Annotated in this window: 66 protein-coding genes, 2 pseudogenes and 1 riboswitch (2 of these 69 cut by a window edge); of the genes and pseudogenes, 30 read left to right on the top strand and 38 right to left on the bottom strand. The window is 63.3% G+C overall.

Annotation, left to right across the window (positions count from 1 at the left end):
* The 3 genes and pseudogenes from ATO4_RS28345 to ATO4_RS11225 all read right to left on the bottom strand — a co-directional run.
* Window positions 1-62 (bottom strand): annotated as a pseudogene (locus tag ATO4_RS28345) (cupin domain-containing protein) (its annotated part extends 69 nt beyond the left edge of the window); the annotation flags it as partial.
* Between the two features lie 231 nt (window positions 63-293).
* On the bottom strand, window positions 294-902 hold the full coding sequence (locus ATO4_RS27065; RefSeq protein WP_139802393.1) for a VirC2 family conjugal transfer protein: 609 nt from the start codon (window positions 900-902) through the stop codon (window positions 294-296).
* A gap of 5 nt (window positions 903-907) precedes the next feature.
* Entirely contained in the window at window positions 908-1606 is a 699-nt protein-coding gene (locus ATO4_RS11225; protein ID WP_083591604.1) for an AAA family ATPase, read from the bottom strand.
* A gap of 376 nt (window positions 1607-1982) precedes the next feature.
* Here ATO4_RS11225 and ATO4_RS11220 point away from each other — a divergent pair, with 376 nt between their 5' ends.
* The 5 genes from ATO4_RS11220 to ATO4_RS11200 all read left to right on the top strand — a co-directional run bounded on the left by ATO4_RS11220 (window position 1983) and on the right by ATO4_RS11200 (window position 7155).
* On the top strand, window positions 1983-2459 hold the full coding sequence (locus tag ATO4_RS11220; protein ID WP_210191058.1) for a DNA mobilization endonuclease VirD1/MobC family subunit: 477 nt from the start codon (window positions 1983-1985) through the stop codon (window positions 2457-2459).
* Window positions 2456-4186, top strand: a complete 1731-nt coding sequence (locus ATO4_RS11215) for a relaxase/mobilization nuclease domain-containing protein (protein ID WP_083591602.1) — start codon at window positions 2456-2458, stop codon at window positions 4184-4186. The genes ATO4_RS11220 and ATO4_RS11215 overlap by 4 nt, the downstream gene beginning before the upstream one ends.
* A gap of 11 nt (window positions 4187-4197) precedes the next feature.
* Window positions 4198-6381, top strand: a complete 2184-nt coding sequence (gene virD4, locus ATO4_RS11210) for a type IV secretion system ATPase VirD4 (RefSeq protein WP_083591601.1) — start codon at window positions 4198-4200, stop codon at window positions 6379-6381.
* A gap of 61 nt (window positions 6382-6442) precedes the next feature.
* Complete coding sequence (locus ATO4_RS11205) at window positions 6443-6724, top strand: hypothetical protein (protein WP_083591600.1); 282 nt, start codon at window positions 6443-6445, stop codon at window positions 6722-6724.
* On the top strand, window positions 6724-7155 hold the full coding sequence (locus tag ATO4_RS11200) for a type II toxin-antitoxin system VapC family toxin (protein ID WP_083591599.1): 432 nt from the start codon (window positions 6724-6726) through the stop codon (window positions 7153-7155). The genes ATO4_RS11205 and ATO4_RS11200 overlap by 1 nt, the downstream gene beginning before the upstream one ends.
* A gap of 76 nt (window positions 7156-7231) precedes the next feature.
* On the opposite strand, the gene virB11 is transcribed toward ATO4_RS11200, so the two are convergent.
* The 15 genes from virB11 to ATO4_RS11120 form a co-directional block, all read right to left on the bottom strand.
* The gene (virB11, locus tag ATO4_RS11195; protein ID WP_083591598.1) at window positions 7232-8284 is read right to left on the bottom strand and encodes a P-type DNA transfer ATPase VirB11; all 1053 of its coding nucleotides are present in this window, start codon (window positions 8282-8284) and stop codon (window positions 7232-7234) included.
* Window positions 8284-9606: a TrbI/VirB10 family protein gene (locus tag ATO4_RS11190; RefSeq protein ID WP_083591597.1), complete on the bottom strand. Its 1323-nt coding sequence runs from the start codon at window positions 9604-9606 to the stop codon at window positions 8284-8286. Before ATO4_RS11190 ends, virB11 begins: the two co-directional genes overlap by 1 nt.
* Window positions 9606-10373 carry a TrbG/VirB9 family P-type conjugative transfer protein gene (locus ATO4_RS11185; RefSeq protein WP_083591596.1) on the bottom strand — a complete coding sequence of 256 codons (768 nt, stop codon included), beginning with the start codon at window positions 10371-10373 and terminating at the stop codon, window positions 9606-9608. The genes ATO4_RS11190 and ATO4_RS11185 overlap by 1 nt, the downstream gene beginning before the upstream one ends.
* A gap of 2 nt (window positions 10374-10375) precedes the next feature.
* The gene (locus ATO4_RS11180; RefSeq protein WP_083591595.1) at window positions 10376-11056 is read right to left on the bottom strand and encodes a type IV secretion system protein; all 681 of its coding nucleotides are present in this window, start codon (window positions 11054-11056) and stop codon (window positions 10376-10378) included.
* A gap of 96 nt (window positions 11057-11152) precedes the next feature.
* Window positions 11153-12343 (bottom strand): type IV secretion system protein, encoded by a 1191-nt coding sequence (locus ATO4_RS11175; RefSeq protein WP_083591594.1) that lies wholly within the window; start codon window positions 12341-12343, stop codon window positions 11153-11155.
* A 31-nt stretch (window positions 12344-12374) separates the two neighbouring features.
* On the bottom strand, window positions 12375-12806 hold the full coding sequence (locus tag ATO4_RS11170) for a hypothetical protein (RefSeq protein ID WP_083591593.1): 432 nt from the start codon (window positions 12804-12806) through the stop codon (window positions 12375-12377).
* A 4-nt stretch (window positions 12807-12810) separates the two neighbouring features.
* Window positions 12811-16035, bottom strand: a complete 3225-nt coding sequence (locus ATO4_RS11160; protein ID WP_139802392.1) for a type IV secretion system protein — start codon at window positions 16033-16035, stop codon at window positions 12811-12813.
* Window positions 16028-16303 carry a VirB3 family type IV secretion system protein gene (locus ATO4_RS11155; protein WP_083591591.1) on the bottom strand — a complete coding sequence of 92 codons (276 nt, stop codon included), beginning with the start codon at window positions 16301-16303 and terminating at the stop codon, window positions 16028-16030. Before ATO4_RS11155 ends, ATO4_RS11160 begins: the two co-directional genes overlap by 8 nt.
* Entirely contained in the window at window positions 16300-16590 is a 291-nt protein-coding gene (locus ATO4_RS11150; RefSeq protein ID WP_083591590.1) for a TrbC/VirB2 family protein, read from the bottom strand. Before ATO4_RS11150 ends, ATO4_RS11155 begins: the two co-directional genes overlap by 4 nt.
* Complete coding sequence (locus ATO4_RS28685) at window positions 16575-17261, bottom strand: lytic transglycosylase domain-containing protein (RefSeq protein ID WP_083591589.1); 687 nt, start codon at window positions 17259-17261, stop codon at window positions 16575-16577. The genes ATO4_RS11150 and ATO4_RS28685 overlap by 16 nt, the downstream gene beginning before the upstream one ends.
* A 366-nt stretch (window positions 17262-17627) precedes the next feature.
* Window positions 17628-17954, bottom strand: coding sequence for a hypothetical protein (locus tag ATO4_RS27060; RefSeq protein WP_139802391.1), 327 nt, complete (start codon window positions 17952-17954; stop codon window positions 17628-17630).
* Window positions 17955-18340: 386 nt separating this feature from the next.
* Window positions 18341-18676 (bottom strand): type II toxin-antitoxin system HicB family antitoxin, encoded by a 336-nt coding sequence (locus ATO4_RS11135; RefSeq protein ID WP_083591587.1) that lies wholly within the window; start codon window positions 18674-18676, stop codon window positions 18341-18343.
* Window positions 18673-18927, bottom strand: a complete 255-nt coding sequence (locus tag ATO4_RS11130) for a type II toxin-antitoxin system HicA family toxin (RefSeq protein WP_083591586.1) — start codon at window positions 18925-18927, stop codon at window positions 18673-18675. Before ATO4_RS11130 ends, ATO4_RS11135 begins: the two co-directional genes overlap by 4 nt.
* Window positions 18928-19077: 150 nt before the next feature.
* Window positions 19078-19521 (bottom strand): hypothetical protein, encoded by a 444-nt coding sequence (locus ATO4_RS11125; RefSeq protein ID WP_083591585.1) that lies wholly within the window; start codon window positions 19519-19521, stop codon window positions 19078-19080.
* Window positions 19505-20164 carry a recombinase family protein gene (locus tag ATO4_RS11120; protein ID WP_083591584.1) on the bottom strand — a complete coding sequence of 220 codons (660 nt, stop codon included), beginning with the start codon at window positions 20162-20164 and terminating at the stop codon, window positions 19505-19507. Before ATO4_RS11120 ends, ATO4_RS11125 begins: the two co-directional genes overlap by 17 nt.
* A gap of 241 nt (window positions 20165-20405) precedes the next feature.
* Between ATO4_RS11120 and ATO4_RS11115 the strand changes: the two genes are divergently transcribed.
* The 6 genes and pseudogenes from ATO4_RS11115 to ATO4_RS11090 all read left to right on the top strand — a co-directional run bounded on the left by ATO4_RS11115 (window position 20406) and on the right by ATO4_RS11090 (window position 23498).
* Window positions 20406-20708: an AbrB/MazE/SpoVT family DNA-binding domain-containing protein gene (locus ATO4_RS11115; RefSeq protein WP_083591647.1), complete on the top strand. Its 303-nt coding sequence runs from the start codon at window positions 20406-20408 to the stop codon at window positions 20706-20708.
* Entirely contained in the window at window positions 20705-21100 is a 396-nt protein-coding gene (locus ATO4_RS11110) for a type II toxin-antitoxin system VapC family toxin (RefSeq protein WP_083591583.1), read from the top strand. The genes ATO4_RS11115 and ATO4_RS11110 overlap by 4 nt, the downstream gene beginning before the upstream one ends.
* 87 nt (window positions 21101-21187) lie before the next feature.
* A riboswitch (Fluoride riboswitch) is annotated at window positions 21188-21250 on the top strand.
* Between the two features lie 56 nt (window positions 21251-21306).
* Window positions 21307-21693, top strand: coding sequence for a fluoride efflux transporter CrcB (gene crcB / locus ATO4_RS11105; RefSeq protein WP_083591582.1), 387 nt, complete (start codon window positions 21307-21309; stop codon window positions 21691-21693).
* A 14-nt stretch (window positions 21694-21707) separates the two neighbouring features.
* The gene (locus ATO4_RS11100; RefSeq protein WP_083591581.1) at window positions 21708-22463 is read left to right on the top strand and encodes a phosphatase PAP2 family protein; all 756 of its coding nucleotides are present in this window, start codon (window positions 21708-21710) and stop codon (window positions 22461-22463) included.
* Window positions 22460-22897, top strand: coding sequence for an EamA family transporter (locus tag ATO4_RS11095; protein WP_083591580.1), 438 nt, complete (start codon window positions 22460-22462; stop codon window positions 22895-22897). The genes ATO4_RS11100 and ATO4_RS11095 overlap by 4 nt, the downstream gene beginning before the upstream one ends.
* A 3-nt stretch (window positions 22898-22900) precedes the next feature.
* Window positions 22901-23498 (top strand): annotated as a pseudogene (locus tag ATO4_RS11090) (cation transporter).
* Window positions 23499-23604: 106 nt separating this feature from the next.
* Here ATO4_RS11090 and ATO4_RS11085 read toward each other — a convergent pair.
* The 3 genes from ATO4_RS11085 to ATO4_RS11075 are packed head-to-tail and all read right to left on the bottom strand — an operon-like array spanning window position 23605 to window position 26894.
* The gene (locus ATO4_RS11085) at window positions 23605-24033 is read right to left on the bottom strand and encodes a methyltransferase (protein WP_139802390.1); all 429 of its coding nucleotides are present in this window, start codon (window positions 24031-24033) and stop codon (window positions 23605-23607) included.
* A gap of 48 nt (window positions 24034-24081) precedes the next feature.
* The gene (locus ATO4_RS11080; protein ID WP_083591578.1) at window positions 24082-24723 is read right to left on the bottom strand and encodes a cation transporter; all 642 of its coding nucleotides are present in this window, start codon (window positions 24721-24723) and stop codon (window positions 24082-24084) included.
* Window positions 24723-26894: a heavy metal translocating P-type ATPase gene (locus tag ATO4_RS11075; RefSeq protein ID WP_083591577.1), complete on the bottom strand. Its 2172-nt coding sequence runs from the start codon at window positions 26892-26894 to the stop codon at window positions 24723-24725. The genes ATO4_RS11080 and ATO4_RS11075 overlap by 1 nt, the downstream gene beginning before the upstream one ends.
* A gap of 67 nt (window positions 26895-26961) precedes the next feature.
* Between ATO4_RS11075 and ATO4_RS11070 the strand changes: the two genes are divergently transcribed.
* The gene (locus tag ATO4_RS11070) at window positions 26962-27402 is read left to right on the top strand and encodes a helix-turn-helix domain-containing protein (protein WP_083591576.1); all 441 of its coding nucleotides are present in this window, start codon (window positions 26962-26964) and stop codon (window positions 27400-27402) included.
* Between the two features lie 29 nt (window positions 27403-27431).
* On the opposite strand, the gene ATO4_RS11065 is transcribed toward ATO4_RS11070, so the two are convergent.
* From ATO4_RS11065 to ATO4_RS11045, 5 genes are all read right to left on the bottom strand, one after another.
* Window positions 27432-28712 (bottom strand): cytochrome P450, encoded by a 1281-nt coding sequence (locus ATO4_RS11065; RefSeq protein ID WP_083591575.1) that lies wholly within the window; start codon window positions 28710-28712, stop codon window positions 27432-27434.
* Window positions 28705-29178: a signal peptidase II gene (gene lspA / locus ATO4_RS11060; protein WP_083591574.1), complete on the bottom strand. Its 474-nt coding sequence runs from the start codon at window positions 29176-29178 to the stop codon at window positions 28705-28707. The genes ATO4_RS11065 and lspA overlap by 8 nt, the downstream gene beginning before the upstream one ends.
* 29 nt (window positions 29179-29207) lie before the next feature.
* Complete coding sequence (locus tag ATO4_RS11055) at window positions 29208-29951, bottom strand: cytochrome c biogenesis protein CcdA (RefSeq protein ID WP_083591573.1); 744 nt, start codon at window positions 29949-29951, stop codon at window positions 29208-29210.
* Window positions 29951-30952: a sodium:calcium exchanger gene (locus ATO4_RS11050; protein WP_083591572.1), complete on the bottom strand. Its 1002-nt coding sequence runs from the start codon at window positions 30950-30952 to the stop codon at window positions 29951-29953. Before ATO4_RS11050 ends, ATO4_RS11055 begins: the two co-directional genes overlap by 1 nt.
* A gap of 78 nt (window positions 30953-31030) precedes the next feature.
* Window positions 31031-31924 carry a cation transporter gene (locus ATO4_RS11045; RefSeq protein ID WP_176222948.1) on the bottom strand — a complete coding sequence of 298 codons (894 nt, stop codon included), beginning with the start codon at window positions 31922-31924 and terminating at the stop codon, window positions 31031-31033.
* A gap of 47 nt (window positions 31925-31971) precedes the next feature.
* On the opposite strand from ATO4_RS11045, the gene ATO4_RS11040 reads away from it, so the two are divergent.
* Window positions 31972-32325, top strand: a complete 354-nt coding sequence (locus ATO4_RS11040; RefSeq protein WP_083591570.1) for a metalloregulator ArsR/SmtB family transcription factor — start codon at window positions 31972-31974, stop codon at window positions 32323-32325.
* A gap of 307 nt (window positions 32326-32632) precedes the next feature.
* On the opposite strand, the gene ATO4_RS11035 is transcribed toward ATO4_RS11040, so the two are convergent.
* The 12 genes from ATO4_RS11035 to merB all read right to left on the bottom strand — a co-directional run bounded on the left by ATO4_RS11035 (window position 32633) and on the right by merB (window position 42995).
* Entirely contained in the window at window positions 32633-33199 is a 567-nt protein-coding gene (locus ATO4_RS11035; protein WP_210191057.1) for a hypothetical protein, read from the bottom strand.
* 56 nt (window positions 33200-33255) lie between these two features.
* A complete protein-coding gene (locus ATO4_RS11030; RefSeq protein ID WP_083591646.1) occupies window positions 33256-33861 on the bottom strand; it encodes a class I SAM-dependent methyltransferase in 606 nt (201 codons plus the stop codon).
* 69 nt (window positions 33862-33930) lie between these two features.
* Complete coding sequence (lgt, locus tag ATO4_RS11025) at window positions 33931-34800, bottom strand: prolipoprotein diacylglyceryl transferase (RefSeq protein ID WP_245308697.1); 870 nt, start codon at window positions 34798-34800, stop codon at window positions 33931-33933.
* 238 nt (window positions 34801-35038) lie between these two features.
* Window positions 35039-35452 (bottom strand): Cu(I)-responsive transcriptional regulator, encoded by a 414-nt coding sequence (cueR, locus tag ATO4_RS11020; RefSeq protein WP_083591645.1) that lies wholly within the window; start codon window positions 35450-35452, stop codon window positions 35039-35041.
* Window positions 35453-35470: 18 nt separating this feature from the next.
* Window positions 35471-38026, bottom strand: coding sequence for a heavy metal translocating P-type ATPase (locus ATO4_RS11015; RefSeq protein ID WP_083591568.1), 2556 nt, complete (start codon window positions 38024-38026; stop codon window positions 35471-35473).
* Window positions 38027-38276: 250 nt separating this feature from the next.
* Window positions 38277-38537 (bottom strand): hypothetical protein, encoded by a 261-nt coding sequence (locus ATO4_RS11010; RefSeq protein WP_083591567.1) that lies wholly within the window; start codon window positions 38535-38537, stop codon window positions 38277-38279.
* A 212-nt stretch (window positions 38538-38749) separates the two neighbouring features.
* Window positions 38750-39475, bottom strand: a complete 726-nt coding sequence (locus ATO4_RS11005; RefSeq protein ID WP_083591566.1) for a L,D-transpeptidase — start codon at window positions 39473-39475, stop codon at window positions 38750-38752.
* 222 nt (window positions 39476-39697) lie between these two features.
* Window positions 39698-41044 carry an NAD(P)/FAD-dependent oxidoreductase gene (locus ATO4_RS11000; protein ID WP_083591565.1) on the bottom strand — a complete coding sequence of 449 codons (1347 nt, stop codon included), beginning with the start codon at window positions 41042-41044 and terminating at the stop codon, window positions 39698-39700.
* Between the two features lie 13 nt (window positions 41045-41057).
* The gene (locus ATO4_RS28335) at window positions 41058-41282 is read right to left on the bottom strand and encodes a GDCCVxC domain-containing (seleno)protein (RefSeq protein ID WP_083591564.1); all 225 of its coding nucleotides are present in this window, start codon (window positions 41280-41282) and stop codon (window positions 41058-41060) included.
* Between the two features lie 193 nt (window positions 41283-41475).
* Window positions 41476-41766, bottom strand: a complete 291-nt coding sequence (locus ATO4_RS10990; protein WP_083591563.1) for a cation transporter — start codon at window positions 41764-41766, stop codon at window positions 41476-41478.
* Between the two features lie 12 nt (window positions 41767-41778).
* On the bottom strand, window positions 41779-42180 hold the full coding sequence (locus tag ATO4_RS10985) for a mercuric transporter MerT family protein (protein ID WP_176222947.1): 402 nt from the start codon (window positions 42178-42180) through the stop codon (window positions 41779-41781).
* 59 nt (window positions 42181-42239) lie between these two features.
* Window positions 42240-42995, bottom strand: coding sequence for an organomercurial lyase (gene merB, locus ATO4_RS10980; protein ID WP_176222946.1), 756 nt, complete (start codon window positions 42993-42995; stop codon window positions 42240-42242).
* Between the two features lie 73 nt (window positions 42996-43068).
* Between merB and ATO4_RS10975 the strand changes: the two genes are divergently transcribed.
* From ATO4_RS10975 to ATO4_RS10895, 17 genes are all read left to right on the top strand, one after another.
* On the top strand, window positions 43069-43479 hold the full coding sequence (locus ATO4_RS10975) for a helix-turn-helix domain-containing protein (protein ID WP_083591561.1): 411 nt from the start codon (window positions 43069-43071) through the stop codon (window positions 43477-43479).
* An 85-nt stretch (window positions 43480-43564) separates the two neighbouring features.
* Window positions 43565-44086: a hypothetical protein gene (locus ATO4_RS10970; protein WP_139802389.1), complete on the top strand. Its 522-nt coding sequence runs from the start codon at window positions 43565-43567 to the stop codon at window positions 44084-44086.
* 139 nt (window positions 44087-44225) lie between these two features.
* Window positions 44226-44873 (top strand): DsbE family thiol:disulfide interchange protein, encoded by a 648-nt coding sequence (locus ATO4_RS10965; protein ID WP_083591559.1) that lies wholly within the window; start codon window positions 44226-44228, stop codon window positions 44871-44873.
* Window positions 44870-45499 (top strand): TlpA disulfide reductase family protein, encoded by a 630-nt coding sequence (locus ATO4_RS10960; protein WP_245308690.1) that lies wholly within the window; start codon window positions 44870-44872, stop codon window positions 45497-45499. Before ATO4_RS10965 ends, ATO4_RS10960 begins: the two co-directional genes overlap by 4 nt.
* A 30-nt stretch (window positions 45500-45529) precedes the next feature.
* Complete coding sequence (locus ATO4_RS10955; RefSeq protein ID WP_139802388.1) at window positions 45530-46480, top strand: hypothetical protein; 951 nt, start codon at window positions 45530-45532, stop codon at window positions 46478-46480.
* Window positions 46467-47036 (top strand): DUF1573 domain-containing protein, encoded by a 570-nt coding sequence (locus ATO4_RS10950; RefSeq protein WP_176222945.1) that lies wholly within the window; start codon window positions 46467-46469, stop codon window positions 47034-47036. Before ATO4_RS10955 ends, ATO4_RS10950 begins: the two co-directional genes overlap by 14 nt.
* Window positions 47037-47083: 47 nt before the next feature.
* Window positions 47084-47467: a hypothetical protein gene (locus tag ATO4_RS10945; RefSeq protein WP_139802387.1), complete on the top strand. Its 384-nt coding sequence runs from the start codon at window positions 47084-47086 to the stop codon at window positions 47465-47467.
* Window positions 47468-47507: 40 nt separating this feature from the next.
* Window positions 47508-47804, top strand: coding sequence for a hypothetical protein (locus ATO4_RS10940; RefSeq protein ID WP_083591555.1), 297 nt, complete (start codon window positions 47508-47510; stop codon window positions 47802-47804).
* A gap of 65 nt (window positions 47805-47869) precedes the next feature.
* A complete protein-coding gene (locus ATO4_RS10935) occupies window positions 47870-48562 on the top strand; it encodes an SCO family protein (protein WP_083591554.1) in 693 nt (230 codons plus the stop codon).
* A 22-nt stretch (window positions 48563-48584) separates the two neighbouring features.
* Window positions 48585-49472, top strand: a complete 888-nt coding sequence (locus ATO4_RS10930; RefSeq protein ID WP_083591553.1) for a YCF48-related protein — start codon at window positions 48585-48587, stop codon at window positions 49470-49472.
* A 91-nt stretch (window positions 49473-49563) separates the two neighbouring features.
* A complete protein-coding gene (locus ATO4_RS10925) occupies window positions 49564-49917 on the top strand; it encodes a cytochrome c (RefSeq protein ID WP_210191056.1) in 354 nt (117 codons plus the stop codon).
* Window positions 49918-49953: 36 nt separating this feature from the next.
* Window positions 49954-50391 carry a DUF411 domain-containing protein gene (locus tag ATO4_RS10920; RefSeq protein ID WP_083591551.1) on the top strand — a complete coding sequence of 146 codons (438 nt, stop codon included), beginning with the start codon at window positions 49954-49956 and terminating at the stop codon, window positions 50389-50391.
* Between the two features lie 140 nt (window positions 50392-50531).
* Complete coding sequence (locus ATO4_RS10915) at window positions 50532-51191, top strand: cytochrome c oxidase assembly protein (RefSeq protein ID WP_083591550.1); 660 nt, start codon at window positions 50532-50534, stop codon at window positions 51189-51191.
* A complete protein-coding gene (locus tag ATO4_RS10910; protein WP_210191055.1) occupies window positions 51169-51723 on the top strand; it encodes a hypothetical protein in 555 nt (184 codons plus the stop codon). Before ATO4_RS10915 ends, ATO4_RS10910 begins: the two co-directional genes overlap by 23 nt.
* Window positions 51716-52417 carry a DsbA family protein gene (locus ATO4_RS10905; protein ID WP_245308689.1) on the top strand — a complete coding sequence of 234 codons (702 nt, stop codon included), beginning with the start codon at window positions 51716-51718 and terminating at the stop codon, window positions 52415-52417. The genes ATO4_RS10910 and ATO4_RS10905 overlap by 8 nt, the downstream gene beginning before the upstream one ends.
* A gap of 4 nt (window positions 52418-52421) precedes the next feature.
* A complete protein-coding gene (locus ATO4_RS10900; RefSeq protein WP_176222944.1) occupies window positions 52422-53162 on the top strand; it encodes a cytochrome c biogenesis CcdA family protein in 741 nt (246 codons plus the stop codon).
* 71 nt (window positions 53163-53233) lie between these two features.
* Window positions 53234-53973, top strand: partial view of a TVP38/TMEM64 family protein gene (locus ATO4_RS10895; protein ID WP_083591548.1) — the 5' portion only. Its footprint extends 31 nt past the window's final position; 740 of the gene's 771 nt are visible here — the first part of the coding sequence; the start codon lies at window positions 53234-53236; its stop codon lies beyond the right edge, outside the window.

The raw sequence follows: 53973 nt of genomic DNA, 5'->3' as shown, positions 1-53973 counted from the left end.
GATGGCGATGTGCGACATTCCCGTATCGGCCGTGCGCCATGCCAGTGCTTCACGCCGGGAGGGGCCAGACGACGTCGCCGGGCTTGATGTCGTGGTTTTGCGCCACCTTCCTCTTGCACCCACCCGGTGCCCGCGCAAAGCGCGCCAGGGGCGGATCAGCCGGCACCATGGTTGCGGTTTTCCAGTCCGCGTTGAAGCGACCTTGGGAGCGCAGACGGGGACCGAAGCGGCCGCGAGCGAGACGTCAAGGATCGAGCGAGGCGTGCTGTGGGAAACCGTATCGCCTTGGCGCTTCACTTGCCGCGCGCGCCCATCTTGTAGCTGAGCGCCTGACGGAATATCTCACTGGCGAGGCTGCCCGGCGACATGAGGCCCATGGGATCGAGGATCGCCTTGATCTGTTCGACCATCGACACCTCGAGGGTTCGCGCGACTTTCAAGCCACCCTTTGCACGTGGATAGTCCGCAAGTGTCGTTCCGATCGTGCCCGACTGAACCGCCGCAACATAGGCTTTTACCGCCGGCGGTAGCAGGAGCTGAAGCGCCCGCCTTTCGCCGTAGGCCGCTACGGCTTGATCGTAATGTGCGTCGTGGCCCGTTGCCGGATAGGCGGCCGTTCCCTTGAGCTGGATGGTGTTGCCCGGTGAAATCTGTGAGCGGGACGCCTTGGGGGCGGGCTTTTGCTGGCCAGGCTCTTTCGCCGGCGCCGGCTTTGCCGCCGCAGAAGGGGCGATGGGGGCAGCTGGCGGCGAATTGTCCGCTGGCGTTTGTGCACGCTGGGGCTTTTTCGGTGGGGCGCTTTCAGTCTCGACAGGATTGTTCGCGAATTTGCCCAGGGGCGAAATCCGGCTGCGAACTTCGGCGTAATCCGGCATGTCGGGAGATGGTCGTTTGAAACCCATGGCCGTTACTCCGCCTGAAATCCGGCGAGGATTTCGTCCGTCAACGATCGCGACTCGGCCAACGCCACCTCGGAATGACTGGCCGCGATCCGCTTCGATGGCGTGTTCTGCAGGCGAGCGTGGTAGAGGTGAAGAAGGCCGAGACCCTTGATGTCGGAATAAATCCGACGAGACGGCATCTTCATATCGAGGACGGGCACGACTTGCAGGGCCTCGAGATTTGCCTCTTCTCCCTTGGAGAGACGTCCCGTCGGGATGCGGTTGATCGACATGGCGACCGGCACGCTGCGGTTCGCGGTCTTCATGAATTCGACGACATAGCGCAGCGTTTGCAGTGCCTCGTCAATCTCTATGACGCTGAGACCGGTGGGGATGATGACCAGTGAAGCGTTCATCAGAACCGCCTGGTTGAGGTTCGAGCCGCCGCCACGCGTGTCCATCAAGCCGATGTCGCAGCCATCGGACTCGGCCTCGCCGTAACTGTCCTCAAATTCGTCGAGGTCGCGCGCGCCGTAGACGATGCAGTTGTCGTCCCAGGTTTGGAGTTCCCGGCCGTAATCTCGCCAGGCAGCAAGGGGTTCATTATCGTCCGCCTCGAAGCAGGCCACCTTGTGGCCCCGTTCCACGAGGACGGAGGCGACGGACATAAGTGTCGTGGACTTGCCGCTGCCGCCTTTGAAGGACGTGAACGCGATCAGCTTCATGTCTCGCCTTTCGATTCTCAGTGCTCAGCAAGGCGGCATCCAACGCCTGTCAGCCGACATATCGGCGCAATGGTAAGGAAACAATACGATTCAGTGATGCACCGAGATGGCGAAAAGCCGGTCCGCCGACAGGACGATAAGCCGATGAGATAACACGCCGATATCCCGGTGCAGTGATGCAGCGATCTGGAGAGATGCCGATACGCCGACACGCCGATGTTTTTTCAAAATGACCAACGGGCCTTGCCTGGCCGTGTTGACCGGCTGCGGCAGTGGAGGCTCGAAGCGAAGGGGTTGAGGTAGGGCGAGGCAGGATATATGGAAAAGTGTAACTTTGCCATATTATAAGCCAACCCAGATCTCTTCGAGCCAGACGATGTCCGAGGACGCCAAGCCCCAGCCGGCATGGACAAAGCGCCGAATGTCAGGCGGCGATTGGACCGACGAGGCTTCGAGCAGAACTCCCGAACCCGCCGACCGAACGGTTCCGGTGAAGATGACGGCAAGCGAGTTGGCGGAATTTGATGCCACCATCGCCCCGCTCGGGCTCAAACGGAACCGCGCCTTGCGGATCGCGGCGCGCCGGATCGGGGGCTTTCTGGAAGCCGACCCAGAGACGCTTGCGGCCATCCGAGACATTCAGGCGCAGATCACCGGCATCGCGAGGAACGTGAACCAGATCGCGAAAGCGGCGAACCGGACCCACGACCCGGACTATCGCGCCTTCATGGAGGAGCGCCGCGAACTCGGTAAGGCGCTCGCGCGCCTTGAGCGGCATCTTCTCAAGATCACGATTACCGCCGCACGGCGGGACGATGGAAAGGTGCGCTTGTGCCGGGCGGCTTCCAAATGAGTGCTCGCGTCGTCGATCTTCTGGCGAACGGACGCGCGGCGCCGGCCTACGTGTCGGCGGTCGATGCCGTCATGGGCGAGGATTGGGGCGAGGTCGACTTCAAGGGCAAGGCGCGCGCGCAGATGCGCCAGTCCATCGCGGCGGCGCACGAGGTGGACATTGCGCCCGGCGGCGCGCCGATGTCGCCGACCGTTCCCGGCAGCAACGCCCAGGCCGTGGTGAAGATGGTTCGATCCGGCGGCGCCCGGAACACGGCCGGATTGAAGGCGCAGATGGCCTATCTCGCGCGTCAGGGCGACGTCGAACTGCAACGCTCCGAGCGGTACATGGGGATCGAGCTCGATGCCGAGGAGGCAGAGACCATGGTCGATGCCTGGAACATGCCGGCGAACGGAGAGGGAAAGGCCGACCGCACGTCGCACTTCATCGTCAGCTTTCCGCAGGACACCAACCATGGCGCGGCCGACCGCGCGGGGCGCGCATGGGCCGAGGAGATGTTCGGCTCCGGCCAGTATGGCGGCGACAGCTTCGACTACTACACGGCGTTCCACACCGACCGCGACCATCCGCATACGCACGTCGTCGTGCATCGGCGCGGTCTGGAGAACGGAACGTGGCTCAAGGTCTCCAAGCGCAGCGAGTTCAATTATCACGCGATGCGCGATCTTGCCGTGAAGGTCGGGCAGGCCGAGGGGATCGATCTCGAGGCGACGCCACGCTTGGCGCGCGGCGTCCATGACCGTACCGTTCCCGATGCCGAGTATCGTCGCGCCGCCAAGGAGCGGCGCGCACCGGTCGCGCCCGATCATACGGAGGTTTCCGCCATTCGCGCAGCGGCGGCGATCATTCACTACGCCCGACGCTTCGCGGCGGAGGCGCAGATGCTGGAACGAGAGGCGCCGGAGATGGCGCAGGCGCTGCGACATGCCGCAGCCATCATCGAGCATGGCAACGCCCTGTCCGAACGGCAGGGCGAACGGACGAAAATCGCGCGAAAGGAGATCGCCACCATGAGCCAGCAACTGGACCGGGCCCGTGCGGAGACACAATCGCGTTTCGATGAGATCGACAAAGGGATCGCCGATCTCCCTGATGCGGCCGAGCGCGTGCGTTTGATGCGGCAAGCGGCGGCCCTGAAAGCAGAGGCCGCGCCTTATATGCGTGACGCCAATTTGCGTGACTTCCAGCGTTCGGCAGAGCCCAACCGCTATCAGAGCTTCGAGGGCACCGACGCAAAGAGTTCGGCGATCAAGGCGGCGGCCGACAAGGAGGTGCGCAAGATTGCCGAGGCATACGGCCTCAACGGCGAGGCTGCTGTCGAGCGGTACTCCGGCAGCCCGCCGTCGAAGGCGTTGGCCGACCAGTACGGCGCGGCCGAGGCGAAGGAGCGCGAGCTTCATCGCAGTCAGCGGGGCGATCGCGAAGAAACCGTCGAGCAGCGGGATCAGGCGTTGCACCGGATGCACACTGAGATCGCCGCAGTCTATCGTGACGCCCGTGATGAGGCCCGGGCTGGTGAAACACTCGAGGCCGAGGATCAGCCCGTCCCCGGCGAGCGCCAGGCCGTGGCGCGGAACGTCGTGGCCGAAGGCGACAAAGACCCGATCGCTGCGGGGGCCGAGAAAGGTGGACAGAACACCGATCGTCAGGATGAGGAGCACGCCGACCAGCTGCGCAAGAACGCCGATCGCAAGGCGCGTGAGCGAGACGGTGGACGCGGGCTATAAGAGGGGAGAGCATGGGCAAAGCCGCTCGCGAGATCGTCACGCTGGCGCTGATCGGTTTGACCGTCGGGCTCATGCTGGGGGTGCTGGCCGGCGGCGGCTATACGACCTGGCGCGCCGGGGGCGACATTGCCAATGTCGGCTTCGGAGCGTTTTTCGAGCACGCACCGTGGACCGTGGGCCGGTTCGGCGAGCCGTTCAGGACTGGCCTCGTCATCCTTGCAGCCGTCGCCGTTGCCTCTGCCGTGGCGGTTCCAGCTATCGGCTACAAGCCCAGGCGCACGAGCCATGGTTCGGCCGAGTGGGCAAAGATCGACGAGCTTCGCAGGGCAGGGTTCACCGCCAGGATCGAGGACTTGCGCGGGCCGATCTACGGCAAGCTGGGCGCGCCTCGCTCGTCCGCCGCGTTCATCACCTCACACGACATCCCGCATAGCCTGATCGCCGCGCCGACCGGATCCGGTAAGGGTGTCGGGGTCGTGATCCCGACCTTGCTCACCTATCAGGGATCGGTGTTTTGCCTGGACGTGAAGGGTGAGAATTTCGAGCTGACCGCCCGTCGGCGCGTCGCGATGGGCGACCGGGTGTTCAAGTTCTCGCCCTATGATCCGCACGGACGAACGCATCGCTACAATCCGCTCGCCACCATCGCCGCGGTTCATCCGCGACGGCGGTTCACCGAGGCCCGCCGGTTGGCCGCGTCCTTGGTTGTGGCTCATGGCAACGGACAAGGTTTTCTGGAAGGGGCGCGGGAGGTCTTCGCGGCGACGGCCTTGCTCGCCATCGAGCGTGGCAAACCCCGGATCAGCGCGATCTACGACGCGCTGGCCGAGCCGGGCGAGGCGTTCGAGCTCTTCCAGCGCCTTGCCCGCGAGGTACAGGCCGAGGAGGCGAAGAAGATCTTCAATCGCATGGCGGGTATGGAGTCGCGCATCCTCTCCTCCTATCTGTCGGTGCTCGCAGACGGCGGCCTCGGTCTATGGGCCGACCCGGCTGTCAGGGATGCCACCGACGAGTCGGATTTCGGGATCGAGGATTTGCGGCGTGATCCCACGTCGATCTTCGTTATCGTCTCCCCGAACGACCTTGTGCCGCTGGCGCCGCTCATTCGGCTGATGTTCCAACAGACCATTGCCATCTTGCAGCGGGCCGAGCCCGGCAAGGACGAGCCCTATCCGGTGCTGTTCCTCCTGGATGAGTTTGCCTCGCTTGGGCGCATGGAGGTTCTGCAGCAAGCGGTCACGACACTTCGCGGCTATGGCGGGCGCATCATGATCGTGGTGCAGACACTCGCCAGCATCCGCGACCAGCGGCTTTATGGTCGCGAGGGTGCGGCGGTGTTTCTCGCGAACTGCCGCTTGCAGCTCTTCATGTCGCCAGCAGACAACGACACACCGGAATATGTGTCGAGCGCCATCGGCGATTTTACCCGCGTCGCGAAGTCGAAGTCATGGCGGTCGAACGAGTTCACATCGTCCTATTCGGAGCGAGAGGAGGGGGTGCGGCTGATCAGGGCCGCCGAGCTGCGCCAGCTTGGCACCGACAAGGTGGTGGCACTGGTGCAGAACATGAAACCGGTTCTGGCGCAGCGCGTGACTTACTACGAGGACAAGCAGCTCCGGCCTTTATTCGAGGGGCAGACCGGCCGCTTGCCCGAGCCACCGTCGCTCTATCCCGAGGACACCAACCCGTTTCTTGCAAAGCGCCTGGCGGATGAGATTCGCAAGGCTCAGGCCGAGGCGGTCGAGCTCGATGTGGATACCGCCGATGGTGTGGAGGACGAAGGGGTTGAAGCCGCCGCCGAGAGCGATGCTGATGAGATAAAGGACCAGGTACCCGAGCCCGAGCCCGAGCCTGAGCCCGGGGCCGACGACGAGACCGAGACCGAAGAGGCAAAGGGCGAGGCGGGCAAGCCCGGCGCCGAAGCGCCTGAGGCGATCGAGGACAACGAACCGGAGAAACTAGAAGCACTGAGCGACATGCAGCGGAAGCTGGACCAGCTTCTCACCGCAATCGACACCACGCGAGGCCGCTTGCGGCGTCACGGTGACCTTGATGATACAGCGCGGGAGGCCAAGAAGACTGAGGCCGAAACTCCTGCGGAGACACAAAGCCCCGCCGCCAACTGGACGATGAAATCGGTTGAGACGAGCGCTATTGACGACTTGCTGGTTCAGTTCCGCGATCGCGCCAGCTAGACCGCTTGACATCAGCAAAATAGTAGATACATTTTTCATTTGTACCTATTTTGGAATCTCTATGTCCATCATCAATCCGACGATCTCCTCTCGTGACTTCAATCGAGACGTCGGCCCGGCGAAGCGGGCTGCGATAAACGCGCCGGTGATCATCACCGAACACAAGCGTCCGGCATTCGTGTTGATGTCTTATGAGATTTACACGGAGATGGTGGGGCAACGCGCCGCTGCTCCTCGACTGAGTGCGGTCGATGCCCTGTCCTTTCCGCCGGCTGCGGCCATCGAGTTCGAGCCCGATAGCGACCGTCGCGCCATTAAGCCGCGTGCGCTCGATCTCGACTGATGGCTTACCTGCTCGATACCAACGTCGTTTCCGAGATCCGAAAAGGTCTCGGCTCTGACGCCACCGTTCTCGCCTACATGAGAGGCATCGATCACGATGAGACCCGCATCTCGGTGATCACCATTATGGAGATTGCACGCGGGATCGAGCTGATCGAAAGGCGCGGCGACATCCAACAGGCGGCGGTTCTCAGCGAGTGGTTCCAGCAACGCGTGCTTGGAAATTATGACAATGGCCAGATCCTACAGGTCACCACGCCGATCGCGGTGATTGCAGGCAAGTTTCAGGCGGCGAACGGTGTGAAAGACTACGACAGCTTGATCGCCGCCACTGCGAAGCACTACGGACTCATTCTGCTCACCCGGAATGTGAAGGACTTTGTGGAGTTCGACATCGAGCTGGAATGCCCGTGGCAGCCCATAAACCCCTGATGCTCCGAAGGGTCCGGTCGATAACGGACCTTGCCCTTCGTAAATGTCATGACCAGCTTTGAAAGCACGACGCGAACTATCGCGCGCTCAGCAAGCTCGTCGCTGCTTGGGTATGACTCGGTTTTGTAATCTTGATTGGATCGAGTGCCTGCGCTGCGGGCCGGTATACTTCAAGCACGCCGCGCTTGCCGCCTCGGCGGCCGACCTGAATGATGAGATCGACGGTGTGACGCGCATAGTCCAAGATATCCTGGCGCGTTTGATTCATTCCCGCCCGCATCACCATCATCGCCAGCCGTTCGAGCGCCAGGGCGGGACTGTCGGCGTGAATGGTGCTGATCGATCCCGGATGGCCAGTGTTGATCGCTTCAAGGAAGTTGAACGCCTCCTCGCCGCGGATTTCGCCCAGGATCAAACGATCCGGACGCATCCGCAGAGAGCTTTCGAGAAGGCGGGCGGGCGAGCGTTCCGAGCCGGGACGCCGATCGGCGATCAGCGGCACCGCGTTCGGGTGCGGCAAGTGTAGCTCCGGCGCGTCCTCGATCGTCACCATCCGTTCGGCCTGGTCGCTTAAGGCGAGCATGGCGCGGGCAAGCGTCGTCTTTCCCGACGACGTGCCGCCCGATACGAGAATGTTGAGACGGTCGTCTATCGCCTTTTGCAGCAGCTCTTGCAGCCTGCCCCTCTCGGCAAGCTGCGCCAGTGCGGTCAGCTTGGCCTGCCGCTCACCTTCCACATCGACCTGATGGCCGACGAGGAAGTCGACTTCCGTCACGGCCAGAACCCGGGAGATGTATTTGCGGATGGAGACCGACACGCCGTCTTCGATGGCTGGCGGCACGATCACCTGCACACGCATCGACTGGCCGAACACCTGCACGCGGCCCGACACGATCGGGTGGTTCGGGCCGAGCTGGTTTCTCGACTCGCCGGCGAGATGCGAGCCGAGCGTCTTGAGCCGTGCGGCGGGAATTTCCCCGTCCCAAAGCCGCATGTGCGGCTCAGAGGCGTACTCCACCCAAATGCGCCTGTCAGGGTTCACCACCACCTCGTTGACCTCTTCTGAGATCAACAGGGAGCGAAGGGGGAGGAGCCCTTGTTCGGCGTGGCTGCTCGGAGCACCGCCCATCAGAAGACGAGATCGCGGTTGACCATGACCGAAATCGCCGTGCCCTGGTCGATGTAGATCACCGGACCGAGCGACAGATAGTCCGCCATGACGCTCTGCGTGGTTTTTTCCAGATCGCCGGTGAGATCGTCGGCCGCATCGCTCACCGTCCCGCTGGATCCTTCGCTGGACCCGTCTTTGACGATGAATTGCGGGCCGAGGGTGATGAGGGAGATCAACGCGGCCGCGCCGAAGCGTTCACGAAAGCGCGTATCGACGTGGCCGGACTGACCCGACATGCCCAGCCGGTCGGCGCCATAGCCGCCAAGCTCGACACTGACACCCTTCGGCGTCACTGCCCGATTCCATGCGATTTGCGCCCGGTTCTGCGCAATCGACACGTCGGAATTGTAGGTGCCGATCAGACGGGAGCCGCGTGGCAAAAGGACGTTGTCGCCGTCATAGGAATAGACGTCGTGCGAGACGACGGCGCGGATGATGCCGGGCAACTCCGTCGAAACCGCCGTTTCTAGGACGGCAGCAAGCGACGTGCCCTGCACGATCGTCCGCGCCGGATTGGCGATTGTCGTGGCGCGCACCGTGTCGTAGCTCTGCGTCGAGGCGGATCGCATGAACTCTTCATTGCTCGAAAGCTCGCGATCGCCTCCTTTCACCGAGGAAGAGCCAGCGGTCTTCGCGCCGCCGTCCAGCACGAGCGCATCCGACTGGACCTGCTCATGCGCGATCGCTTCGCGCCGCGCGCGTTCTTCCTCGAGCCGCGCCCGAGCGGCCGCCTGCTCCTCGCTCAGCTTGTCGGCGGCCGCCGCTTCGCGCGCGGCCCGCAAGCGGCGCTCATACTCGGCTTCTTGCGCTTTTCGCTCCCGTTCGAACTGGTCACGGAGAGCTCGTGCCTGTTCATCCAGCAGGGAGCGGATCTTGTCGACCTGATTGCCGCTTTGCGAGCGCATCTCTTCGAGCTGCCGTTCCAGGGCGGCAATCTTCGACCGATACTCGCTGTCATCGGCTGCCGGACGCGCCGGCTCCGGGCGCATCGGTGGATCGACATCAACCGGCGTATCCACGTCATCGGGCACCGTGATCTCCGTCGAGATACCGCTGTCCGTGCGCGACGTTTCCTGCATCGTCTCGCTGGTCGAGGTGCGTCCGCCCAAGAGCGAGCGCACCTGATCCGGAGCCAGGACGAGGGCGGCGATGGCGAGGAAGGCGACGCCCATGATCGCGCCGATGACGATCCGCGAGCCTTTCCCCTTCGGCTTGGTTTCAAACGCCCGGCGGCGCTCAGCGGCGAGGCGTTCGCGATCGACGGTGTTGTCATCGGCCATCAGCGGTCTTTCCCGCGCAAGAAGCCGGACCGCGACGCGCCGCCACTGTGGCGGGCAACAGAGCCGTGGGCGATGGGAATAATCTTGTCGCCGAGGCGCAGCGTCCAACGCTTCGAGGTGCGCGAGACGACGAACCCGTCACGGGTTTGAGTGACGTTGACGATGGCTTCCTGGCCGCCGGCATTGGCCGCAAACACCGCCGGACGCGGGCTGTCCGGCGCGAAGCGGAAATAGGTGCTGCGGCCGTCGTCGTAGACCTGCACCGGCACGATGCTGCGGGCCGTGCCCGAGTAATAGTAGTCGAAGTCCTTTGGCCGCGCCGCGCGCTCTTGTTGCGACCGCCGCCGCGCGGCCTCCTCGTCGGGATAGGTGAAGTCGATCCGATAGCTGAGGCTCGGATCTCCGACCCGGCCGCGCTTGGCGCGCAGCTCGAACGTGTAGACACGCCGATCCGTGTAGACCGTCATGTTGGTATAGGCGTTCTCAATGAGCGGCTTCACCGACAAGACGTCGCCGCGCGAGAGCCGCACGATCTGCCAGGACGCGCTATCGCCGACCTGCACCGATTCCACGTTCTCGCCGGCGCCAAATTGCAGCGAGGTGATGAATTTCATGTACACGTCGAGCCGGTACACCTGATGTTCGTTGTAGGTGTAATGGCGAATGCGCGGATCGGCCGCGTAGGGCCGGGGTTTGACTTCCGCTTGCGCCGCCGCCACCGAAGCGCCGAGCGCCAGCGCACCGAGAGTCATCTGACGAAGTTTCATGGTCAGTTCTCCCGAGCGCGAAGGGTTTCGGCATCGACCCGGTAGTTCGTCACCGTGAAGCCGAGCGGATTGCGCCAGACCTGTTCGAGATTGCGTTCGACGCGCGGGCGAAATTCGAAGCCGACCGTGGCGACGAAATTGCGCTCAATCGGGTTGTCGCCAGGGCGTTCCAGACGGCGCGTGAAGCGCACCTGTGCGGTCTTGTCGCCCAGCATCGAGATCGAGCTGACCTTGACGGTAATCAGCGTGTCCGTGCCGTAGATATCGGGCGGGTAGTTGTCGGCCGAGGAGTTCCAGAGCGCGCGGATCGACGCGCTGGCTTGCCCGACCGACGTGTTGGCGACCATGGGAATGCGCTCGGCGTTGTCCGCCACATCGTAGGTCTCGCGATCGGTCACATAGCGGACGATTTCGGCTTCTTGGACGGCCTCTTGATCCGACAGCGAGCCCGGCCGCGTCGAGACGATCTGTTCGCTTTCGCCGGTGGACCTGTCCACCATCACCACATAGGGCCGGATTTCCTTCATCGGCAGGGCGAGGCAGAGGGCCACCACCGAGGTCATTGCTACAGTGATGCTACCCGCTGCGACGAAGCCGAGGACGTTCCGCTGACGGCGAAGGCCGAAAAACACTTCGTCCGCAAACCCAGCCGCGATTTCGTTGCTGGTTCTATTTTTTGCCATCAGACAAATTCCTTCTCCTGCGCCGAGCGGGGCGCAATCAAACTCCTGCTGTTCAGGGGATTGGTTCTCTACCCGGACGGCAGGAGACGGCGGCGATTAGCCGGTGCCTCCCGTCTTGTGCTCCTGCGCCGAGCGCATGGCATTGTGGATCGCCGCTCTTTGATTGCCGTTGGCGCCAGCGCGAGTTGTCCGGTTCTCGCGGGCCTGCTGGAGCATCGCTGCACGCCCCGCTTCGGCGCGCTCCCCCATCGAGGTGCGCTGGCCTCGTTCCATATTCCGCACGCCGATGCGTTCGCGGTTCTCGCGCATCGACGCGGAGGTTTGCTTTGCGTCCTGCAGCGCGGCGCTGACGCGCGATCCTGCCCCGCCTCCGCTGCTGCGGGCCGCACCGATGGCCGAGGCCGCCTGCATGACGCGCGGTGTTGCCATCTGCGTGGCGCTTTTCACGCCGCCGCCGGCGACCCCCGTCCCTTGGCGGGCAATCCCCACGCCGTTCGCCGTCGCCACGAACGTGCCGGCGAGGCCGTTCACCAGCGTCGGCACCTGGATCATCAGGAAAATTGCTGCGGCGCCGACGATCAGGAATCCAGCTGCCTCTGACAGTTCCACCGCGTCGGCGGCCTCGGCGATCATCCCTTGCCCGATCCCGACGATGGCACCCATGACCCCTGCCATGACGAGCGGGATCAACGCGAAGCCGAGAGTGAAGCGAACCCAGCTCTCGAAGAGATTGCCGCTTGCCTTGAACATCAGAGTCGGGATGAAGATTGGCGCCAACGAGACGGCCATCGCAAGGCCGACCTTGGCGATGCTGCTCACGATGATCGCAACGCATGCCATCAGCGCGCCGACGACCCATACCAAAACAGCGGTCAGGCTGATCGAGAAGTAGCCGCTTTCGTCGTTTGCCCTTTCTGAAAAATCGAACAAGCCAGTAATCATCTCATCGAGAGCCGTATTCAGATCCGATGGCCCGGACGCGTCCAATAGCGCCGCTCCAAGATCGCCTGGCGTGTTGGTGATGATGTCGTAGATCGGCTGAAACTGCGCCCAGCTAGTCGCTATCATTGTTATGACGATGTACCGAACCATCCATCGGCTGTAATCCGTCACACGGACCGGCACCCATTGGACGAGCGTATTCAGCGCAATGAATGCAAGGCCGACGACACCCATCATCTGAAGAAGGGTCGAAACTGAACTGCTGAAATTTCCAAAGACAGTTTCGGCATAACCGGCAATAGCAGCGTCAACCTCATTCAAGGTATCAGAGATGAATGTTGCCATCGGCCCTATACTCTATTGCGTAGTGGCCGTGTTAACGTGACCAGCTTTTCTCGACCGCGCCAACGTCCCGACAATAATCGATCGCCGCCTTGTACCCGTCATCCTCCTCTTTGAGTTTATTAAGGAATGGCTTTGCTTCTGCCCTCGACATGTCCCACATCTTGTCCGGGACCATCGCAGCAATGGCGTCCCAATCACGACGACCGCGACGGCAACCGATCTCGTAGGCCTTGCCTTCGGCGAACGCCTTGCATTGGGCGCGTGCGTCCGCCGCATCCCACCGAAGCCTGTATTCTTCGAGGATTCCTCGCAGGGTGTAGTTGGGCGCGCGGGCATTCAATTCGCTTTTATCGACGCTGGACTCATAGCGGCATCCAAAGCCGCGCTTTTCATCCGCCGAGGCGGAACCGGCGAGGACAGTCGTCGATGCAGCCACGGTGAGAATGAGGGCTAGGATCTTCAATGGCTTACTCCTCACTGCTTCCAGCTCCTGTCATGAATTTGCGCTGCGCGGCGCGGTCACGAGCTGACGAAATCGCGTCGGTGCCGACCGTGTTTGCTATCGCGGCCTGAACGCGCAGGTTTTCGTTGAGGAGAACCGCGACTTCGGCCAGCATCCGCGTGTTGTAGTCGACCGAGGCTTTGAGATCGGCGTTGCTGTCGATGTCCTCGATCATGCCGTTCACCCGATCCATCGACGCATTGGCGCGCTGGTAGGTATCTTCGGCCGTTGCCACGGCCGCCATGCCGGACCCGGCCTGCGTCGCCAACGCCCGGTCCTGCGTGCGTTCGGAGCCGAGAAATTGCGTCAGATCGGCGAGGCCGAACGTGTCTTTCAGTTCCGAGATCCGGTCGCTGATGACAGAGGTGTTGCCGGAGAGGCCGCCGCCCGAAATGGCACTGTCGATGATCGAGCTTAGGCTATCGGCCGCCTCTCGTGCGCTCTGATCGGTCGCCGAGTTGAGGATGCCGCCGATCCCCTTGTCGCCAGTCATGCTTTCGAGCTGATCCTGCAGGTTCGTCAGTTGCTCGAGCTGGTTCTCGTAATCCTTCTGCATCTGTTCGAGCTGCTTGATGAACTGCGCGATGGCCGCACCGTCGATAACGGGCACGCCCTCGGCATGGGCCGGGATGCTTCCCAGCGAGACGACGACGATCGAGGCCGCCAGGGTTCGGATCATCCGTTTCATTGGACTACGACACTCCCTTGGTTGATCGGAGCCCATTCGCAGGTCTTCGCCTGGCAGGGCCACTTTTCGGCGGTGTAGCTTGCGCACCCGGCCGTCGAGGCGGCCAGCAAAAGGACGGGGAGGATCTTGATGTTCATGGTCAAAGCTCCTTCCAGAAGCCGGGATTTTCTCGCCAGTCGGGGGCGAGTTTTCGCCGCCGGGACCGGACACTAGAGCTGTCAGAAGCGGGCCGAGCGCTCCAAGGTCCATGTCGACGAAGACACTTCTGTCGCCGGAGCGGATCGAGGCGTAGCGGTTGCCTGACCCCGACGACATGAGAAACTCCGTCTCGCCATCGCTCAGGCCGAGCGGCGCAAGCTCGGTCTGCGTGTTGCGCGAGTTCGGAAACAGGATCGTCGTGGCGATGCTTTCGAGGATCGAGTTGCCGGCACGACTGTCCGCGATGTGCGAGACGCGCTGCGTCAGCATGACGACCGCGACGTTCTTCTTTCGCATCGTCAGCATCCAGTCTTTCAACCGGCTCTGGAAATACGGGTCATCGAGGAGCTTCCACGCCTCGTCGAGCACCACCAGCGTCGGCCGTCCGTCCTCGATCGTACGTTCGATCCGGCGGAACACGTAGCTCAGCCAGGCCATGCGCACGGCCGGGACGTCGAGCAATTCCGTCAGATCGAAGCCGGTCACGTCATTGGCGAAGTGCAACGGATCTTCGGCGGTCCCGCCGAACAGCCAATCGTATCGACCGCCCTCATCCCATTGCGCCAGGCGCGTATAGAGGTCGCCGTCATCATCGACGCCGCGAAGCTGCGATCGGAAGTGGCTGATCGTCTGCAACACAGGATCGGCATCGGCGTTGCTCGCCGTCATTTGCGCCAAGGCTTCCCCCTGCATCGGGGAAAGCTTGTCGCCGTCCTGCGAAAGCAGCGCGCCAAGCCAGTCCGTCAGCCATGCCGTTCCGCGGGCGTCACCTTCCGCCCGGAACGGGTTGAAGCCGGTTTGCTCGCCCATGCGCACCGCCGAGTAGCTGCCGCCGAGCGCGCGAAGCGCCATTTCAAGGCCGCGGTCCTTGTCGAAGGCGATGATGCGGGGGCGCGGTTCGATGCGTTGCGCTTGCGCCATCAGGAATGCGATCGCCGCGGTCTTGCCCGAGCCCGTGCGGCCGACGATCAGCGAATGGCCGACGGTGCGCTCACCTGGCTTGCCCGCCAGATGGAAGCTGAACCGATAAGGCTCATGGCCGAGCGTGCGGAACGTCGTGATCGGCGCGCCCCAGGGCACAAGGCCCGGCTCGAGCCCTTCGCCGTTCGCGTGGAGCGCAGCGAAGTCCGCGAAGTTGGCCGAGGAGATCATTGCCGCGCGGGCGCGGTAGCTGTGATTGCCCGGATGCTGCGCGAAGTACGCGCTACGCGCGCCGATGTCCTCACGCACCATGACGCCGCCGGTGCGTTGTCCGGCGCTGCGAACGCGCGACGCGACCTCATCAAGCTCAGCCTCCGAACGGGCGAAGACAGTGATGGAGGCTTGGTGCAGGCCGAAGCTGATCCGGCCAGAGGCCAGATCATCGGCCGCATCGACAAGCTGGATTTCCAGCGAGCGTGCCGCGTCGTCGGCGGCCCGCATCTGCCGTGCCGTCCGCTGGACGCGCGCCAGCGCCTCGAATTGCTCGATCGGAGTGAAGGAGTGCGTGACGACCGTATCGTGCGGCAGGTCGAGACCGTCGAAGACGCCCGCCTGCGTTTCGGTCGGATATTTCTTGTAGGTGAAGATCGCGCCGAAGCGCGTCTCCTCCGCGTCGTTGCCGAAGACGATGAATGTGTCGTCTCTAAAATCAACTCGCGATGAGGCCATCAGATCGGCCAGCGGCCGAAATTCCGCCCCCGGCGAAAGCGGCCGATAAATACCCGACACGCATGCCTGCAGCATCCCGAGCCATTCACCGTTCGAGACAGAAAGGCGGTAAGGCGAGGCCGCAGAGAGCGCGCCCATCATATGCCCGACCACCTCGTTGAGCCGGGCGATGCGCCGCTCGCGCATTGCCATGAGATCGCGCTTGCCGCCGCCGGTGATCCGGGCCCACAGACTGGTCAGCGTCATGGGGCGCACGATCACCGTGACCATGATCCGGCGCGTGCGCAGACCCATCACGCGAATGTCGGCTTGCCACGCCCGATCCACCGCCGCGGCGAAGCCTTGGCCTTCGACCGGCGGCATGGCGACGCTTGCCGGGTTGGAGACCCGATGTACGTAGAAGGCGACATCGGATCCGGACTGGGCGACGCCGCCGCCCATCGCGTCGGCCAGGTCGCCGACCGCCGCCTGTTCGGCGGTGAGCGCCTCGATGCCTTCGACCATGAAAGAGGCCATCACGTCACCGTCGCGCAGCATCAGCACGTCGTCGCCGACCGGGACGAGGTAGGGGAGATGCTTCGCGAGCATGTGTTCGCCCGCAAAGCCCCGCGGCTCGACGGCCTTGCGCCCATGACCTCTTTCGACGTCAAGCACGGTAGATGATCCCCTTTCCCCTGAACCAGCTCTGGGGAAGCGGTGTGCGGATCATCGTGATGAACACCACGTCCGCGATCCGCGGATCGTAGTTCGCCAGGAGGCGGAGGCCGACGTAGCTCATGACGCCGGCCACTGCGAAGTAGATGAACGAGAGCGTGGCGATGAAGCCGCCGAACGTGATGCCGAAGAGGATGACGACGTAGCTCATTGGCAGGCCCGCGATGCTCACGGGCCTGGTCAATGCCTGGAAGCAGGGCCGGCTCACGAGTACCCGGAGAGCAGCGTGGCCGCGCCGAAAAGGATCGAGAGGCCGATAAGCACCGATCCGGCGAACATCCAGTTCATCCGGCCGGTCGCGAAGGCGAGGCCGACGCCAGCCAAGGCGACGAGGCCAATGGCGCGTCCGAGCGTCCCCGTCAGGGCATCACCGATCGTCGTGAAGAAGTTCGTGACCGGCGAGAGGTCCTGCGCCATCGCAGCCCCGGTGCTCACCACGGTCAGCGTCGCCGCCGTGGCCGCAATGCGGCCAACTGTGTTCAGTTGAAGTCCCATACGCCGTTCCTTTGCATTTCGGGATTGGTGGAGACCCCACGCGCCGCGCTCGCCGCTTCGGGGGCAGGGCGTGTGAGTGCTGCACCCGCCGGCGCTCGGTCGACGGCGGCAGTGATGGTGGCGACGTAGGCGAGCGTTTCGCGGAACGGTGGCACGCCACCATATTCTTCCACGCGATGCGGGCCGGCGTTGTAGGCAGCCAGAGCCAGCCGCACGTCGCCGAAGCGGGCGAGCTGCGCGGTGAAGTACCGCGCGGCCCCATCCAGATTCTCAGAAGGGTTGAAGGGGTCGGAAACCCCGAGCAGGCGAGCTGTGTCCGGCATCAGTTGCCCGAGCCCTTGAGCGCCCTTCGACGAAACGGCGCGGGGGTCGAACCGGCTTTCCTGATCGATCAGCGCTACGAAAAGATCGGCGAACTCAGTCGCAGCGAGACCGGCGGCGCGTGGCCCAGGTCCGCCTGCATGTCGCAGACCGACCGCGTACGCCGTGTCGCGGTACTGCTTGGAAGCCGTGCTGGCTGACAGGCGGTGAGCGGGGGCAGACCGTGCTGCCTCCCGCGTGGAGTCCTCGGAGACTGAAACGGAGCCGTCGTGTTCGAATTCTACAACCAAAGCAACACTAGGTTGTAGTCTCGCGCAAAGAAGGAGAGGCAAGAGCAGCAGAGGTCGCATGGTCAGCTATGAAATGGATTTTGCAGACACACCGGACGACGAGCACCAGTGTGACGACGGGGCGTATGGCCACGCAAAAATATCGAATCAGGCGGCGGCAAAGGCTGCAGCGATGACTGTGAAGGCGAAGATTGGACCAGCCGCCGAGCTATACCCATCGCGACTGTACCCAGACAGCCCAATGCGAATGAATGGCAACGGTGCACGCCCCTGCGAAGGCTATCAGGGGCGGCGGCGGCAGGTGAATTTGTGGAGGTGATGACTCCAGACGCGGCTTTGGCGGTCGTAACGACGGAGCGGCGTCTTATTGGAGCCCTGTAGGCTTTGATCGAAATCACGTTGTTTGAGCCCGGTTGCTCCCCGGACTCACGAGGTGTCTTCGACGTCCTCCTCATCGTCTTCAGAGCTCTCTTCGTCCCCACGAAGCCAGGGAACGAAGACGCCCTCATCTTGCGGAAACATGCTCCGGTGATACGAGAGGATGGCATTTGCAGATCGGAAGCGTTTGGGCTCGCCGTTGCGGGCGATGTAGACCTGTGATTCGCTTCCGTCAGATCGAACGCCGAAAACAAACCAGTTGGTTTTACCATTCCGATCTTTATAGGGGCGGTACTTGAGCTTGCCCCCAGCATCCAAGAACGCTCGAACAACATTGCCGAGTAGCACCCTTCCCCCAGGCTCCAGCTTCGCCACACAAACCTCCCACTTCGTTCACAGGAGGTCAGCATAAAGATTTGCGCAGCGTCATGCCATCCCGGCATGGCGAATTCTGTTCTAATTTGTCTACATTAACAGTATGAAATATTACGTCGTAATGAGTCAATAATGCAATTTGAACGGAATTGGCATTTTGTCGAAAGCGAGCACGAAAAACGACGCGATTTCGGTAAGTTGCGCAATTTTAAAAAATGAACGATAGGCCGGATGTCAATCGCGGGGAAATTTTGCACGCCGAAACATAGCCCTCGGCTCGGCCGAAGCGGATGGCGGCGGAGAGTTCGCGCCAGGTGATCGAGTAGAAATGGGGGTGTTCAGTGTTCAGACCAGATCGACATCAGCCTCCTCCACTGTCCGGGCTCTCAGGAGTGGATGGCCTTGCTTAAGGCTTCCTCGGCCCACTGATTGAGGCTCTTGCCTGCCAGTTCCGCCGCGATCGCGGCCTTGCGATGGATCTCTGGGCTGACCCGGAACATCATCTTGCCCGAATAAGGCTTCTGCGGCTCCTTACCGATCGTGGCACAGGTCGCGAGATAGTCGTCCACGGCCTCGTGGAAGGCTGTCCGCAGTTCCTCAACGCTCTCGGCATGAAAACCGACGCCATCGCGAATGCCGGCGATCTGGCCGAACAGGATGCCGTCTTCGTCGTCGTATTCGACGCGGGCCGCATAGCCCTTATAGGTGATTATGTTGGTCATGGCTCGATCCCAAGTCGGATCAGGAACGCCCGGGCGGCGCGAACCTGATAGCGCTCTGCTTCCTTGGCTGGATGCGGACGATGAAAGCTCTCCAGCTCCCCGTCCTTCTCGAACCGGACGCGAGAGCCGCTGCCCTCGATGATCCGGCATCCGGCGGCAACAAGCAGACCCTCGATGGCCGCCCATTCGAGAGTACCTGGCACAGGCTCCCTGAAGACAGCTGCCAAGGTCTTCTTCTGCTTGCTGTTCATGCAAGCAAGTTAGGGGGTGATATCATATACTGCAAGCGTGAAATTCGCTGCCACATGCGCTCAGCAATGGAGCACTGTTCCTCGCTGAGGACGTTGGCGTTCCGAGCCTTTAAGAAGCAGGGCGCCTACGGATCTGATCTCGCCGTTTCCCTACCGCCGATATGGCCCTGTGAAGAGGTCGCCCAGCGCGCGGCGGAGTAGCACGGTCAGACGGCGTTTTTCGATGTTCCAAGGGCGGTCGTGATCGAGGTGGCAGCGCTGGCAGAAGGCGGCGAGATTGTTGTCGGCGTTGTTGGCCGTGTTCTGGTCGAGATGGGCGCAGGCGAGGCGGACGAATGTCTGCGCAATTCCACCTTCGTCGCCTGACACCCTTGGATCGGGTGGTGTCTTTGTTCGAACCAGTCGTCCGCGGTTGTCGCGCCAGCGACCGGCAGTGTTGTCGAACCAGCGCCCGTCGCTCAGGTGATAGACAAGCTGGCCATGGGGTCGGCCGCATCGCTCGCAGCGTCCCTTGGCTCGATTGAACCTGATCGCGGCCGAAAGTTCACGCCAGTCGATCGGATAGAAGTGCCGGTCTTCACGCCGGATCGGCATCGCTCCCCTCCCCGGCGGTCGCGTCCTCATTCTCTGGCGGTTTCATTATATCGAGCGCGCCCTGCTCTTTGTATTTGTCGCGCGCCCGGCTAATGGTCAGCCGGCTGACGCCATAGTCGCGGGCAAGCCGTGCGACTGACGCACCATCTTGAAGCTTAGTGATAACGGCCCGCTTCTGATCCTCGGTCAGACGTGGCGGACGGCCGAGCCGCTTGCCCTCGGATTTGGCTCGGATCAAGCCAGCCTGGGTGCGTTCGATCAGGAGGTCGCGCTCAAACTCGGCGACGGCATTGATGACACCCATGGTCATGCGGCCTGCCGGGCTGGTCAGGTCGACGCCGCCGAGCGCCAGGCAGTGAACCTTGATGCCGAGCTCGTCGAGTTGGTCGACGGTCTTGCGAACATCCATGGCGTTGCGGCCGAGACGGTCGAGTTTGGTGACGACAAGAATGTCGCCGTCTTCCAGTCGATCAACAAGCCTGCCAAAGCCCGGTCGTTCCGACGCCGCGGTCGCTCCAGAGATGGTCTCGGTGATGACCCGGCGCGGCTGAACCTGAAATCCTGCCGCGCGGATCTCGCCGAGCTGGTTCTCGGTGTGCTGCTCGATGGTCGAGACCCGGGCATAGGCGAAAATGCGCGACATGGATGGCGTCGAACCCGGAAAATAGCATCAAAAACGTGGATGAAGTTATTGCGCATGCGCATAACCCGAGCAAGCTATTTTTCGGTCATATCGACAGCGATATGCCCACAAACGGTCGATTGTGGGCAGGAGGAAACGGGACAGGATAGGCTCACTCTCTTAACTGCTTCCATAATTGCCAGCGAGCTCCTATCTTGCATTATGGTGTTAACGCTCACTGCCTCCTCAAAAGGAATGAATGATGCTTGATCGGCATGTTGTACCCGTCGCAAAGAACGGGCGCATGAACCTTCCCTCAGCCCTTCGTGCCAAACTCGACCTGGAAAGCGGCGGCAAGGTCGTCTTTGTCGAAAAGGACGACGGAGAGGTGGAGGTGACAACCCTGCGTCGCTCCCTAAAGCGCGCACAGGATCTGGTGAGGCAATACATACCTGCGGACGTCAATCTCGTGGACGAGGTGATCGCCGATCGTCGCGCGGAAGCCCAACATGAATTGGAAGATGAGGCATCTTACAGTGATCGGAACGGCTCGATTCAAGAATGACCGGCTCTGTTCTGGACACCTCGGCAATCATGGCATTCCTGCGCAGCGAAATCGGAGGCGAAGAGGTCGGCCGAATGCTCGAGGGTCGGGCGATCGTATCAACCGTCAACGTGCAGGAGCTTCTGGCGAAACTGATCTCCAAAGGGATGAGTGTTGGCGATGCGCGTCTGACGGTTCGATCCTTGAACCTTGAAGGGCATGATCTCTCTTGGATGCTGGCGGAAAGCGCCGCTGAGATGATCGAGCATACCCAGGCTCACGGGTTGAGTTTGGGCGATCGAAGCTGCCTCGCTCTCGCCCGGGCTTTGAACATGCCAGCGGTCACGGCCGATCGCGCCTGGGCGAACGTAGCGGATGATTTGGGTGTAGACGTCGTCTTGATACGGCGATGAAGACGTGAGTCGAGAGCTTTCGACTCTTGCCCGAAGTTTCGCGAGGCCTATCCAGCTTTCGCTGGATCACATTCTGCACTATTCATCGGGAGTGATGGGGATGGGGTTCCCCCGATAACCGCCATGTTGGCTGATGACTCCTACCGAACGCCGTTTCCGGCGCGGTAGGGGCTGTCCAGGTCCCGGTCGCCCGGCCAGGGACCATCATGCAAAGCAGCCTTACCTATCTCATCGTCTTGATCGGAGCCGGACTCGGCGGGGCGCTGCGCCACGGCGTCAACGTCGCCTCCTTGCGCGTCTTCGGCTCCGGCTTTCCCTTCGGGACGCTCACCGTCAATGTGGTGGGCTCGCTCGCTATGGGCCTACTGGGGGGATATTTCGCGTTGAGGTCGGAACCCGGCCAGATCTGGCGGCTGTTCCTGACCACCGGCGTCCTCGGCGGGTTCACGACCTTCTCCACCTTCTCACTCGACTCGGTGCTGCTCTATGAGCGCGGGGAGATCGGCATCGCCGTTCTCTACGTCACGCTATCAGTCGGGGCGGCCCTCGTCGGGCTGTTCGCCGGCCTCTTCATCATTCGTCACTTCGCTTGAGATAGGAGGCTTCCATGCCCTCTCGCCTGTCTATACCTCGATTGCTTGACCTCGCACGAAGGGAAATCGGACCTCTTGCGGCGCTGTTGGTGGCGGCTGCGCTCGTTCTCTCGTTCGGTTATCTCGCGACGGAGGTGCTGGAGGGGGACACCGCCGCCTTTGACCGGGCTGTCGTTCTCGCCCTGCGCACCAGCGGCAATCTGGCCGATCCCATCGGCCCCGCCTGGCTCGAAGAAATGGGAAGGGACGTGACTGCGCTCGGCAGCTATGCGTTCCTCGGCTTCGTGTTCTTTTCGGTGCTGGGCTATCTGCTCCTGATCCGCAAGCGCTCCGCCGCCCTCCTCATGACGGCCGCGGTACTTGGCGGCGCTGTCCTCAGCACGATCCTCAAACTCGGCATCGATCGCGCCCGTCCCGACCTCGTTCCCCATGCCGCCCGCGTCTTCACCGCCAGCTTTCCGAGCGGCCACGCGACGCTTTCCGCCGTCACCTTCCTGACGCTTGGAGCGCTCCTGACCCGCATGCATGCCGAGCGCCGGATCAAGGTTTACTTTATGGCGCTGGCCGTGATCCTCACCGTCGCCGTCGGCCTCAGCCGGCTTTACCTCGGCGTCCACTATCCGACCGACGTGATCGCCGGATGGGCGGTGGGAGCCGCCTGGGCGATCCTGTGCTGGGTGGCGGCCGTCTGGCTCCAACAGCGGGGCGAGGTGGAAAGGCCCACCGCATCCCACCCCGATCTACGCGAAGCACCTGAGGAAGCCTCATGAAGACGGTTCTCGCATCCTGGCAGTTCTGGGCCCTGCTCTCGGCGGCGTTCGCGGCCTTCACCGCGATTTTCGCCAAGGTCGGGGTCGAGAACGTCAACTCCGACTTCGCCACCTTCATCCGGACCATCGTCATCCTGGCGGTTCTCAGCGCCGTTCTGGCGGCGACAAGGCAGTTCCAGTCCTTCGGCACGATCTCCAGCCGGAGCTATCTCTTTCTCGTGCTCTCAGGGATGGCGACGGGCGGCTCCTGGATCTGCTACTTCCGGGCGCTGAAGCTCGGCGACGCCGCGCGGGTCGCACCGATCGACAAATTGAGCGTCGTGCTGGTTGCAGTGTTCGGCGTGATCTTTCTCGGGGAGCATCTGTCCTTGCCGAATTGGCTCGGCGTCGCCCTGATCGCGGGGGGCGCGATCCTCGTCGCCTACAAAGGATAGGACATGGAAGCCCCGCCGCCGGATTCAGAGCTGCACAGGATCGTTCGCCGCGTGGCGGTCCTCAACCTCTCCTATTTCGGCATCGTTCGCGGTCGCCCTTGCCATCGGCTCGGTGTCGCTCTTCGCCGACAGCGTGGATTTCCTCGAGGACGCTTCCGTCAACTTCCTGATCCTCATCGCACTCGGATGGTGCGTGGTGCGGCGCGCTCGTGTTGGCATGGCGCTGGCGGGCATCCTGCTCGTGCCCGGCCTCGCGACCCTCTGGATGGCATGGGAGAAGTTCAACATGCCCGCGCCGCCCGAACCGGTACCGCTAACCCTGACGGGGGCCGGGGCCTGCGCGGTTAATCTCGCCTGCGCCTACATGCTCGCCCGCTATCGCACCCATGGCGGCAGCCTCACTCGCGCGGCCTTTCTCTCCGCTCGAAACGACGTTCTTGCCAACATCGCGATCATCGCGGCGGGACTGGTGACGGCCTTCCTGTGGGCGTCCGCCTGGCCCGACCTGATCGTCGGCCTGGGAATCGCCGCGATGAACGCGGACGCTGCTCGAGAAGTCTGGGAAGCGGCCCGCGAGGAGCATCGATCGGCCGAGGCTTAGAACAATTGGCTGTCGCTAAACTCCTGAAAATTTCGAGTAGCGCTTAAGTTGGCTTGATCTGCCGATAGATGCAATATTGCGACCCGTACACGCGCTCCAGGGTGCGCTACTCGTCGCGGATCGTGCCGGGCAGCGAGGCCGCGAAAACGGCCCAAAGGCCGAGCGCGGCGGCGGAGCGGCCCGCGATCGCGGCGCCGAGCAATACCAGACCCCAGCCGACGAGCTGGGGATTGCGGCTCACCCGATAGGCTCCGCCGGTTGCGAGCTCGCCCATGCGCGTGCCGGACGTCTCGGGAGGGGCCAGGGTCATTTGCGCGGCGGCATAGAGGGAAGCGCCAGCGCTGGCGAGAATGAGGCCGGTAGCACCGGCTGCCCTCGCGCCGATCGGAAGCGGCCGCGGTTTCCGCCAAGCCGCCACCGCGAGCAGGGCGGCGTGAAGGCCATAGGCCAGGTAGGCCGACGCGGAGGTGGACGGCCGAAGGCGCCCCAACTCCCCATAGTCGTGGCGCGCCCGGCGGCGCGTCGTCGCCGCCAAAGCGAGGACAACGGCCGCACCGGATATGAGCGCGACGGCACGGGCCGGTCAGCTCTCATCGGCTTGCTCCCGCGCTTCGCCGAGAGCGTCCCAGCCCTGCCAGACGATCACCGGGAGCATGAGCAGCGCCCCGGCTGAGTCCGCCCACCACCAGCCGAAGGCGGCGTTAAGCCCGACGCCGAGGAGCAGCGAGAATGACATCCAGGAGCACACCCAGGTCTCGGCGGCATCGGCCTGGAGCGCCTTACTGTTCATTTCGCGCCCGGTACGCTGCTTCGTCCAGGCGAGAGCCGGCATGACGAGGAGGGAGAGCACCGACAGCACGAGGCCGACCATTGACGTGTCGGGTGCCTCGCGAGCCAGCAGCGCCGGGATGCTCTCGAAGAGGATGTAGGCGGCCAGCGCGAAGAACGTGCCCGCCACCACATAGAGCGCGCGGCGTTCGGCCTTGCCGCGCTCGCCGATTTCCGCCTCGGGACCGGCGCTGTAGAGCCGCCAGAGCAAGCCGATCGCGGAGGTGACCTCGATGACGCTGTCCACGCCGAAGGCGATCAGGGCCGTGCTGCCGGAAATAATCCCGGCCCCGATCGCCACCACAGCCTCGACGACGTTCCAGGCAACGGTGAGCCACTCGAGGCGCAGCGCACGCCGGTGTAGCGCCTTGCCGTCCATCGTGTTCACGGCCGCCATCAGCGCGCTTCCGCCGGCTCAGCCGGACGATCGGCATGGAAGCGCAGGAGGCGCAGCGCGTTGATCGTGACGAGCACGGTGGCGCCGGTATCGGCCAGGATCGCCATCCAGAGCGTCGTCGTGCCGGTCAGGGTCGTTACCAGGAAGATGGCCTTGAGGCCGAGCGCCAGGGCGATGTTCTGCCAGATGTTGCCGAGCGTCGCGCGCGACAGCTCCACCAGCTCGGCCACGCCCGTGACGCGGTTCTTGAGCAAGGCGGCATCCGCCGTTTCCAGCGCGACATCCGTGCCCCCGCCCATGGCTATACCGACCGAAGCAGCGGCCAGCGCCGGCGCATCGTTGATGCCGTCGCCCACCATGGCGATGCCGCCCTGCGCCTTAAGCGTCCCGATCTCGGCGAGCTTGGCATCCGGCAGCAGTTCGGCTTTTGCCTCCAGGCCAAGGCTATCAGCGATCGCGGCGGCGGTGCGCCGATTGTCGCCGGTCAGCATGACGGTGCGGACGCCGAGCGCATTGAGGCGGGCCACGCCTGCGGCCGCGTCCTCGCGGGCCTCATCGCGCAGGGCGACGACGCCAAGGATTCGCTTGCCGCTCATCACAACCACCGCCGTCTTGCCCTCGGCCTCCAGAGAAAGAAGCCGGCCACGGATCGCCTCGGGCACGTCGCCTTGCTCGGCCGCATAGCGCGGCGAACCGACCGAGACGAAGCCTTCGCGCAGGCGCGCCGTCACGGCCTTGCCGGGGATCGCCATCGCCCCGCCGAACACCTTCGGCAGTTCGAGGCCGCGCGCCTCGGCCGCCTCTACGATGGCAGCGCCGAGCGGATGGCTGGACCCGCGCTCGACGGCCGCGGCCTTCGCCAGGATTTCGGCCTCGTCACCCTCGATCGCGATGACGTCGGTCACCTTCGGGCACCCGATCGTCAGAGTGCCGGTCTTGTCGAAGGCGACGGTGCGAACCTTGCCCAGCGTTTCGAGAGCGGCGCCACCCTTGATGAGAAGACCGCGCCGGGCCCCGGCGGCAAGGCCGGAGGCGATCGCCGCCGGCGTCGAGATCACAAGAGCGCAGGGGCAGGCGATTAGCAGCGTCGCGAGGCCGCGATAAATCCACGTCGACCACTCCGCTCCGAATAGGAGCGGCGGCACGACCATGATCAGCGCCGCGACCGCCATTGCTGCGGGTGTGTAGTAGGCGCTGAACCGGTCGATGAAGCGGGCCGTCGGCGCCTTTGAGCCTTGCGCCTCCTCGACGAGGTGAATGATGCGGGCGATCGTGTTGTCGGCGGCCGTGCGCGTGATGCGCACGCGCAGCACGCCATTGGCGTTGATGCTGCCGGCATAGACGCTGCTGCCTACCTCTTTCAGGACCGGCACGGACTCACCCGTGACCGGCGCCTCGTCCATCTCGGACATGCCATCGATCACCTCGCCGTCCGAGGGCACGCGATCACCGGGCCGCACCACGACGATATCGCCGATGCCGAGCCGTTCGACCGGAACCTCCGAGACGGCGCCGCCCTGCTCAAGGCGCGCGACGCGCGGCACGAGGTTCATCAGAGCCTCGATCCCGGCGCGTGCCCGGCCAGCGGCGACGTTCTCAAGCAGCTCGCCCATGGCGAAGAGGAAGACAACGACCGCCGCCTCCGCGCCCTCGCCGATCGCGATGGCGCCGATCGCGGCGACGGACATCAGGGTTTCGATGCTGAAGGGCGTGCCGTTGCGTGCTCCGGCGATAGCACGCCGGGCGATCGGGACCAGGCCGAGCAGCGCCGCGGCCACATAGGCCCATTCGGCCAAAGCGGGCGCGACCGCCGCGACGATGAAAGCCAGGATGAGGACAGCGCCGGTGCCGAGGACAAGCTGCCCTTTGCGCGTCTGCCACAAAGCTCCATCGGCGACTGTCGATGGAGCTTCAAAAGCGGGACGGTCGGCCGACGTCTGAGCGTCGAGTGAATGCGGAGCGTAGCCGAGGGAACGGATGCGCTCCTCGATTGCTTTGCGCGAGGTGCGGTCCTCATTGAAGACGAGGGAAAGCCGTTCCAGCCCGACATTGACATTGATGTCGCTGACGCCGGGCAGGCGCTTCAGTCCGTTTTCGACCTTCAGAGCGCAGGCTCCGCAATCCATGCCTTCGACACGGAGCTTGAGTTGGGTGGCGGCCTCGGCTGCCATGGTGTCACCTCGACTTCTTCGATGTCAGATCATATGTGCACCCTGTAGCAACTACAGGGTCAAGGGCATGGCGTGCGAAAACCTCTCGATCGGGGATCTTGCAAAGGCGACGTCCACGAAGGTGGAGACGATCCGCTATTACGAGCGGATCTCCCTCCTGCCGGCCCCGGAGCGCACGGCTGGCAACTACCGTAGCTACTCGGCCGCCCATTTGGGCCGCCTCAGTTTCATCCGCCGGGCGCGCGATCTCGGCTTCTCCATCGAGCAGGTGCGTGACCTTCTCGGCTTGTCGGACCAGCGCGACCGTCCCTGCGAGGCGGTCGATGCGATCGCGCGCGAGCACCTGGCCGAGGTGAAGCGCAAGATCCGGGATCTTCAGGCTCTACGCCGGGAGCTGGACAGCATTCTCAGCCAATGCAGCCGCGGTACGGTCGCCGAGTGCCAGATCATCGAGGCGCTGTCGCCGACCGCAACACCGAGGGGGGGGCATCCGCACTCCAGAGACTGAGTAAAACGAGTGTGGCTCGCTCTCGCCCATCAGCTTAGCGCCGCAGCAGGTCTCCCTGTCAGATCCGGCCTTACGTTGCTGATGATGAAGCGGCTACACGGCAGAGCGGGGAGCCTCGAATAGTCGATCCGCAGGTCCTGCTCCGGCACGTCATATTGGATATCCTTGGAAAGGACCTGTGAGGCGAGTTTCATCAGCTCGATCGTGATCCACTCGCCCGGGCATCGGTGATGAACGTGGTATTCGCCGCCACCTTGGGGAATGAAGCTGAAGGGACTTCGGTCCCAATCACGAAACCGCTCCGGCTGAAAGGTCTCAGGCGATTCCCATGACCGGGCATCATGGTCCGTTCCATATAGGTCCAGGAGAACACGGCGTCCTTTCGGGAACCGATATCCGTTCCATTCGAACTCGCGGCGCAACCGTGCCGCGACAGCGGGGAAGAAAGGATAAAATCGCCGGACCTCCTGCACGAAGGATTCGGTGTAACTGGCATCATCACCGGCTTGGAGCTTGCGCCGGCATTCGGGATGGCGATGCAGAGCGTGGGCGGCGAAGGTGATATAGACGCCGACGGCCACGATCGGTCTGACCACATTGAGGAGTTCCACGGCAGCGACGTGGGGCGTCAGCAGCTCGCCCTCAAGATCCCGGTGCCATGCGACGACATGGGCGGCGGACTGCTCTGGGGGATGAATTCGTGCGTCGCGAATGTCGCCGATGATGCTCTCGATCCAGCGGTTGCTCCGCTTGCGGGCCAGGCGAGCCCACCAGTGTTTCGGTCCAACCGATCCGGCACAGTCGAACAGCGCGGTGATCTCCCGCGTTCGCTGCTCGACCTCCGGCTCCGCGAGCGGCACTCCGGCCCAGGCGCAGGCCGCGCGTGTCAGAAGGACGTGCAGCTCGTCATAAAGAACCACCTCGCCCTTCAACGACCAGGCGCGAGCGGAGGCATCCCACTCCTCGGCTGTTCTCGCTACCAGCGATGCGATCCGCTCAGGGCGCATCAGCGACATGAACATCTGCTTGCGGTGTCTGTGGGCCTCGTCGTCGAGGCCCTGCACGCCGCCTTTGCCGAGCAATGTCTTCTGAATGCGCCCGACCATGGCGCCACGCCGGATGAATCGGCTTTCATCGTAGAAGAGCCGCGCCGCTTCCGGGCCAGTCATACAGGTCGCCATTTGCAGCATCAGCCGCGTTTTGAACAGGTCTGACCCAAACTCTCGGCACCGCTTCGAGATGAATTGATAGGGATCATTGATGAGGGCCAGAGTGGCATCCGGCATTCTGGTGCGCGGGACTTCAGGCATCCGTTGCGGCTTTCGTTTCTTCACGTGCCAAGACACTCTCGATGAGCAGTAACCCGACGCCGCTGACGATCGCCACGTCGGCGAAATTGAATGCGGGCCAGTGATAGGCGCCCACGTAGAAGTCCAAAAAGTCCGTCACCGCGCCATGCCTCAGCCGGTCGAGCAGGTTACCAAGCGCACCGCCCACGACGAGGCCGAGGGCGATTGCCGTCAGGCGGCTGTCGGTGCGCGTCATCCAAACCAGGAGCCCCGCCACCATCGCCAGTGTGAACGCCATCAGGAGCCAAGCCGGTGCTTCGCCGAACAAGCCGAAGCTCACGCCGGTGTTAAAGCCGAGCACGAGATTGAAGAAGCCGGTGACGGGAATGACCTGCGGCGGATCCATGACGTGGTTCAGGATCCACCACTTCGTCGCCTGATCGAGGAGGAAGCTGAGAAGGGTGAGAGGAAGGCCGAGCTTGAGCATGCCGCGGAAGTGCTCCTTAGATAATCAGCTCAGCCGATCTGGCCGAGGGCGGGGAAGATCGCGAGAAGCCAAAACGCAAAGCGCGTGAGGTGACCGGTGATCATGGCGATACCCATCAACATCATCACCCCGCCTGCCATGATTTTCAGGACACGACCGGTTCGACGCATGGCCTTCATCTTCGCCATGAACCCGCGCATGAAGAGCGCGGCCAGGATGAAGGGCAGGCCCAAGCCGAGCGAATAAACGGCCAGCAAGGCCGTTCCGCTTCCGGCCGTCGCATTAGCGGCCGACAGCGCCAGGATCGCGCCCAACACCGGTCCAATGCACGGGGTCCAGCCGAAGGCGAAGGCCAGACCGAGGAGATAGGCGGCCCAAGGGCCGCCGCTGCTCGGGCTCGCATGGACCCTCAGGTCACGGTCGAGCCAGGGCATCGGCACGAGACCCGTCGTGAACAGGCCGAAGACGATGACGATCGCGCCCCCGATCAGGTTCGCCTCGTAGAGATGCGTGCGAAGGAGCCCGCTCATGGCCGTCGCACTGGCGCCCAGTAGGACGAATACGGTCGAGAACCCCAGCACGAAGCAGAGGCTCAGGCCGAAGGTCCGAACTGCAGCCGTGAAGCCGGTCTCGGTTGTGAGCCCGTCCGGGCTGATTGTGCGCCCGGCGACATAGGAGACGTAGCCGGGCACCAGCGGCAGCACGCAAGGGGACAGAAAGGACACGACGCCGGCGGCGAAGGCCGTCGCAATCCCAATACTGGAGATCTCCATCAAACCAGCTCCAGCACCCAGACCACCACCACGCCGACATAGACGAAGTAGGCGCCCAGCAGGGTCAGCACTTGCCAGCGGCGAAAGCCTGGCTCTGGCCCTCCCCAGCGGATGAACGCGGCATAAAGCAGGGGCATCAGAGCAACGAAGACGAAGCTCACCCAGACCAGCCGGAAATTGTCGATCGGCGTCCCGACAAGCGCCAGAGGCAGAAAGCCGACCGTCATGGTCACGGCGTGATCGCCGATGATGTTGGTGAGCGCCGGCGTGATCTGGCCGCTGCGGGAAAGCTTCCACGAGGCGAAGATTTCCGGGAGGGCCGCCAAAGGCGCAGTGATGAACAGGCCGCCGATGATTGGTGAGATGCCGAACGCCTTGACCAGGTTCTGCGTCGAGATGACGGTGAAGTAGGCGCCGAGCGCGAGAACCCCGACACCGGCCACCGCCAGCCAGATTTTCTTCCGCGACCATTCGACCTGTTCGGCCTCACCGCGGCCGCGAAAGAAAGCTTGGCCGGCATAGGCGATGTAGGCGGCGAGCAGGATCCAGCCGTCGATCGGCTGCAAGCCCTGCCATGGCGAGGGAAGGATCAGAACGGCGGCGAGCGCCAGGATGCCGAGATACGGGAGCGCCTGCACGGTCACGGCGCTCGGATCAACGCGCAGCAGATGCTCCCGGAGATGCCTCTGATGACCCGGATCGTCGGGAATGTCGCGCTTGCGCGTTGCAAGATAGCCGACCGAGACGAGCGCCGGAATGCCGATGGCGGTCGAGCCGAGCATCGCCCCCAACCCGATGTCGGACACACCCCGCACGGCGCTGGTGATGTTCACGCCGACCTCAGGACTTGCGGTGGCGATCCCGATCAGCGAGCCCCCCGCCGCGGCCGACAGTCCCCATTGCTTGCGCAGCCTGCGAAGGGGCTCGGCGAGATGATCCGAGCCCCATTCTGCGGCGAAGACGGCAGCCACCAGCACGGCTGCCCAGATCCATGTGCTCATGCTTCTTCCAGCAGATCGTTTAGCCTTCGCGCATGGACGGCCTTCGATCAGTTAGGCTTCATTGCTGCCGGTCAGGTCTCATGCGGGCGCACGAGCCGAAGCCGACGAGGTTTCGCGCAGATCGCTCCGTGCGTCACGGATGATCGACCAAGAGGATTGCAGAAACAGCCCGGCGATGATGACAGCCACGCCCAGATCCGGCCAGGGCGAGGCCGTCCAGGCCACCAGTCCCGCCGCAACGACCACGGCGGCGTTGCCGATCGCGTCGTTGCGCGAGAACAGCCAGACGGCGCGGACATTGGCGTCTCCCGTCCGGTGCGGTAGCAGCGGAAGAACTGCGATGACGTTGACCACGAGCGCGATCACCGCAAACAAGCCCATCAGCTCGGCTTCCGGCTGCTGCTGCACGAGCACGCGATAGACCGTGTTGGCGAGAACCCCGACACCGAGGGCGCCAAGGAACAGTCCCTGGATGAGGGCGGAGCGGGCGCGCCAGACGAGGCTCCAGCCGATCGCCAGGATTCCAAGGAAAGTTATCAGGCCATCGCCCAGAAAATCGAGCGCATCGGCCTTGAGCGCCTGCGAGCCCGACAGAAAGCCGCCGAACATCTCAATGATGCCGTAGCCGACATTCAGCGCGACGACGATCCACAGCGCCCGCTTATAAGCGGGCGTGATATGGCTCAGATCCTCGGGCAGGTCGTCGATGTCGCCTTCGGCATCGACGCTCGGGGCGTCCAGGCGATCGAGCCGATAGCCGATCCCCGTCACGGCACGTTCGACCTCGGGCAAACGGGTTTCGGGGTCGTCCACCCGCAGGGTCATGACTTGCGTGGCGGTCGAGACCTTCACGTCCTCGACACCGACGGAGCGCGCGGCCTTCTCGATCTTAGCCGCGCAGGAGGGGCAGTCCATCCCGGTGACGCGATAGCGCGCCGTCTCGGCATTGTTTGTTGACGCTGTTATGGTCATGGCCATCTTCCCTGATCGAGAAGGGTCATATATCATTCGTGGCTGATATGTCGAGCGTCGCCGAACTCATCGAGCGCACTGATGGTCCGACCGTTGCCTTACGGGCGAAGCTCTTCCGGGGGCTGGCCGACGCCTCGCGCCTGTCGATCCTGGACGCCTTGCGCACGGAACCGTTGTCCGTCGGCGAGATCGTCGCGATTACCGGCCTGTCGCAGTCGAACGCGTCGAACCATCTGCGGTGCCTCAGCGAATGCGGCCTCGTCGCCGGCGAGCAACGCGGCCGTTTTGTTCATTATCGGCTGAGCGATCAGCGTCTGAATGATCTGCTTTTGCTCACTGACGAGCTGCTAGCGGAGACCGTCTGCGGCGTCGACACCTGCGGGAACTACGGCGCACGGTGATCCTGGGGCTCGGCGCCGTGAGCAGGATCGAAAGAGTGCGGGAGCTGCGCCTTGTCACCGCCGGTGGTTTGCGAGCGCGGCAAATAGCCAATGCGGCTGCGGCACGATCGCCGTTGGCGGCATGATCGAGGCGCTGTCACCCACTAGTCCCCGAAATACGACGCGACCAGCGTGAACAGGGCAAAGCCGCCGATGAAGAAGGCGGCTGCATAGCGCGTGTCCTTGGCCGCCTTGTGTGCCTCCTCCAGCATCTCCTCGACGGCGGCCAGGAGCAGGATGCCGGCGGTGAAGGCAAGGGCGGCAAGCTTCAGCGTTCGCCCTGCCCGCGCAGTAGCCAGAAACCGATGCTGGCGCCCAGGAGGCCGGGTACGACGAAGGAGGCGGACAGGACGATACGGCGGCGGCGGGACGCGCCCTTCTCCTTGAAGTTGGCGATGGTTGCGAAGCCCTCAGGCACATCAGCCATGATTTGACCGAGGGCGAGGATGAACGCCAGGCCGAAGGAAACGACAGAGCCGACGCCGATCATCAGCCCGTCGCTGAACAGGTCGATCGCAACGGCGACGTAGATCATCCAGGCCCCCGCGGCGTCCTCGTCGCCGCCCTGCATCAGATCGACAAACCATTCCACGAGGACGTAGAAGGCGCCGCCTAGGCAAAGGCCCACTACAATGGCCCAGGGCGGCGCCGAACCGCCGAGCGCCTCCGGCATCAGCTCGACGGCGACGACGGCGGTGACGATCCCGGCGGCCGCGTGCAGCGCACGGTTCAGCATCCGCCGGGACGTCGGGATCAGTTCGGCCACCACGCCTCCGGCGAAGTTGCCGAAGGCGGGCATCAGCGCGAGCGCGAGGACGTGGAGGTAATCGGCCATAGTGCGCGAACTGGGCCGTGTGGGTGAAGTTCCGCAGCTTCGGATGCGGCCGCGCTTCAGCGAACGGCGTCTCCCTGATAGAAGAATGCGAACAGGCGCGGCCCCGAGGCATAGGCGTTATTGTCGGATACGACGCGGAAACTGCTTTCGGCCACGATCTTCGAGATGGGGCGGTTGATATTGCATCCACCAGCAAAGCGGTGCCATGCCGGATTCAGCCGGTCTTGCCACCGCGAAACGTTTTCCTCAGGCGACAGGCCATGCTCGACATAGAGGAAATGGCCGCCGGGTTTCAGAACACGGCCGATCTCTTCCAAGACAAGGTGGGGATCTGAAACAGAGCACAACGTCCAGGTCGAGACGACGCAATCAAAGCTGCCTGACTCGAGGGGAAGAGCCTCTCCCGCCGATTGAAGCAGCAACACGGGAATGTTCGTGTCCACGCCCGCCGCCCGGCGAAGCATTCCCGCGCTCGGGTCGATACCAGTGACGCATTCCACCGAATTCCCGTAGAAGCCAAGATTTGCTCCTGAGCCGACTCCGATCTCCAGAACGCGCCCGCTCGCCTGGCGAGTGACAGCCTGGCGGTAGGGCCGCAGGCTACTAGCGCTCATCGCAAGGTGGGTAAGGCACGGGCATACGCTCTCGCGATAGAAGCTCATCCGCAGCATCTCCTCAACTCGCCGGAGTCCCGGCCCGAGGTGGCAGCTAGGACGATTAAATGGCCCGGATCAGCGCGCACGGTTTGATACCACTGAGATCTCATTCTTCCCTTGCCCCACTGTCTTTGTTTGCGGCTCGCGGGATGCCCGGTACTGGCCCCACAGGACCAGGAGTATCCCGAGAAGCACCATCGGCAAGGACAGGAGCTGGCCCATCGTCAGCCCGCCATAAAGAAATCCGAGCTGTGGATCGGGCATGCGGAACAGCTCCGCCGTGATGCGACTCAGTCCGTAGCCAAGCAGGAAGACGCCCGTGATCACCCCATGCCGGACGCGAACTGAGGGTCTGTGCGCGAGCACGGCTAGGATGGCGAACAGCACCAACCCTTCAAGAAACGCCTCGTAGAGCTGGCTGGGGTGGCGGGGCAGATCGCCCGCTCCCGGAAACACCATGGCCCAAGGCACATCGCTGACGCGCCCCCATAGTTCTCCGTTGATGAAGTTGGCCAAACGTCCAAAGAACAGGCCGATCGGCACAACGGGGGCGACGGCATCGGCGAGCTTGAGCAGCGGGATTTCGCGCCGCCAGGCGCAAATCACGATTCCAGCGGTGACGCCTAGAAGTCCTCCGTGGAAGGACATGCCGCCATGCCAGACAGCCAAAATGCGCGAGGGGTCCTGCAGATAGGAGTCCAGCTCATAGAACAGCACGTAGCCGAGCCGACCTCCCAGAATGATGCCGAAGGTTGCCCAGAGCACGACGCTTTCCACATCGTCGGAGTTGGGCCGACCGCCGTAGAGCCGGGCGAGGTAGACGGCATATCGCCATCCAGCCAGGATCCCGACGACGTAAGCCAGACCGTACCAGCGGATGGCAAGGGGCCCGATCTCGACCAACACAGGGTCGATGGCGGGAAAGGTCAGAGGGAATAGATCCACGATGTCTCCGGGAAGGTTTTCTGGTCTCGCACCAGCGGGCAAGCCGTTGTGCTGGACGTACGCTCTTTGCGCAGGATGGGTGCGGCTTTGAGAAGGCTTTCTTGCCGCACCACCGGTCATTCAAGATCGACCACTGGAATCGCGGCGACAGTGCCGAGCAGAGCAAACCAGTGCTCGCTCGTTCGATGAGGCGCGGGAACCGCGGTCCCCGCAAGGCCTCACTTCGGCATCGAGATGGTCAGTGGAGAGAAGTGCGCTCCTCGCCCTGCCCCGACAGATCATCCAGGATCGGGCATTCAGGACGGTCATCACCATGGCAGCTGTCGGCGAGGTGTTGGAGGGAGTCCCTCACGGCCTCAAGGCTGGCAGCTTTCTTCTGAAGCTCGTCGATGTACTCCAACGCGATCGCTTTCACTTCGGCGCTTGAGCGGTTCTTGTCCTGCCAAAGGGCGAGAAGGCGCCGAATGTCAGCGATGGAAAAGCCGAGTTCCCGAGCGCGGTGGATAAACCGAAGCGTATGCACCTCCGCTTCGGAATAGACCCTGTAGCCGGCCTGCGAGCGAACCGCGGAAGGAATAAGCTCGATGCTCTCGTAATAGCGGATCATCTTCGCCGACACGTTCGAGGCGGCCGCTGTTTCTCCGATGTTCATGTTCGTCTCCATTTAATTTCATTCCGCTGGCGCGAGATGGACTGGTCCCTGCGGAGCGGCCCTCGCATTCGCCTCCATCGTCGGGCGGAAGCTGCGCAGCCGGAGCGCATTGCCGAGCACGAAGACGCTCGAGATGGCCATGGCGGCTGCGGCGAGAACCGGCGACAAGAGCACGCCGTAGAGGGGATAAAGGGCTCCGGCCGCGACCGGGATCAGAACCGTGTTGTAGGCGAAGGCCCAGAACAGGTTCTGCTTGATGTTCCGCATCGTCGCCTGGGAGAGCGCGATGGCGTTCGGCACGTTCCTGAGATCGCCGGACATCAGCACCACGTCGGCGCTCTCGATTGCCACGTCCGTTCCCGTGCCGATCGCAATGCCCACGTCGGCCTCCGCGAGCGCAGGCGCATCGTTGATACCGTCGCCTACGAAAGCCACCGTCCGGTCTTCTGCGCGCAGTCGCTTGATCGCATCCACCTTGCCGTCAGGCAGGACTTCGGCCACGACCTCGTCGATACCGACGCGCTTTGCGATCGCTTCCGCGGTCCGGCGGTTGTCGCCGGTGATCATCGCGACCTTGAGGCCGAGATCATGCAGCGCCTTGATCGCCTTTGGTGTCGTCGGCCTGATCGGATCGGCGACGGCGATGATGGCGGCAAGCTTGCCGTCGACAGCGGCATAGAGCGGGCTCTTTCCCTCATCGCCCAGGCGCTCCGCCTCCGCCGCGAAGACGGAGATATCGAGGCCCAGCTTCTTCATCAGGCGATCGGCGCCGATGTCGACCGTGCGTCCGTCTACCCGCGCCTCGACACCGAAGCCGGGGGTCGCCTCGAAGTCGGAGACTGCATGGACCTCCAAGCCGGCGCACTCGGCCGCCTCGACGATCGCCTCCGCGATCGGGTGCTCAGAGCGAGTCTCGACCGCCGCCACCAGTCCCAGGACTTCATTACGCTCGAAGCTCTCGGCGACAATAAGGTCGGTGAGTTCCGGCCGGCCCTTGGTCAGTGTGCCCGTCTTGTCGAGCGCGATAACGTCTGCGTCGCGCAAGGTCTGCAGCGCCTCGCCTTTGCGGAACAGGACGCCCATTTCCGCTGCCCGGCCCGTGCCGACCATGATCGACGTCGGGGTGGCAAGACCCATGGCGCACGGGCAGGCGATGATCAGCACCGCGACGGCATTGACGAGGGCAAAGGTGAGCGCCGGCGCCGGCCCGAAGACCAGCCAGACCAGAAAGGTCAGGGCTGCGATCGCCATCACGGCTGGCACGAACCAGCTCGTCACCTTGTCGACCAGAGCCTGGATCGGAAGTTTCGCCCCCTGCGCCTGCTCCACCATCTGGATGATCTGAGCCAGCACGGTGTCGCTGCCGACCTTCGTGGCCCGGAAGGAGAAGGCGCCGGTCTTGTTGATGGTGCCGCCGACGACCTCGGCACCCGCAACCTTTTGTACCGGCACCGGCTCGCCCGAAATCATGGATTCATCGACAAACGAGGAGCCCTCGACCACCGCGCCGTCCACCGGGATTTTTTCGCCGGGCCGAACCTGCACCTGATCGCCGACCTGCACCTGATCGAGCGCAATCTCAACGGCTTGGCCATCACGCAGCACGCGGGCGGTCTTAGGCGCCAAGCCGACGAGCCGCTTGATCGCCTCGCCGGTGCGACCTTTATTACGCGCCTCCATGTAGCGGCCCAGCAGGATCAGGGTGATGATGACCGCGGAGGCCTCGAAGTAGACGTTAGCCGTGCCCTCCGGCAGGAGACCGGTGGCGAACATCGCAACGACCGAAAAGCCCCAGGCGGCGCTCGTGCCCAGCGCGACCAAAGAGTTCATGTCGGGTGCGCCGCGCAGAAGGGCGGGAACACCCTTCTTGTAGAAGCGCAAGCCAGGGCCGAACTGAACGACGGTCGCCAGCACGAACATGAGATAGAGCATGTTGCGCTCGCCGAGCGTGCCATGCACCCATGTCCCGAGGCCGGGCACGAGATAGGCGCCCATCTCCAGGGCGAAGATTGGCAGGGACAGCGCGGCTGCTAGCAGAACGCTGAAGCGCAGATTGCGCAGCTCGGTCGCCCGCGCTTCTGTCTGTGTATCGGCCGTGCTGCCCTGGATTGTCCGTTGGGCCTCGTAGCCAGCGGTGCGCACGGCCGCTTCAAGATCTGCAAGCTCCACCATGTCGGCGACCGAGCGGATCACCGCCTTTTCGGTCGCCAGATTGACATCCGCCGCGGCGACGCCGGGTACGGCCTTCAACGCTTTCTCGATCCGCCCGACGCAGGAGGCGCAGGTCATTCCCTGGATGGAGAGCTCAATCGTGTCCGTTCCGGCCTCGTAGCCGGCGTTTTTAATCGCCTCGACGACTGCGAGCGGGTGGGCTTTATCGGCGAAGGTGACGTCGGCTCGCTCGGTTGCGAGGTTGACGTTTGCTGCAGCAACCCCCGGCACGGCCCGGATCGCCTTCTCGACGCGGCCGACGCAGGACGCGCAAGTCATCCCTTCAATTCGGATGCTGGTGGAGGCTTTTTGACCGGTGCTTAGGCGCGGCTCCTCCTGGCGCAATGCAGTGACGGATCCCATGAATCTGGCTCCCTATCCTTCGACTGCATGGAAAGTGGGGCTTCCCCCAGTTGGAAGGTCAAGGGGTGGTCCGAAGAAATTCGTCTCGCTCTTCCGCCAGCACCGGAGAGCCAAATCCGCGGGCGCTGATCGCGTGCCATCCCGCACAGGTGCGTTTGCGAACTGAGCGGCCATTTCTAAAGTGTGTGCTGTGAGATCATCCTGTCCGGCGAACGATGCTCTGGACTGAAAGCCTCGGCAGTCCGATCAGCTAGTCTAGGGCGACGCGCGTGATCCCAGTCGCGACGAAGCATCTATAGAGTAGCGCCGACGTGTAGAGGGCGTAGTGCCAGCCGTAAAATTTGCCATGAACCCAGATCACAGTCGTCGCGACGAGATCTGCGCCGAGAAAGGCCATGACGTCGCCGAAGGACGCCTCACGCGACCAGGGTATTGCGAAGAGGCCCACGTTGCCCATCGAGCCGATGAAGGAGAAGAAGGCGACGACCGGAGCCACCAGCGCGTTCTCCACGACTACGAGAAACCGGGGTTCGCCTCTGCGCCTCCATCCGGGACAGAACGATGGCAGCTACAACAACTGCGGCACGACGACGGAGATGAAACCGGCGATGGTGAAGCCGATCAAGATCTCGTTCCATACCATCGTCCATTCGGCAGAGCAGGCGGGGGCGGTGGCCCGGCAGCGCTCGATCGCGAATTCTCTAGAATGTTCTATGCCACCGCCTAAACACTCGTGTCCTGGCTCACTCTGATAGGCGTGCCGTCGGGGACGCGCTCGTAAAGGTCAATGACATCCTGGTTTAGCAGGCGAATGCAGCCCGAGGAGACCGCCCTGCCGATCGACCATGCCTCCGGCGTTCCGTGCAGGCGATAGAGCGTGTCCTGTCCATCCTGAAAGATGTAGAGGGCCCTTGCGCCAAGGGGGTTCTGGAGACCAGGGTCCATTCCGCCATTGGCGATGGAATACGGCTCCAGTTCCGGCTGGCGGGCCACCATCTCGTCCGGCGGAGTCCAGCGCGGCCACTGGCGCTTGTACTGCACCTCCGCTCGGCCGGACCAGGCGAACCCTTCCCGCCCGACCCCGATTCCGTAGCGGACGGCCGACCCGTCGGGCATGGTGAAGTAGAGATACTTGGCGGGCGTATCGACCACCAGGGTGCCGGGAGCCTCGCCCGTCGGATCATCGACGACCGTCCTCCAAAACCGCTCCTCGACCTGCGTGATGTCCACGGCCGGGATGGGAAATCGTTCCTCCGGCATCGCGTCGTACATGTCCGGACGGACGGGCGGCGGCGCAGGCGGAAGTGCAGGTGGCGGCGCCAAGGATACCGCTGGCGCCGCCGCGGTCCGCACTCCCGATACGCATCCCGAAAGAGCCAGACCGGCAAAGCCGACCAGCAGGCTCCGGCGCGGCAGGATCACTGACGGCAGTTCTTTCATTTCGGCCATTCCATACCTTCCGCTGGCCCGCGGATGCGCGGGCGGCGTTTATTGTGGAGTTCTCAGGAAGCGCTTCAATTGCGGGTCAGATAGCTGAAGACGGTGAACGTCCGCTGGTGTCGCTCTGAGCGCCAACGCAGGTTCTGAAGGACGACAGGATCAACAGGCGTTTTCGGTGAAAGGTTACGCTTTCGCGAAGGTCCTGCATGGCGGTCAACGAAAGAGCATCGGCTACAGCATGTAGCCGATATCGGATGCGCCCGTAGGATAGGCGAACATCGTCTGCTTGAGGGCCGTTGCGGTCAGATCGTGCCGGATCGCCAGGGCGAACAGGTTGATGACCTCGTCGGCGTGCGGCCCGACGAGATGGGCGCCAAGAACCCGATCCGTCTTTTCCTCGACCATCACCTTGAAGCCGTAGACCGGCTCGGCCGCCTGGCGGGCCGTGAACCAGGTCGGGACCTTCTCCACCTTCGTTCGGAACTTCAGCCCTTGCCGATGCGCCTCCTGTTCGCTCAAACCTACGGCGGCGATGGGCGGAAGCGTGAAGGCGACGCTCGGCACGCCGCGATAGTCGGGCTCGTGCTCATTGCCCTCGAGCAGATTGCCGACCACCACCTTGGCATCGTGGCTCGAGACGGGCGTGAGCGGCGGACCGGAGGCGGCCGCGTCGCCTGCCGCGTAGACGGCGGGGTTCGAGACGCTTTGCAGATGCGCGTTGAGCTGCAAACGGCCGTCCTTCACCGCAACCTCGGCGGCCTCGAGATTGAGACCGTCAAGGTTCGGGACACGCCCGGCGGCGTGCACGACCACGTCGGCTTCGATCGTCACGCTCTGTCCGCCCGAGGAGGCCGCGACGCGGTATCCGGTCCCGATCTTCTCGATCCCCGTGACTTCCGTTCCGGTGCGCACGTCGATCCCGACCGTCTCAAAGCTCTCCATCAGCCAGCCGACCAGCTCCGGCTCGAAGTGGGTGAGCATGCGTCCGCCCCGTTGCAGGATCGTCGCCTGCGCTCCGGCCCGCGCGGCAATGTGCGAGAACTCGGCCGCAATGTAGCCGCCCCCGACCAGCACAATCCGTTCCGGCAGGACCTCTAGGGTCAAAAATTGCTCGCTGTCGATCAGGTGTTCCTCGCCGGGAATGCCGAGTGTGACCGGTTTTGCCCCGCTGGCGATCAGAATGTGCTTGCCCTCAAGGATTGTGCTGCCGACCTCAACGCTGTTCGCTCCTGTAAACCGGGCTTCCCCGTAGAAGGTAGCGATGTCCTTGGCGGTATAGCTCTCCTCGTGCTTCTCCGGCACCGGATCGGTGAAGCTGCGCTTGAAGGCGATCAAATCCCGCCATTCGATCTGCGGCTCGCCGACCACTCCCTTTCCTCGCATGCGCCGGGCATGATCGACCGCTGAGGCGGCGCCGATCAGCATCTTTTTCGGATCGCAGCCGCGAAGAGCACAGGTACCTCCGTATGGCTTGCTGTCTATGACGGCGACGGACCATCCGGCAGCGCGGGTGCGCATGGCCGCCACCCGCGCTGCGGTTCCCGTACCAATGACGACGAGATCGAAATTTTGGCTCATCAGGCGCTCTCCGTCACGCTGCGCAGCAGCTTGCCGTCCCGGTCCGCTGGGCCTCCTGGATCGGAGGGCAGGGCACGGAGCCGAAGGAGCAGTAGACGCAGCAATCGCCCTCGTTCGGGCGCAGGAGGGCTCCGCAGCCTCTGCAGTCGTAGAAGAACTGGCAGGCGTCCGTGGGCATTGTCTCGGTTTCCAGGTGCCCGCACCGCGGACAGGTGATCGTGCTTTGCAGGTGTGTCATGATGTACGTTGCTTTCTGATGAGCATGTAAGCGGTGATCCAGCCATGACCGCAAAGGCGGACAACAGGGCGACGCCCGACCGTCCTGCGAGGGCCGACAGCCCGACCGCGCCGGACAGGATCAGCACCTTGGTGACGCAGCAGAGGCCAATGGGCCAATCCGACGAGCCCCGTGCGCAGCAGCTCGTGGCCGTTCATCCCTCGCTCCCGGACACTGGGCGAGACGGGAAGCCGGCGTTCGTCGTGGCGGCCATCAGGGCGGCAGGATCGGCTGCGGCGTCGTCGAACGTGACCACGGCGGTCGCGCTCTCAAACGATACCTCGACGTCAGTCACCCCCGGAACGGCCGACAGGGCCTGTTCCACGATGTAAGGGCAGGTCACGCAGGTCATGTTGTCGACGGCGAGCGTCACTGTCCGCTCGGCGGCGATCGTCGGGGAGGCTAGGAAAAAGGCCGTCAGGCCGAGTGCAAGCGTGCGATGCATGATGTCCTCTTTTCAAAGGCCGAGCAGGAGCGGGGCAACGAAGGGAAACGCCAGGGCGGCCGCCACAATGGCTATTGCAGCCCACAGGCCGACCTTGACCAGCAGGTTTGGCAACGGCCGAGCGCAGGTGTCACCGTCCACACAGGCGGCCGGTTTGCGGTAGACGCGCCAATAACCGTAACCGAGACTGGCGAGGGTGACGGCGACAAAGAACGGCTGATAGGGCGCGAGCGCCGTTAGATTGCCGACCCAGGCGCCGCCGATACCGAAGCTGAACAGGACCAGCGGCAGGATGCAGCAGGAGGAGGCGGCGAGCGCGCCCATCAGACCACCAGCGACGGTCAGACGCGTCCGCCCCGCGTCACCGATCGAGGATTCGACCCGTCGCTCCAGAGGTTCGCTGTGCCCGTTCATCGTCGGCTCGCCTTCCATGTTTCCGCAGGTGTGCCGCCTGTAGTTGCTACAGGTTCAAATCACGCTTTCGCGAGGACGGGGCCAAAGATGGCTCGGCCGACCTGAAGGGCCTCGTCGGCCGAGAGTCGCCGTCCCGAGCGCTCATCCGACGCTGACAGCCAGTCGTTCAGATGCGCGTCCGAACAGAAGAAGGCGGTCCGCGGACAGCAGGAGCTTGCCGCGCTGCCGGAATAGAAGGTGTCGTGCCAGACCACCGTTCCGGCTGGAGAGACGGTGGCAATGCGTGCTCCCTGATTGGCTGTAGCGATCCGAATAGCCATCCCGCAGGCGCGGCATGTTGACTCGACGGCCACGTCACGGCCGCACATCGCGCCCGCGCCGAGCGCGTCTATGGCGCAGAGCGCGTTCAGCTTATGGCAGCCGAGTTTGACAACGTGTCCCGTCGCACGTTCGGTAAACGGATAGGCGTCAATGATGCCTCCGTTCTCGCCAAGCCGTAGCAGATCGCGGCTTTGCAGGTGCTTGAGGATGCTCTTGGCGGTCTCTTCCTCAAGACCGGTATCGGCGGCGATCTCCGCGATCGAAGGCGCGCGCCCGAGCTCCACAAACAGAGCGAGGACGCGCTGCCAAGCACGATCCTCGCTGCTGTCCAACGCGACCGCCCAGCCCTCTACCAAGCTGGAGCGTGACGCGGAACGGGCGCAAAGGGCGTCGCGGGCAATCTTAGAAGTTACGACCGACCAGTCCGGTCGGAGAACACCGGGCCTGATCTCCACCTCGATAGCCTTGGAAGTGGCATCGATAACGTCGCTCATGGGAACAGCTCCTTGATCCGTACTCCCGCGGCTTCTAATTCCTGTAGCGACTACAGGATCAAGGGGAATTCTATTGGCCTTCCAGGAATTCAGCATTGGGCGCCTGTCGGAGCGAACCGGCGTCAACATCGAGACGATCCGCTACTATGAGAAGGTCGGGCTACTGCCGCCGCCACCACGGACCGAGGGCGGGCACCGGCTCTACCTTGAAGGGCACCTGCGCCGGCTCGTCTTCATCCGGCGTAGCCGTGAGCTCGGCTTCACACTGGACGAGATCCGGAACTTGCTCGGATTAGTCGAAGGGGGCCACGCCTGCGGCAAAGTTCAGAACGCCGCCCTGGCCCATCTCAAGAATATTCGTGAGAAGATCGCTGATCTCCGGCGCATGGAGCGGATGCTGGCTGAGACGGCCACACGCTGCGAGGGCGGAACCGCGCCGGAGTGCGCGATTATCGACGTGCTGAGTGGGGAGCCCTCGGAGTGACCGCAATAGATCAGTATTGCGGCGGGCGGTCATCTTCGTCGGCATTGACGATCGTCATCCGAACCGGCACTGAATGATCTGGTCCATGACTATCTCCCGTCGACCAAGCAGCGGGATCGCTGGTCGGCCGTTCCTCGGAGCTACAGGCCCGCTGAAAGAGATCTACCCCCGCGACAAACGAGCGCTTCACGCAGTGGGTTGGCATTTCTCACCGGTCCACTTATATTGCCGCACGATGAACCACGCTCGCCGGATCCTCGCAGTTCTGCTGCTCCTCGCCTTTGGGTTGGGGACTCCGGCGTATGCCGTGCAGTCTGGTGAGATCAACCAGGCCGTCATCGAGGCGGGAATGGACATGAGCCAACCCGCCATGGCAGCAGGGATGGAGCAATCCATGCCTGACGGTTGCGACGCGTGCGGCGGCAACATGGCAATGTCCCCCTCGGCCTGCTTTACGACCTGCGTGGGCGTGCAAGACGCGGCGGCTCGAAGCGGGCTGGCTTTCGAGCTGTCCGATGCGATCTTCATCGGCGTTCCTGATCGACGGCTTCGCAGCGTCCAGAGCGCGCCGGAGCCGTTCCCTCCCCGTCTGACCATCCTCTCCTAAGGCTGGCTCGACCGCTCTCACGCGGCTGAGACTTGGCCTTTGTCGTGTCCGGTGCGCCTCAACGCATCGAGATGTTGCCTCGCGCCGCCCCGCCGCAGCCTTGTTCTGCGGCGCGCCCCGGCCGACCGACGAGGATGGGATGTCCGCAATTTCCCGGTCAGCTCGCACCAGTACGAGCAGTCAGCAGAGTGCTGCTGACGAACAAGCCAATGTAGCGATTGTACCGTCATTCGGGCGTCGTTACGCGCTGGCATTTCTCCCGGTCGGCATCTTTGCCGGACTGGCTGTGGCTCTGGGTGTGGGCCTTGGACGCGACCCGAGTGTCCTGCCGTCCCCATTGATCGGCAAGCCAATACCGGAATTCAGCCTGCCACCCGTGCAGGGACGGACGCTTGGGCTGTCGACCGCCGACCTCAAAGGCGAGGTCTCGCTCGTCAACGTCTTCGCCTCGTGGTGTGTCGCCTGCCGGGAGGAACACCCGGTCTTCATGCAGCTCAGCCAGAGCGGTGCGGTTTCGATCCACGGCATCAACTACAAGGACCGGCCTCAGGACGCGGCCGAGTGGCTCGACACCTTGGGCGACCCTTATACGCGCACCGGTTCCGATCTCGACGGCCGCGTCGCGATCGATTGGGGCGTCTACGGGGTTCCAGAAACCTTCGTCATCGATGCACAAGGCCGGATCGCCCTCAAGCAGGTCGGGCCGATTACGCCCGAGATCTACCGAGACAAGATCGGCCCGCTGATCGAGGCGTTGCGCAGTCGAGCGCAAGGAGGTGCCTCATGAAATTGAAGACCTTCACGTTCCTTGCGATCGCGGGCGGCGTTTTCGCACTCGCTGCGGGCGCCGGCTACCATCACTACGCTGGCGCAGAAGACGCCGGCGAGAGGGCACCCTCGCCTTCCATGCTGTCTGCCAGCGCGACTGAAGCCGAAGACGGCGTGCTCTTCCCGATGCACGAGACGCCGCAAGCCGTGCCCGATCTGCGTTTCGTGGACGGAGACGGACGCGAGACAAGCCTCAGCGCCTTCGAAGGCACGACGATTCTTCTCAACGTCTGGGCGACGTGGTGCGTGCCGTGCCGAGAGGAAATGCCCGCGCTCGACCGGCTCGAGGCGAAGCTGGGCAGCGCCGCGTTCCGGGTCGTCCCACTCTCGATAGACCGCGGCGGGCTCGAAAAGGTCAAGGCGTTCTATCGCGAACTCGGCCTCAAGGCTCTCCCGATCTACGTCGACGAGACTGGGAAGGCCTCTCAGCAACTCGCCACGATCGGAATTCCGACGACCTTGCTGATCGGCCGTGAGGGTCAGGAGCTCGGCCGCCTGGTCGGCCCGGCCGAGTGGGACAGCCCCGACATGACCGCGCTCCTTCAACAGCACATCGGCTCAACGGCAGCGGCAGTGAACCGCTGAACCTTCCCAAGCAACCCAGGAAAACAGAACATGAAAAGACCCCTCCAGCATAGCGTGATGGCTGTTATCGCAACCAGCTTGGCTTTGAGCGCTCCCGCCATGGCCGAGCAAAGTCCTGCTGCAGCGACTTCGAGCGTAAGCACCGAAGCTTCACCGACAAAGCTGGCGGCAAGCCCGTTCGGCGGTCACGTCCACGCGCTTGCCGTTAATCCACAGACGGACGAGCTCTTTCTCGGCGCCCGTCCTATCTACCGCAGCACCGACGGCGGCAAGAGCTGGACGGCGGTGGAAGGCATCCCGAAGAGCGAGGATCGGGCGAACATCACCTCCATCGCGATCGGTCCGAGCGATCCGCAGGTGATGTATGCAACGGGTCACGGCATTGGCGTCGTGAAGAGTACCGATTCCGGCAAGACCTGGAGTTCCGCCAGTTCCGGTCTCGGCGGCATGTCCACGGAAGGCTTTGCCGTCGACGCAAAGGATCCGGGCACGCTGTACGTCTGGGTTCTCGGCACTGGCCTCTATCGGAGCAAGGACGCGGGCGGGTCGTGGCAGCGCGTCGATGATGGCCCAAAGCAGCAGGAAATCCGCAGCCTTGTTTCCGTCAACGGCCCGACGGGAATGGGCGGCATCTGGCTCTACGCCGGTCTCGACACCGGGGTGGTGAAAAGCCCCGACTGCTTCTGTGGTTGGGATCGCCTCCCCAACGAAGGGCTGCCGGAAGGCCGCGTCTACAGCCTGGCGGTCGACTCCTCCGATCCGAACGTTCTCTACGCCGGGCTGCGCGAGGGCGTCTTCAAGACTTCCGATGGCGGGCAGACCTGGAACCAGGTGACGGATCTGGTCGAGGATGCCGTCGTCACGGTGAACGCGGCCGAACCGAACGAGATCTACGCAGTGGGCGCTGACGGCACTCTCGTCTCGAGCATCGATGCAGGCGCCACCTGGACGAAGAAGGAGAGCAGCAATGGTGAAGGCTAAGGGCGTGAAAAAGGCGTTTGCAAAGGCAAAGAACTCGATCGGAGCAATCGCAGTTGCGGCTGTACTGCTGGGAGGGATAGGCGTGATCGCGGTCAACGCCACCTCCCCGCGCCCGGAGATCGTGTCGGCCGGCATTCAGCCGGTCGAGGCAGTGCCTGGCGCTAAGCTTAAGATCGACCGGGAAGAGGCCGAACTTGGCACAATTTCGGTCGATGAAGTCGCGAGCGCCGACTTCAAGCTGACCAATGCCGGAACGGCGCCAGTCGAGATCAGCCAGGTGGGCACATCCTGCATGTGCACCTTCGCCGACGTTCAGCTTCCGGGCGAAAAGAGCCCTGAGTTCAATATGACGATGCACAACGAGCCGACGGTCAACGCCTGGACGGGAACGCTCGCGCCCGGAGAGACGGCGGTCGTCACCGTCACCTATCAGCCATCGCTGATGCCGGTGGAGGGCTCCGTCGCCCGAAACGTCAAGTTCGCCACCAGTGACCCCCAGAGGCCGAAGGTCGAGCTTGGGGTCCATGCCACGGTCACGGGGAAGTCGGCCGGGTAATCCCGGCGGTCCCATCGCTCCATTCCAACGTCTGAAAGGTTACAAAAATGAGCACAACTCCCGCCTCCAAATCCTGCTGTTCGACCGGCGGCACGAGCATGAGCTCGTGGGCGAGCGACCGACGCGTTCTCCTTGCCGCTGCTGTCGCACTCGGCGGCGCAGCGCTCTGGTTCGGCTGGCCCTGGCTGGTCATCGCCGGCATCGCGCCGCTGCTGATCGCGCTCGCCCCCTGCCTCATCATGTGCGGGGCCATGTGCGCCGTGAAAGCGTGCTGCAAGCCCACGAAGAAGACGACGGCAACAGCCGCGGAGGCGGGTCCAAAGTTGCTGACGCATGAGGCGCCGGAACAGCATGCCGCGGTTGCCTCTTCCCAGTTCGGCCGGAGTTCGATCCAACCTGCGAGCCCGGCTGAAACCAGGGTGCCGGCCTAAGCCGCCCCTCAACGACACCACATCAAAACAGGAGAAATCCATGAACAGCATCACCAAGACCATCGCCGCTGCGATCACCGCAGCCGGACTGCTCGGCGCGACGGGCGTCTTTGCCCAGGACCAGTCTGCTCAGCCGGAGCCCGAAGCCTCCCCGAACTCTCAGCAAATGCAGGGAATGATGGAAGGCATGCAGGGCGGCAACATGCAAGGCATGATGGGAATGATGTCCCAAATGTCCGAGATGATGGAGAACTGCAACAACATGATGCAGGCCATGAACAACAACATGGGCCAGGAGAAGCCTGAAACGGACGGCGCGAAGCCCGACAACGGCTAAGCCATAGCCCAAAGGCTGGCCGGCTCGGCAGCCGGCCAGCCCCCTCTGTCGCTCAGGAGCACTTTATGAGACGCCGAACCTTCCTTGCAGCTTCAGTCGCTGCAGCGGCAGCAGCCCTTTCCTCCAGAGCAGCGATCGCCCATTCGCTCGAGACGCTGCAGCAGGATCTTTTCGACCAGGAGAAGTACTTCCAGATCAAGGAGGAGCCAGCCCCGGAATTCGCGTTGCAGGATGCAAAGGGCAATTCCGTCAGCCTCGCGGATCTGCGCGGAAAAGTCATGGTTCTACATTTCATCTATGCCAGCTGTCCCGACGTCTGTCCGCTGCATGCCGAGAAGATCGCTGAAATCCAGGAGATGGTGAACATCACGCCGATGAAGGATCGGGTAGAGTTCATCACCGTCACCACCGATCCGGCGCGAGACGGACCCGAAGTGCTGGAGGGATATGGCCAGGCTCATGGCCTCGATCCGGTCAACTGGACCTTCCTGACGAGCGGGCCGAGCAAGCCGGAAGACACGACCCGCAAGCTCGCCGAGCAATTCGGCCATAGCTTCACAAAATCGGATGATGGCTTTCAGACCCACAGCGTCGTCACGCACTTAATCGACCAGAACGGCGAGTGGGTCGCGAACTTTCATGGCCTCGGGTTCGAGCCGACGAACCTCGTCATGTTCATCAATGGCCTGACAAACGCGAACGTGCCGCACCACGAACCCGATCCCTCACTGTGGGGGCGAGTTCGCTCGTTCTTCTGATACTCCACGACGGAAAACCTCGATGCCTGAAACGAACATACCATCACGAAAAGCGGCATGGTTGCCCCGGCTAGCCCTCGCTGCAGTAATGCCTGCTCTCATCGCTGGCCACGGCGCCGCTGCGCAGGAAGCGGAATTGGCGCCAACGCCGATCGAGGCGATGGCATACGATGCCGGATCGAAGGCGCTCCTCGTGGGCGGCCAGAATGGTCTTTTCCGAAGCACCGATGAGGGCCAGACTTGGCAGACGGTGCCGCTGCCGCCCGGCGCCGGCGAGATAGCTGCAACCGCGGTGCCTGCCAGGAGCGACAATGCGATCTATGTCGCCGGACCTGACATGGGTGTTCTGCGGACCGACGATCGTGGCGAGAGCTGGTCTAATCTCAACAGCGGTCTTCCAAACCCTCACGTGACGGCGCTTGCTGCTCATTCCACCCAGCCCGACACCGTCTATGCCTACGTTCCGGAAACCGGCATCTATCGCAGCCAGGATGCGGGAAAGTCGTGGAAGATGATGGACCGCGGCCCTGAAGGCACGAGCCACCTTATTCACACGAACATGGAAGGGAGCATGGAAAGCGGCTGGCTCTATGCTGCGACGCCAGACGGGACTCGTGTTTCCATGGACTGCTTCTGCCTCTGGCGGGATGCGGGCAATCTTTCCGGCCCTATCACTGGGCTCGCCTTTGATCCGCAGCACCCGAAGCACCTCTATGCGGCCTCGGATGCGGGACTGTTCAAGAGCACAGACGGCGGCCAGGAGTGGATTAAGGTCTCGTCGCCTCCCATAGCCGCAGCCGTAACGTCCCTCATGATGGCTCCCACCGGCGTTCTCTATGCTGGTGCCGACGAAGGCGAAATCTTCAAGAGTTCGGACGGAGCCGCGACTTGGGAGCGAGCCGGTGAATAGGCCTTTTGTTGCCGGCACACTGGTCGCGATCACAATATCAACGGCCGGAGCAGCGGAGGGACCGCCCCGGCTCGAGTCGGAACAGATTGAGTTGGGCCGGAAGGTCTACGGTCAATATTGCGCTACCTGCCATGGATCGCGTGGCGAGGGGGCCGCCAACTGGCAGGAGCAGAACGATCAGGGAGAGTTGCCCCCGCCGCCCCACGGCCCGGAAGGGCACACCTGGAGGCACGCAGATGCCGCCCTCTACCACACGATTGCGAAGGGATGGCGAGACCCGTTCAACAAGACCGACCGTCTTACCATGCCGGCCTTCGAAGAGATCCTCACACCGGACGAGATCAGGGCGGTGAGCACGTATCTGAAAACCCTGTGGACCGAAGAACAGCGCCAGTTCCAATGGGAGCAAAGCGAGGATCGGCCGTTCCCGAACGAGCAAAACTGACCTTTGCTATGGGTCGCAACACGAAAGAGAATATTCATGAAACTCCTTACCCCGCTTCTCCTTGCTGCCTCCGTGCTGTCCGCGTCGGCTGCGCACGCCGCCGTTCCCAAGGAAGGCAAGCTGTTCAAGAACCCCAACTGCGGATGCTGCGACGCGTATGTCGATGTGCTCGAAAAGGCAGGCTTCGAGATCACGGTCGAAAACGTCACTGATCTGGACACGGTCAAGAAGATGGCCGGCGTGCCGGAGCAGCTTGGGGGCTGCCACACCTTGATGATCGGGGACTATGTGGTGGAAGGCCTTGTCCCCCTCGACATCCTCAACCGCCTGCTGACCGAACAGCCGGACATCCGTGGCGTTGCCCTGCCTGGCATGCCTGTCGGTGCGCCGGGAATGCCCGGGCCGAAGGCCAGGCCATTTACCATTTACGTCATCGAGCCCGGCCCGACCCCGTCGGTTTACGCGATGGAGTAGGCCCTCTTTCTCTCTCGCCGGCGACCGAACACCGGGACCAGAACACAGCTGCCGCGCCGTCTGTCCGCGCGGCAGCAGCCAACGGGTGCGGCGCAACTGTTCGCCTGCCCGTAGCCAGCCAGCGGAGCCAGAGGGTAGAATTGAATCAGGACCAGAAGACACGTTTCACACCATTAGCGGTCGAGCAGGATCGGGAGAAGGCGCTCCGGGAGCGTCGTAAAGGCTGGACGGCGGTGTCGCTCGCCGGCTTGGTCCTTGCAATGGTTGCCCTCAGCTTCGCGGCCGTTCCGCTTTATCGCCTATTCTGCTCCGTCACTGGCTATGGCGGCACGACACAGGTGGCCGCTGCCGCTCCCGAGCCAGTCGAGCAAAAGATCACCGTCCGCTTCGACGCAAATGTTGCGGGGGGCATGCCCTGGGTGTTCGAAGCGCCAAAGCCGGTCGAGGTGGCCTTGGGTGAGAGCGCAGTCGTTGCTTACAAGGGGCGCAATCCGACGGACCGACCGATCCTTGGCACGGCAACTTACAACGTGACGCCTCTCCAGGCAGGTCAGTACTTCAACAAGATCCAGTGCTTCTGCTTCACCGAGCAGCTCCTCATGCCCGGCGAAGAGAAGGAGTTTCCCGTCACCTTCTTTGTGGATCCGGCGATCGCGGACGATCCCGACAACAGGAAGACCCGAGCGATCACGCTCTCCTACACCTTCTTCGACAAGGGGCCGAAAGCGCTTGAAGAGTACATAGCATCTCACGGGAGCGAGGCTGCAGAGCTGAAAGGTGAGATCATCGGTCTACCATGACGCCGCCGAGGCTCACGCCTTCAAAGAACCCTCGTTCGGCTGGTATGTGGCTTTGCGGCGCTACCTCGCTGTCGTGCTCGTGGGCAATCTCGTCTGGGAATTTGCCCATATGCCGCTCTACACGATCTGGTGGACCGGCACCTGGGGCGAGATTGTCTTTGCCGCTGTCCATTGCACGGGCGGCGACGTTCTGATCGCGCTAGCATCCTTGACGCTTGCGCTTCTGATGGCAGGAAACGACGCTTGGCCGCTTAAGCGATATCGGGCGGTGGCGGCGCTCACGGTTCTGTTCGGCGCTGCCTACACCGCCTTCAGCGAGTGGCTGAACATCGTCGTCCGTACGGCTTGGGCGTACTCCGACATGATGCCGGTCCTGTCCGCGTTCGGCTTCGACGTCGGGCTCTCGCCGCTTTTCCAATGGATTGTCGTGCCGCTGATCGGCTTCTGGTGGGCGCTGCGGAGCTTGAGCCGTTCTCGCGAGGCGAAGGCGGAATTACAGGCTGCCGAGGTCGGGGGCGAGCGGATTGTCTAAGCTGAAATTGACGCTCACCGCCTCCTTCGCTGTGTCGATGCTGGTCCTGATCGTGCTTGGCTTTACGGCTCTCCTAGCTTCAGACGTCCTCAAAGCGGAGAGCTCAGGCTGGCGCGATTACACCGAACGGGCGGCACAGACAGAGGAACTGAGGGTGCGCCTCAAAGAGCGGCATGCGGAAATCTTTGCCGATCCTGCCTCCCCTATTGCCGGCAACCCAGAAGGCGACGTCACGCTCGTGCAGTTCTTTGATTATAACTGCTCCTACTGCCGTGCAGCAGCTCCCATTGTGAGACAGGCCAAGGACGCCGATGCCGGGCTGAAGCTGGTCTACAAGGAGTTTCCTATCCTCGGCTCCGGTTCCAGATTTGCGGCACAGGCGGCGCTCGCCTCGCGCAAGCAGGACAAATACGAGGAATTCCACAGCGCTCTCATGGGGCATTCCGGCGCCATCAACGAAAGCTCCACTCTGGACATCGCCGAACGCGTCGGCCTGGATGTCCACCAGCTCCAGCGTGACATACAGGATCCCGTAGTTATGGCCGCGGTCGAGCGCAACCTCGCGCTCGGCCTGGACCTGCGCATTACAGGCACCCCTTCTTTCTTCGTCGGAGACGAGATCGTGCGCGGTCTGGTGGACTTGCAAGCAATGCAGGGCTTCATAGCCGAAGCCCGCCGGCAGGTGGGAGAATAGCCGGATGCTGGAGATCTCGAACGTCGGCATCCTGACGGCACTCGCGGCCGGGGCGATTTCCTTCCTCTCGCCCTGCGTTCTGCCCCTCGTTCCGGGGTATATTTCATACGTGGCGGGCAATGCGGCAGTAGCGGGTCGGCCGAATCAGAGCCTTCAGGATCGCTGGACGACGCTTCTCCTCAGCACCTACTTCGTTCTCGGCTTCTCCACTGTGTTCGTCGCGCTGGGTGCCAGCGCGACCGCAATCAGCCGGCTCCTTCTGTCGTACCGCTACGAGACGAACATCATCGGCGGCGCCATTATCATCGTGTTCGGCATCTTCATGACGGGGCTTGTCCGTCTTCCGTGGCTGCAACGCGAGCTGCGCTTCCACGGCGACCTAGCCGGCGGCCGCCCGTTGGGCGCTTATGTCTTGGGCCTAGCCTTCGGCTTTGGATGGACCCCCTGCATCGGCCCGGTGCTCGGGGCGATCCTGACGATTAGCGCGCTCTCCTCGACCGCATCAAACGGCGTCGCGCTCCTTGGCATCTACTCCGTCGGTCTCGGCGTGCCGTTCCTTCTGTCTGCTCTCTTTACGGAGAGCTTGGCAAAGCGGCTGAAGGGGATGCGTCGGACCGGGCGCCTCCTTCAGATCGGCGCCGGCATGATCATGATCATCATGGGTGTCGCGATGATCACGGGCACCATGTCGACCTTCTCCTTCTGGCTGCTCGAGCAGTTTCCAATTCTTACGAAAATCGGCTGAAGCGGATGTTCCGCCACTCGCCATCCCGAGCGATGAGAGCGCGTTGTCGTTCTTCAAGAAAGCATTCTGTGATGGCGAGTAGAGGCTTGCAGGATCGGCGGCACGTCGGTGGCATCCGATCGGCAGAGGCAGATATCCAGCCGCGCAACTCTGGCCGCCCGAGCGGGCAGTCGCTCACGGCAAGGATCGCAATCGGCATTGCCGTCCTCCTCGCCATGGTCGGGCTTTACTGGGGGCTGTCGGAGTCGGGACTGATGTCGGCGATCGAGTCAAGGGAAGACCTGCGCCGCGAGATCGAGCGCCTCGGCGTGTGGGGTCCATTGGCGATCATCGGACTGATGGCGGCGGCTATCGTAATGAGCCCGATTCCGAGCGGTCCGATCGCCCTTGTCGCCGGCGCTGCTTATGGGCCGCTTTGGGGAACGGCTTATGTTGCCATCGGAGCGGAGACAGGCGCCCTGATCGCCTTCACCATCGCGCGCCATCTCGGCTACGAATGGCTTCGGCGGTGGCCCAGCGCGCAGGCGCTCTTCGATCGCCTAGGCCAGGACCGATCACAAAATCGGCTGATGGCCATCGTCTTCGCCTCGCGCCTGGTGCCGTTTATTTCCTTTGACGCCGTCAGCTACGTCGCCGGGCTGACGCCGTTGTCGTTCTGGCGGTTTGCCATTGCGACCGTCACAGGGATCGTACCGCTGAGCTTTGCGTTCGCCTATTTCGGCGAGCAGGCTTTCTCGGCCAATTCCGAGCGCCTCATGCTCCTCCTTTTATTGGCCGGCGGCATTACGCTTCTCCCGATGGCTGTGAAGCT

The organism is Aurantimonas sp. 22II-16-19i (genome assembly GCF_002088275.1).
Lineage (GTDB): Bacteria > Pseudomonadota > Alphaproteobacteria > Rhizobiales > Rhizobiaceae > Jiella.
Note: the sequence above shows the minus strand (reverse complement) of the source record. Positions and strands in the feature narration are given on the sequence as shown.

Coding starts and splice junctions, on each gene's coding strand:
- ATO4_RS27065 (WP_139802393.1), bottom strand. CDS start 902: ATGGGTTTCAAACGACCATCTCCCGACATGCCGGATTACGCCGAAGTT.
- ATO4_RS11225 (WP_083591604.1), bottom strand. CDS start 1,606: ATGAAGCTGATCGCGTTCACGTCCTTCAAAGGCGGCAGCGGCAAGTCC.
- ATO4_RS11220 (WP_210191058.1), top strand. CDS start 1,983: ATGTCCGAGGACGCCAAGCCCCAGCCGGCATGGACAAAGCGCCGAATG.
- ATO4_RS11215 (WP_083591602.1), top strand. CDS start 2,456: ATGAGTGCTCGCGTCGTCGATCTTCTGGCGAACGGACGCGCGGCGCCG.
- virD4 (WP_083591601.1), top strand. CDS start 4,198: ATGGGCAAAGCCGCTCGCGAGATCGTCACGCTGGCGCTGATCGGTTTG.
- ATO4_RS11205 (WP_083591600.1), top strand. CDS start 6,443: ATGTCCATCATCAATCCGACGATCTCCTCTCGTGACTTCAATCGAGAC.
- ATO4_RS11200 (WP_083591599.1), top strand. CDS start 6,724: ATGGCTTACCTGCTCGATACCAACGTCGTTTCCGAGATCCGAAAAGGT.
- virB11 (WP_083591598.1), bottom strand. CDS start 8,284: ATGGGCGGTGCTCCGAGCAGCCACGCCGAACAAGGGCTCCTCCCCCTT.
- ATO4_RS11190 (WP_083591597.1), bottom strand. CDS start 9,606: ATGGCCGATGACAACACCGTCGATCGCGAACGCCTCGCCGCTGAGCGC.
- ATO4_RS11185 (WP_083591596.1), bottom strand. CDS start 10,373: ATGAAACTTCGTCAGATGACTCTCGGTGCGCTGGCGCTCGGCGCTTCG.
- ATO4_RS11180 (WP_083591595.1), bottom strand. CDS start 11,056: ATGGCAAAAAATAGAACCAGCAACGAAATCGCGGCTGGGTTTGCGGAC.
- ATO4_RS11175 (WP_083591594.1), bottom strand. CDS start 12,343: ATGGCAACATTCATCTCTGATACCTTGAATGAGGTTGACGCTGCTATT.
- ATO4_RS11150 (WP_083591590.1), bottom strand. CDS start 16,590: ATGGGACTTCAACTGAACACAGTTGGCCGCATTGCGGCCACGGCGGCG.
- ATO4_RS28685 (WP_083591589.1), bottom strand. CDS start 17,261: ATGCGACCTCTGCTGCTCTTGCCTCTCCTTCTTTGCGCGAGACTACAA.
- ATO4_RS11135 (WP_083591587.1), bottom strand. CDS start 18,676: ATGACCAACATAATCACCTATAAGGGCTATGCGGCCCGCGTCGAATAC.
- ATO4_RS11130 (WP_083591586.1), bottom strand. CDS start 18,927: ATGAACAGCAAGCAGAAGAAGACCTTGGCAGCTGTCTTCAGGGAGCCT.
- ATO4_RS11125 (WP_083591585.1), bottom strand. CDS start 19,521: ATGCCGATCCGGCGTGAAGACCGGCACTTCTATCCGATCGACTGGCGT.
- ATO4_RS11120 (WP_083591584.1), bottom strand. CDS start 20,164: ATGTCGCGCATTTTCGCCTATGCCCGGGTCTCGACCATCGAGCAGCAC.
- ATO4_RS11115 (WP_083591647.1), top strand. CDS start 20,406: ATGCTTGATCGGCATGTTGTACCCGTCGCAAAGAACGGGCGCATGAAC.
- ATO4_RS11110 (WP_083591583.1), top strand. CDS start 20,705: ATGACCGGCTCTGTTCTGGACACCTCGGCAATCATGGCATTCCTGCGC.
- crcB (WP_083591582.1), top strand. CDS start 21,307: ATGCAAAGCAGCCTTACCTATCTCATCGTCTTGATCGGAGCCGGACTC.
- ATO4_RS11100 (WP_083591581.1), top strand. CDS start 21,708: ATGCCCTCTCGCCTGTCTATACCTCGATTGCTTGACCTCGCACGAAGG.
- ATO4_RS11095 (WP_083591580.1), top strand. CDS start 22,460: ATGAAGACGGTTCTCGCATCCTGGCAGTTCTGGGCCCTGCTCTCGGCG.
- ATO4_RS11080 (WP_083591578.1), bottom strand. CDS start 24,723: ATGGCGGCCGTGAACACGATGGACGGCAAGGCGCTACACCGGCGTGCG.
- ATO4_RS11075 (WP_083591577.1), bottom strand. CDS start 26,894: ATGGCAGCCGAGGCCGCCACCCAACTCAAGCTCCGTGTCGAAGGCATG.
- ATO4_RS11070 (WP_083591576.1), top strand. CDS start 26,962: ATGGCGTGCGAAAACCTCTCGATCGGGGATCTTGCAAAGGCGACGTCC.
- ATO4_RS11065 (WP_083591575.1), bottom strand. CDS start 28,712: ATGCCTGAAGTCCCGCGCACCAGAATGCCGGATGCCACTCTGGCCCTC.
- lspA (WP_083591574.1), bottom strand. CDS start 29,178: ATGCTCAAGCTCGGCCTTCCTCTCACCCTTCTCAGCTTCCTCCTCGAT.
- ATO4_RS11055 (WP_083591573.1), bottom strand. CDS start 29,951: ATGGAGATCTCCAGTATTGGGATTGCGACGGCCTTCGCCGCCGGCGTC.
- ATO4_RS11050 (WP_083591572.1), bottom strand. CDS start 30,952: ATGAGCACATGGATCTGGGCAGCCGTGCTGGTGGCTGCCGTCTTCGCC.
- ATO4_RS11045 (WP_176222948.1), bottom strand. CDS start 31,924: ATGACCATAACAGCGTCAACAAACAATGCCGAGACGGCGCGCTATCGC.
- ATO4_RS11040 (WP_083591570.1), top strand. CDS start 31,972: ATGTCGAGCGTCGCCGAACTCATCGAGCGCACTGATGGTCCGACCGTT.
- ATO4_RS11035 (WP_210191057.1), bottom strand. CDS start 33,199: ATGGCCGATTACCTCCACGTCCTCGCGCTCGCGCTGATGCCCGCCTTC.
- ATO4_RS11030 (WP_083591646.1), bottom strand. CDS start 33,861: ATGAGCTTCTATCGCGAGAGCGTATGCCCGTGCCTTACCCACCTTGCG.
- cueR (WP_083591645.1), bottom strand. CDS start 35,452: ATGAACATCGGAGAAACAGCGGCCGCCTCGAACGTGTCGGCGAAGATG.
- ATO4_RS11015 (WP_083591568.1), bottom strand. CDS start 38,026: ATGGGATCCGTCACTGCATTGCGCCAGGAGGAGCCGCGCCTAAGCACC.
- ATO4_RS11005 (WP_083591566.1), bottom strand. CDS start 39,475: ATGGCCGAAATGAAAGAACTGCCGTCAGTGATCCTGCCGCGCCGGAGC.
- ATO4_RS11000 (WP_083591565.1), bottom strand. CDS start 41,044: ATGAGCCAAAATTTCGATCTCGTCGTCATTGGTACGGGAACCGCAGCG.
- ATO4_RS28335 (WP_083591564.1), bottom strand. CDS start 41,282: ATGACACACCTGCAAAGCACGATCACCTGTCCGCGGTGCGGGCACCTG.
- ATO4_RS10990 (WP_083591563.1), bottom strand. CDS start 41,766: ATGCATCGCACGCTTGCACTCGGCCTGACGGCCTTTTTCCTAGCCTCC.
- ATO4_RS10985 (WP_176222947.1), bottom strand. CDS start 42,180: ATGAACGGGCACAGCGAACCTCTGGAGCGACGGGTCGAATCCTCGATC.
- merB (WP_176222946.1), bottom strand. CDS start 42,995: ATGAGCGACGTTATCGATGCCACTTCCAAGGCTATCGAGGTGGAGATC.
- ATO4_RS10970 (WP_139802389.1), top strand. CDS start 43,565: ATGACTATCTCCCGTCGACCAAGCAGCGGGATCGCTGGTCGGCCGTTC.
- ATO4_RS10965 (WP_083591559.1), top strand. CDS start 44,226: ATGTCCGCAATTTCCCGGTCAGCTCGCACCAGTACGAGCAGTCAGCAG.
- ATO4_RS10960 (WP_245308690.1), top strand. CDS start 44,870: ATGAAATTGAAGACCTTCACGTTCCTTGCGATCGCGGGCGGCGTTTTC.
- ATO4_RS10955 (WP_139802388.1), top strand. CDS start 45,530: ATGAAAAGACCCCTCCAGCATAGCGTGATGGCTGTTATCGCAACCAGC.
- ATO4_RS10950 (WP_176222945.1), top strand. CDS start 46,467: ATGGTGAAGGCTAAGGGCGTGAAAAAGGCGTTTGCAAAGGCAAAGAAC.
- ATO4_RS10945 (WP_139802387.1), top strand. CDS start 47,084: ATGAGCACAACTCCCGCCTCCAAATCCTGCTGTTCGACCGGCGGCACG.
- ATO4_RS10940 (WP_083591555.1), top strand. CDS start 47,508: ATGAACAGCATCACCAAGACCATCGCCGCTGCGATCACCGCAGCCGGA.
- ATO4_RS10935 (WP_083591554.1), top strand. CDS start 47,870: ATGAGACGCCGAACCTTCCTTGCAGCTTCAGTCGCTGCAGCGGCAGCA.
- ATO4_RS10930 (WP_083591553.1), top strand. CDS start 48,585: ATGCCTGAAACGAACATACCATCACGAAAAGCGGCATGGTTGCCCCGG.
- ATO4_RS10920 (WP_083591551.1), top strand. CDS start 49,954: ATGAAACTCCTTACCCCGCTTCTCCTTGCTGCCTCCGTGCTGTCCGCG.
- ATO4_RS10900 (WP_176222944.1), top strand. CDS start 52,422: ATGCTGGAGATCTCGAACGTCGGCATCCTGACGGCACTCGCGGCCGGG.